The sequence below is a fragment of the Brevibacillus sp. HB1.4B genome (genome assembly GCF_013284285.1).
Taxonomy (GTDB): Bacteria; Bacillota; Bacilli; order Brevibacillales; family Brevibacillaceae; genus Brevibacillus; species Brevibacillus porteri.
Genome location: NZ_JABSUT010000007.1, coordinates 1 through 57,671, shown reverse-complemented (window position 1 = coordinate 57,671; position 57,671 = coordinate 1). Strand labels below are relative to the sequence as shown.

Below are 57,671 nucleotides of genomic sequence, written 5' to 3'. Positions count from 1 at the left end.
CCCCATGTTCCCCATTTCGGTTTATGAACTGGAGCCGCTCATCAATGAAAAAGGACCGTTGAGTATCTTGTCCGCAGATTAATGTATCACCATATTTTTCAGCCAGGTGAGTGTCTTCTTCCATGACACTCGCCTGATTCTATTTGTGTCAGAAAATCCATTATTTCGCCATCGAATAAACGTTTACTTATATGTACGGAACTGCTAGTATGTTATTGTACATATTTACTTAAGCAATAAAGTGTACGATATATCGGACCAGCTTTCCTGGAGGTATATATTCATGCAATATTATGGTCATCGAATTAGCCAAACCGCAAGAATATTCAGTAAATCGTTAAATGGGACTATGTCTCCCATGGGATTATACAGTTCGCAATGGGGGATTATCCTTTGCTTGCATTACCGTGAATCGCTCACCCAGGTTCAATTGAGTAACTACCTGAATGTGGAAGCGCCAACGATTACCCGGACACTCACCCGATTGGAAGAGATGGGCTGGATTATTCGCTCAGAGGGTGATGACAAGCGTGAGCGCTATGTGTCCTTGTCTCCGCAAGCAGTCGAACGGTTCCCGGAATGGCTGGAAGCTGCCAAAGAGCAAGAGGAACTGGCACTCCGCGGCCTTGACGAAGCAGAACTCGCTACCTTTAACCGCGTACTAAAGAAAATGAACGATAATTTGCAGCCATTGTAGCAAGTAAAAAATGACTTCTCCCAAAAGCAGTTTGGTGAAGTCATTTTTTGTTAGCCATTTTTCCTTGTACTATGGATGATGGTGTTGAGTTCTTGTTCCAATTGAATCAGTTCAAGCTGTATCTGTTGCTTTTGCAATTGTTTTTTCTGTTGCAGCACTTGTTTTTTCAAATCATTTGATTCTTTGTCATTTGCCTCTTTCGCTGTAGAAGTATCCTGGTCCGGTTCCACCTGTCCAGTCGAGCCTATAGCAGCTAGGAAGGCACCCAAAACTGCGATCCACCCGCCTACTGCTACCAACTCATTCGCCAGATTTTTTTCGATCATTCTTCTTCCCTCCGTTTTTGGATGGTTCCTCCTGTAAATTCTTCTTTATATCTTGTATACTGTCTCGTAATTGAGCAATTTGCTGTTCAATTCGTTTGAATTGCATATCTTCATCATTGTCATTGCCATTCTTATTCTTCCCATTGATTTGCTTGTTCAATTGAATGAGCGGCTGCATCAACTTCTCCTTGTCGCAGGCAGGCTTTTGACTTAATCTGGTTGTTTTATCGATGGCGAGTATGACAAAGCCAATCGAAATGATCCAAAGTGCTATTACAGCGGTATCGTCATTCTCATCACAAAAAAACATAGATACCTCCATGCCAACAAAAGGTCGTGGTTTGATTATTGGCCCTTCTATACAATACGCTTCTGCCTAATTCCTCGTGACATCGGAACCATCACTTTCCTGATGTTGTTCTGTCATGCAAAAAGGCTCCCCACCAAGCACACTCGTGCCCAGCAAGAAACCTATTCGTTATGATCGTATTCGTTATTGCATGCGTTTCGCGATATTGCGAGCCATCCAGACCCCAGCAGCTCCGGCCTGTGCCAGACCACGTGTAATTCCGGCACCATCCCCGCCACAGAACAATCCCTTGATTTCTGTTTCGAATTCCTCCGTCAGTTTCGGACGTGCCGAGTAGAATTTTGCTTCCACTCCGTAGAACAATGTGTGCTCGGAGGCAATTCCCGGTGTTACCTTGTCCAGAGCTTCCACCATCTCGATCAAACTTTTCATCGTGTTGTAAGGCAACACGAGTCCCAAATCACCCGGTACCGCTTCCTTCAGAGTAGGCTCCAGGAAGCCTTCCTTAATACGCGACTCTGTGGAACGGCGACCGCGCAAAATATCGCCGTACTTTTGCACGATGACCCCACCGTTTGACAGATCATTCGCTCGCTTGCAAATTTCTCTCGCGTACTCATTCGGCTTATCAAACGGCTCTGTAAACGTATGCGATACCAAGAGCGCAAAGTTCGTATTCATCGAGCCCAGCGCTGGGTCTTTGTAAGAGTGCCCGTTTGCTGCCATCACTCCACTATGGTTTTCCACGACTACGTGACCGGATGGATTGCTGCAAAACGTCCGTACACGCGTTCCGACAGATGTATTGAAAATGAATTTTCCTTCGTACAAGTGTTCATTGATTTCGCGCATGACGACATCGGACGTCTCCACACGTACGCCTACGTCGACTTGATTGTTGTACATTTTCAGGCGACGCTTTTTCAGGATATCCGTCAACCAAGCGGAGCCATCGCGTCCTGGTCCGATTACCACGTAATCAGCTTCATACTCTTGGCCGTTTTTCAAGACGACACCTTTTACCTGATGTCCGTCTGCTTCTTTCACCGTAATGATGTCCTCGACCTCCGTCTTGAACATCATGTCGACATGCTTTTTCAAATGCTCGAAGATCGACTGGAGAATCTCCAGGTTTTGCTCCGTTCCCAAATGACGTACCTGTGCTCGCAACAGCTTGAGTCCTGCTGCATAGCCGCGCTGCTCGATGCTCTTGATCGTCTCTGTGGTCGGGTCCGTAATCGAGTGGGTAGCCCCATGCTCCAAATTGATTTCATCTACGTATTTGATCAGCCCAAGTACAGTGGAAGGGCTGAGATAGTCTGTCATCCAACCGCCAAATTCGGTAGTGATGTTAAATTTGCCATCGCTATAGGCGCCTGCTCCACCAAAACCACTGGTAATCGAACAGGCCGGCAAACAGCCTGCGAATTCTTTTTTTCCTGCTGGCGGCGGGCAGAGCTTGATCTTTTCTTCCAAGATCGGACAGCGTCTGCTATAGATGTCATGCCCTTTATCAATCAACAGCACCTTGGCATTTGGTGCTTTTCGCATTACCTCGTAGCATGTAAAAATCCCTGCTGGTCCTGCTCCTACAACGATCACATCATACTTGTTCATTTCGTTCCCTCCCCAAAAAAATGCAAAAAATTCCCGGCCGACGAATAGGGTATACCAAACCTGCCCTATTCGTAGCCGGGAATTTACGGTTCCCTGTAGAGACCCTCAAACCATATTTCTGAGGATATACGAATACAAATCACTATTTCATTCGTCAAGCCTGTGTTGTTCTTCACAACAATATGTATAGTAGCTTATAAGGTGAATCAAGTCAACCGAAAACAGCCTATTTATTCGTCTTTTAAAGTTATTTTTATCGTAAACATGCCTTTACAATCCGCTAATACACCAAAATCCGAACGTTTAAAAACGAACATTCGTTATTTCTATACATGACGCTCATCTGCTCAGGAAGGAATCAATCACAAACGAATAGAATAGAAAGAATTTTAAGAAATATTTTTTGATCATTATTTTTCCAAAAAAGGATGAGGCCAGTACATGCGGGATTATCGCTATTATCAGTCTGCCTTTGCCGGTGTTCCCAAGCCGTTCGCTTTCGTCGACCTAGATCTGCTGGAGGAAAATGCGGAGCAAATCAGTTTGCAAAGCAATGGAAAACCCGTTCGAATCGCGAGCAAGTCGATCCGAAGCGTTGCCATTCTCAAACATATATTGCAGTTGGACGATTGCTTTCGTGGTCTCATGTGCTATTCCGCTCCTGAGGTGCTTCACCTGTGCGAGGCAGGCTTCGATGACCTGCTACTTGGCTATCCCCTCTGGGAAAAAAGCTGGCTTTTGTCCATCGCCTCTGAGATTAAAAATGGACGCTCCATTACTTTGATGATCGACTCTCTCCCTCATGTCGAACAGCTCGAACAAATCGCCCGGGAAACAGGAACCAAACTGCCGGTCTGTCTCGATATCGACATGTCGTCTGATGTGTTGGGGCTGCATTTCGGCGTCTGGCGCTCTCCTCTTCGCTCTCTCGAGGCGTCCCTCTCCCTTGCCAAGCGCGTTGCTTCCTCCGATCATCTCTACCTAGATGGTGTCATGGGGTACGAAGCTCAAATTGCTGGCGTAGGTGATCGATACCCTCGTCAATTCCTGAAAAACAGCATCATTCGTCTCCTCAAGCAATATTCCGTGAAAGAAGTGGCTGCTCGACGTGCCACACTGGTGCATGCCATTCGCGAGCTAGGCATTTCTCTGCGCTTCGTAAACGGTGGAGGAACGGGCAGCTTGCACTTGACCGGGAAAGAAGACGCTGTTACAGAGGTGACAGCAGGCTCCGGATTTTTTTCGCCTGGGCTCTTTGACTACTTTCAAGATTTTCGGTTTCATCCTGCTGCCGGATTTGCTCTGGAGATTATCCGCAAGCCCACAGAGCATATCTACACATGTGCCGGCGGAGGCTACATCGCCTCTGGTTCTGCTGGGCGTGACAGACTCCCCAAGCCTTACTTGCCAACGGGAGCAAAGCTGTTCCCCAACGAAGGAGCAGGTGAAGTACAGACACCGATCCACTATCAAGGCATGGAAACGCTGGAGTTGGGAGACCCGATCTTTTTCCGCCATGCCAAAGCAGGAGAGCTCTGCGAACGTTTTACCCGGCTGTATTGCATCTCTGGCGGGAAAATCATAGAGGAAGTGACCACCTATCGGGGGGATGGATTATGCTCACTGTAAAGAAGCACGCGAATCACTGGACCAATTGGACAGGAAATGTACAAAGCCAGCCAAAGCAAATCGCGATGCCAGAGTCCGTAGATGAGGTCGTACAGCATGTCCTTGCTTGCCAAAAGGCAGGTACACGGATTCGAGTCGTCGGCTCCGGCCATTCCTTCACGCGGCTCGTCCAGACAGAAGATTGCTTGCTATCCCTGGATCATCTCCAAGGAATCGTCAGTGTAGATCCTGCCTCTGATACCGTTGAAGTCTGGGCAGGCACCAAGCTCAAGACACTCGGACACCTCCTGCATCAAGCGGGCTACTCCCAAGAAAACCTCGGAGACATTAACGCCCAGTCCATTGCAGGGGCCGTCAGCACCGGAACGCATGGCACAGGCATTCATTTTGGCAGCATCTCCACGCAAGTCGTCGGGCTGACAGTCGTGACCGCCTCCGGCGAAGTCTTGGAAGTATCTGAGCAATCCCGGCCGGAGCTGTTCAAAGCCATGCAAGTCTCTCTTGGTCTCTTGGGCATCATCGTACGCGTCAAGCTGCGTGTCCTCCCAGCCTATCGCCTGCGCTACCAAAGCCGTCGCATGCAGCTAGAGGAGTGCCTGTCCTCTCTGGAGACGTTTAAAACCGAGCATCGGCATTTCGAATTTTTTATCTTCCCGTATTCGGATACCGTTCAGGTAAAATTCATGAACGAGACCAACGATCCCCCCAGCGGCAATCAACGATGGAGCTATTTGAAAAAAATGGTGGTGGAAAATGGGCTGTTTTGGCTCTTGTCCGAGAGCTGCCGATTGCGCCCTTCTCTCACCAAAAGCGTCAGCAGGCTGTCCGCCCAAAGCGTTCCCTCTGTCCACGAGAGCGGCTACAGCCATCAGCTTTTCGCCACTCCTCGCCTTGTTCGTTTTTACGAAATGGAATACTGCCTACCCGCTGAGCATATGGGCGATGCCATACTGGAGCTGCGTCAGGCGATTGAGCAGGAGGGCTTTGCCGTTCATTTTCCGCTGGAATGTCGGTACGTCAAAAAGGACGACATCTGGCTCAGTCCCGCTTACGAAAGGGATAGTGCCTTCATTGCCGTCCACATGTACAAGGGCATGCCGTACGAAGCATACTTTGCCCGGATGGAGGAGATTTTCGCCCGATATGGCGGACGTCCACACTGGGGGAAAATGCACAGCATGACCGCCGAACAGCTCCATCAGGTCTATCCGCGCTTGCCCGCTTTCCTCGCCATTCGCTCTGAGCTCGATCCTGACGGCATGTTCGTGAACCCGTATCTAGCCGAGCTATTCCACATCTCCTGAAGACAAACCTTACGCCACAAAAATGCCCCGACCCTATCATCATGGCAGGGGCATTTTTCTATTGAGTAGGAAGACTTAGCCTTGCGTTGGGAGATTCGGTTGATGCGCCTTTTTGCGTCCATAGCGCACATAATAGAAGGTATAGAACAGCACGAGTGCACCAATTCCGTAGAAGAGTCCAATTCGTTGTGTCGGGTCAAACGCCGGGAAGATCAGAATGAATGTGCATAGCGCCAGACACAGGAGCGGCATCACCGGGTAAAACGGTGCGACGAACTGTAAATCTTCTATTTTTCCACCCTCACGCAAGTATTGACGGCGGAAATTGAACTGAGAGAGAGCAATTCCCATCCATGTGAAGGTAACCGCAATACCTGATACAGACATGAGCAGCACGTATACCGTATCCGCTGCAACTACGCTGGTTAACAGAGACAGAAGCGAGAACGCCAATGTCGCCAAGAGTGCGTTCAAGGGCACTTTACGCTTGGTCAACTTCCCAAAAACAGGATGCGCCATATTGCTATGGGAAAGGGACCACAACAAGCGAGTGGCTGCGTACAAGCATGAGTTACCGACAGACAACAAAGCCGTCAAGATAACGAAGTTCATGATATCCGCTGCAAAAGGAATCCCCACTGCATCAAATACCGTCACAAACGGGCTCTCCAAGAGTCCCAGCTCACTCGATGGAAAGAGTGCGGACAAGATCGTGACTGACGCCACATAGAACACGAGAATGCGAAACACAACGTTGCGAATCGCCCGCGGAATGGTCTTCTGCGGGTCTTCTGCCTCCCCGGCTGCAATTCCGATCAGTTCAGAGCCTTGATAAGAGAATACGACGTTCATCATCGTCACAAAGACGATCGCAATGCCAAACGGGAATAGTCCTCCATCTGCCGAGAAGTTGGAGAGAAACGGAGCTGGCCTACCTTCCATACTGACAATACCGAATATAGCACCTAGTCCGACAATAATAAAAATAAGAACGGCTAATACTTTAATTCCGGCAAACCAGTACTCGGTTTCTGCAAACCCTTTTGTCGTGAGCGCATTGAAGGTAAAGAGCAAAACGATAAAGAGCGCGCACCAAATCCAGATCGGTGTATCCGGGAACCACCGTTGCATAACCATGCCCGCGGCAGTAAACTCTACCCCGGCCGTTGTAGCTGACCCTAGCCAATACATCCATCCCAGTGTAAACCCACTCGCAGGACCAATATACTTGCTGGCGTAGGCTTGGAAAGAGCCTGTTACTGGCATTTTTACAGAAAGCTCACCCAGGCACGTCATGACCAGATACAGCAAAATCCCGCCGATGATATAGGCGACAAGCGCTCCGCCAGGTCCAGCCTGATTGATCGTGAAACCAGCATTGAGGAAGAGCCCTGTCCCGATCACGCCACCTAACGACAGCATAAACATGTGGCGACTTTTCATGGAGCGTTCTAGCTGTGTGTCTCTTTCATTCTCAGTGTTCATATGATTCCTCTCTTTCACCAGCTTATTAAGAGGTCTATCAGGGGTCTATAAAAGAGGAGAGAACTGCCTGCGCTAGAAACGCAGGGACAGGCAGCTCAATCCTCCGTCTTGTTTACGGAATTCAGACATATCCAGCTCAATCACGTTGTAGCCAGCGTCAGTGATTTGCTTTTTCGTGCTCTCAAAGCCTTTTGGAATGATGACGTAGTCGTTGATATGGATGCAGTTCGCAGAGTACTCAACTTCTTTTTCCACGATCAGATGCTTGTATTGGCTAAACACTTCAGAATCGATGAACTCCCCAGCCAGAACCAGCAAGTCATTGCCGAGGTAGGCAATACCTGTTTTCAGGTGGAAAAACTCTTTCAGTGGAACAATCGTGACCTCATATCCGTATTTGGAGAGAATCTCGCGGAACTGGATCGCTCCTTCTTCATTCGTGCGTGTCGACAGACCGACATAAAAATGGTTGTCTACTTGCATAACGTCTCCACCATCGAGGAAGCCAGGGGCCTGAATATATTCAATCGTGTCATAGAAACGAGGAAGCACCAATTTCATATCCTCAATTTCACCATTGCGGCTTTCTGCACCGGGATTGGTGATGACGGCGCACTTTTCCGTGAGGACAGCTGAATCTTCCACAAACGTAGAATCCGGGAAACGCTCGTCCGCTTCCAGAACGGTTACATCCAGACCTGTCTGTTTCAGCGCTTCTACATAAGCGGCATGCTGTTTAAGAGCAAGTTCAAAATCAGGTGTACCCAAATCAGAAGTCGTCAAACCATTTACATAGCTATTTCCCGGTTTTCTTACAATCGCACGTGAAAATTTCATGATGATAGATCTCCCTTCTGTTTTCGAATCTTGCTTTTGTCTAACAGTGGGCGACGGAGAAACGAGCATGTAAACGCTTCCGCTTCTGCTACTTTTGCTTGTTCATCGCCACCATGTTGCATTCATTCTCCTCTGAGCAATCACTCAGAAATATTCCGCATTGTGGAATCGCTTCTGCAATACAAAATTACACTCTTAATGTAAAATAGTTTCAAATTTTTTGTCAACGAATTTTTATCTGGTCTAAATTATATTGATTCGGCTGAAAAATTCTGATAGATTGAGGTCATATTAAGCTGGCGTGACAGTCGAAAAGCAGTCACTATGCAACAAAAAGCCAGGAGGTAACGTACGTTGGTACAATCGATTGACCGGGCGATGAGCATCATCTCCGTCCTGGTATCAGATCCAAACAAGCAGCATTGGTCCATCTCGGAAATTGCTGAACAAACGAACCTGCCACTAAGTACCGTACACCGTTTAATAAGCAGCCTCATCAAGCATGGACTCATCCTCCAGGTTCCTGAGAGCAAGCAGTATAAGGTCGGCTATACGTGGATGGAAATCGGGCTGCGCATCCTGGACAAGATGGACATGCGCGCTGTCGCCCGAACTGTCATGGAGCGATTGGCAGCAGATGTACGAGAAACCGTCTATCTGAACATTCCACAGGGCTCTCATGCCATCGTACTCGAACGAGTGGAAGGTCCCATGTCTGTCAGAAGCATGGATAATCTGGGCGAGCGTATTCCGCTACATATCGGTGCGGCAAACAAAACGATTCTCGCCAGCATGAATCCGACCGAAGCAGAGCAAATCGTGACCGATTTAATCCCGGATGCAGAAAAACGTCGCGAGCTGTTAGAACGACTGCCAGAAATCAGACAAAACGGCTATGCAGTCAGCTACGGTGAGAAAACCGAGGGTACCGCATCCATTGCCGCTCCTATCTTCGGTGTCAACCAAAAGGTCGTGGGCGCTTTGAGTATCGGTGTTCCGAGCTATCGGATCAACGAACAGCTCTTGTCCTCACTCATTGAACAAACCCAACAAAGTGCCCAAGAAATTTCCCACAAGATCGGTGCCTTACCTTAATTTTTTTGCCCACTAACCGGAAACAGTTTTCACTATACGGAAAACGGAGGCGTTTTTTATGCAAAAATGGCAAACAAAAGAGCAGCTCGTTGATCTCTTGTGCAATTTGGTAAGCATTCCAAGCATTACAGGATCAGTAGCCGAGAAGGACTTGCCTAGCTACGTCGTCGATCAACTGCGTACCCTGCCTTATTATCAAGCCAATCCCGATCATGTGCGTGCGAATCCGACCGGGGACGGGCGCCATTTTGTCACTGCTCTGGTTAAAAAAGAAGGTGTACGGGACACCGTCATTCTCGTCAGCCATTTTGATGTGGTCGATGTCGAGGATTACGGTGCTTGGATGAAGCATGCTTTTGATCCCAAGACCCTCACTCCTCTCTTCCTGCAAAACCAAGCGGATATGCCAGCAGACGTTCAACAGGATATTCGTACCGGCAACTGGCTGTTTGGCCGTGGCACCATGGATATGAAGTGTGGACTGACGCTGCACATGTCGATGATTGAGCAAGCGATTGCGGGAGAGTTCGACGGCAACATTTTGCTTCTGACCGTCCCTGACGAAGAGGTGAATTCTGTCGGGATGCGTGCAGCAGTCCCAGCACTGTTGAAAATCGCCGAAGAGTTCGACCTGAGCTACACGACCGTGCTCAACTCCGAGCCGATGTTTACGCGCTATCCAGGGGATACGAATACGTACTTGTACACAGGCTCCATTGGAAAAGTGCTGCCAGGCTTCCTCTGCTACGGCAAAGAAACACATGTCGGCGAGCCTTTTGCTGGGTTAAACGGCAATTACATGGCCTCTCAAATTACATGTGAGCTGGAGCTGAACACATCCTTCTGCGAGGTCGTCGAGGGAGAAGCATCTCCTCCGCCGACGAACCTGATTCAAAAGGATCTGAAAAAAGAGTACTCTGTGCAAATTCCGCATCGTGCTGTGACACTGTTCAACCTGTTCCTGCTGGAAAAGCAAATGGAGGATGTCGTAGAGCCGCTGCTAGAATCCGCAAGAAATGTCGCAGAGCGCATGAAGCAAAACTACCTCAAGCACGCGAGCCAGTTTGCCAACTTTGCGCCTTTTAGCCCGCGCGATCTGTCCATTTCCGTCATGACGTACGAAGAACTGTATGCCTATGCGAAGAAAACGTACGGGGAAGAAAAGCTGCGCCAGCTGGAAGCAGATGTCATCGCCAACCGCGGCGACAAGGACGATCGCGACACCACGATCGAGCTGGTGGATCAATTAGCGATTCTGTGCAAAGAACTGTCGCCGATGATGATCTTGTTCTTCGCTCCGCCGTTTTACCCGGCAGTCAGCTCGCGCAATCATCCTCTGATCCAGCAAACGATGGAAGAGATGAAAGCATACGCCAGAGATCAGCACCAGGTCAATTTGGTCAAACAAAACTACTTTGGCGGTATCTCTGACTTAAGCTACGTCGGACTCCAATATCCGGCGGCATCCATGAAGCCATTGGTAGCGAACATGCCTTTATGGGATAACGGCTACTCCATTCCGCTTCAAGAGCTCGAAGCTTTTGATGTACCTGTCATGAACCTCGGTCCAGTCGGACGTGACGCCCATCAGTGGACAGAACGTCTGGACATCGACTATGCATTCGATACGTTAAAAGACATGCTTCCTCGTTGTATCCAGTCTCTCTTGCATAATGGGAAAGCATTGAAAGAATAGCAAATAGGAAAAGGTTCCTGTACCGATAGATTACTGTCGCACAGGAGCCTTTTTCCTTATAATGAAGAAAAACCATTTCAAGGGAGGGTTACGCATGGAATTTCAAGCGAAAGAAAATGGCTTTGTCACACAACTGTCCTACGGTGAGCTGCACGTATCTGGTGATGAACAGTATGGCTTTCGCCCCTACCAGCTCTTGGTCTCTTCCATCGCTGTTTGCAGTGGCGGTGTTTTGCGAAAAGTATTGGACAAAATGAGAATGCCGTGCACGGACATGAAAGTAACAGCAGATGTGCAGCGAAATGAGGCAGAGGCAAATCGGGTTGAAAAAATTCACCTCCACTTCATCATTACGGGTGAAAATATGAAAGAAGAAAAAGTGCAAAAAGCCATTGAAGCCGCGAGCAAAAACTGCCCGATGGTCCAATCTGTCAAGGGAAGCATCGTCGTAACCGAGTCCTTCGAATTGGTATCATGATAGGAAATGCAGTGCTAATGCCCACTCCCTTGTTTCTACTTCAAGACATACAGCAGGTCACCTTGTCACCGACAGAAGCATGGGCGTTTTCCGGCGGATCTACCCATGCCGTGCTCATCGTGACAAAAGGATCGGGCCGGATACTGAACGAGTTGGATCAAGCCACTCTACTAGATGGAAGTGTGCTGGTTCTTTCTCGAGAATCTGCGAGGCAAGTACGCGCTGATACAGATGATCCACTCCGTTTCCTCGTATTTTATTTTGATGCCCTGCAACAGTCAGATCAGGTCACCAACGCGTACAGCCCGAGCCTTTCCTGGCATCTGGACCGCAGCTCATGTTTATTTCACCAGGTCGATCACGGCACGGAGCTTGCCCTCACGCTGTTTGCCCATCGACAAACCAATGATCCGTTGGAAGCTTTTCAAAATCAAATTCGCTTTCAGCAATTGTTGCACCTGATTTGGAGCCATGCAGAACAGCAATCTACCATAGAAACATCAAACGTTGTCGATCAGACTCTTTCTTACATTCATACAAATTATGCGGAGCCAATTACCTTAGACGATTTGGCGAATCGAGCTGGCCTTACCCCTCGGTATTACTCCGAAGTCTTCAAGAAAAAGGTCGGAAAAAGCCCGATCGAATATTTGACGAGCTGCCGGATGGAGCATGCGAAGACGCTACTTCGCGAATCGAATAAACGATTGCGCGAAGTAGCACGCCTGGTCGGTTATGCCGATGAGTTTTACTTCAGCAGACGCTTCAAACAGCAGATAGGCGTGTCGCCAACTGTCTTTGTCCGCATGAATCAGAAGCAAATGGCACCCGTCACCTTCCACTATGCCGAGTATTTATTGGCACTGGGAATCAGACCAGTTGGCGCTCCCGAAGAGCAGGTCACTTATTTACGCGAGCAATTGCGGATGAAAGAGGCAGATGAGATTGTCAGCCTGCCCGAGAACACGCCAGACTTGATCGAACCATTGCAACCGACGTTCATTTTGACAGAATCGACAGGAGATTGCGCTACTTTCTCCAAGATTGCACCTACTCTTGCACTTCCGTGGCTTGCGCATGATGTATTTGGTCATTTGAACATACTGGCCGATGTGCTTGGCATGAAAGATCAGGCACACATGTGGCTCAGGCAGCATGAACAGAAGGTTTTGAAGGCGAAGCGATGCATCGACGCTCATATCCAAAAGGAAGAAACTTTCTTGATCCTCAATGTGCGCCCACAGAGCCTATTTGCATACGGTGCCAGAAATATCGGGCATGTACTATACAAATCCTTGAAGCTGACGCCACCCAGAATCATTCAAGAAGAGTTGACACGCAACCCCAATTTTTGGGCGACTACAATCAACGAGGATCAATTAAGCCAGTACGCAGCAGATTGGCTGTTCGTTCATATTTTTGATGATGATCTCTCACGGGCACACTTCAAAGAGTTAATGAAACAGGATGTATGGCAACGAATTCCTGCTGTACAAAAAGGGCAAGTGGTCATTCTCAATCCGATTTGGTTTTCGTATGATCCCCTCTCCCTCGACATCCAGCTGGAAGAGATCGTCCAAATTTTGACCCATTCTAACACCACCACATTGTCCAAAGAAATACGGAACATTCTCCATGGATGAAAAGAGTACATTCAGGGTAAGATGAACTTTGTTAATGAGAATCATTTTCATTCATGGAGGATTTACGATGAAACGATTACGCATACAAGCTTGGCTGCCCGGATTCATGATGCTTTCCTTGCTCTTGCTCACGGCATGCGGTCAGACAGCCAGCACCAATCCATCGGCACCTGCACAAGAGAACAAAGATAGCGAAACACGCGTATTGAAGCACGCGAAAGGCGAATCCACCATTCCCTTAAAGCCAAAACGTGTCGTAGCCCTGCAATATGTGGGCTCTATGCTTGCTCTAGGTGTGAAGCCAATCGGAGCATTGAAGGGACATATGGAAGGTGCGGACATGGCTCCGTTGGTCAGTGGCATCGAAGTCGTGGGAGATTATGATGCTTACAATCTGGAGAAAATCCTTGAATTGCAGCCTGACTTGATCCTGACAGGCTCCGATGACGAACAACAAGTATATGAGAAGCTGACAAAAATCGCCCCCGTTGTTGCAATCGATTTTGATCAATACGATGTCTTTGGTCATGTACAGAAGGTAGCGGAAGCACTAGGCATGGAGAAAGAAGGCAAGGCTTGGGAAGAAAAGTACAAAGCAAAGGTGGAAGAAGCTCGCAAGCTCGTACAAGCCAAGGTCGGAAAAAACGAAACCGTCGCAGCTATGAACGTACGTGCGAAAACAATCAAAATGTACGGCGCTCGTAATATGGGGCATGTTTTGTACAACGATCTACAGTTGACGCCACCTGCACTCATCAAGACCGAGATTGAAAAAGACCCGCTGTTCTGGTCAAATGACCTGTCGATGGAGCTTTTGCCAGAATATACGGCCGACCATATTTTCCTGATGCTGTTCCCAGGGGAAGATGCCACCCAATATCTAAAAGAAATCGAGCAAAGCAGTCTGTGGAAAAACTTGCCTGCCGTCAAAAATAACCATGTTTATGTTGTCGACGTGGACAGATGGCTAGGATACGACGCCATTCTGATTGAAAAGCAGCTGGATGAAGCTGTGCAGTATTTGACCGGAACGAAAAAATAACCATGCAAAAACAGCCCAGAAGCGCAGCTTCGCGGGCTGTTTTTTATCAATTGCTAACAGGCTGTTGCTGTGGAACCTTCCCTCTGTTCTCTTTTCCCTCTGGAATGAGCAGATTCAAAAGCACGGTTGCCAATGCCCCTACTGTAATGCCTGACGATAAAATGTAGTTCACGAAATCTGGTACTCCTGCGAGTGCATCTTTTGGCAGGACCGTTACCGCCATTGTCAGCAGAATTGGCAAACCAATCACCATCATTGTCCGATCATCAATCGTAATGTTTTGAATGACTTTGATCCCATTCGCCACAATCGCTACACACACGATCCCAAAAATCCCGTTGATGACTGGCTCCGGTATACAAGTAATCGCCGCCGACAGCTTCGGCACCAGCCCAAGGGCAATCAAGATCAATCCTCCGGCCATAATCGCCATCCGGCTTCCTACTCCTGTCACCGCAATCAACCCTGCATTGGAGGAATAGCCAGTCGTAGGTGTACCTCCGAACAATGCCCCGACAAAGCACCCCAAGCCTTCACCGACAGCACCGCGATTCAGTCTCTCCTCCGTCAATTCACTGTTCGTTACCGTAGAGACGACGAACCAAGTCCCTGTTGTTTCAATCATGATAATCATATAAACAAAAAGCATCGTCAAAACAGCACTGAGATCAAATACAGGAGCCCCATACGGAAACAGCTTCGGCATGGACAGCCACGGTGCTTGTCCAACCGGACTAAAATCTACCGTTCCAAAAAAAGCAGCGGTTACCGTTCCGACGAAAATCGCAATCAGGACAGATACCAGTCTAAAAAACGCCCCCGCAACCTTTGCTCTTGTGCCCAGCAGCATACAGATGACAAGCACACCAGCTGAAACGGCGGCAATCAAAATGTTGGTCCAAATATTTCCCGGGGAGTGATAAATGTTTCCCATCCCTGTTGGCATCAAAGCAATGCCTACGATGATGATCACCGTCCCGCCAACTAGCGGTGGAATGAATTTGCGAACCGCTTTGGCAAACCACTTCAATGGATACCCCATCAGGGCCACAAACAGCGCTCCGGGAATCATGCTGCCAATCATCGCACCCATCCCCAGCTTACTGCCGATCGCAGCCAGCGCACCGATGGGTACATAGGAAGGGCCTTGCACGACAGGCAAACGCAATCCAAATCCAGTCTGGATCAACGTCCCGATACCCGTCGCAAGAAAACACATTTGAATAAAGAAAGAAGTGCTTGAAGCGTCCATGGTCAGCAGCCCAGCAATAATAATAGGAGCAATGTACAAGTCCATAGCTAACACATGCTGCAAACCAAGTAAAAACGCCTTGCCCACACTGATTTTGTCATCGACGCCCACAACAAGCTGATTGCTTTCTCGATGTTGTTCCACTTTCAAAAGGCCTCCCTAGTGGTAGTTTAGCTAATTACGAACGATACAAGTGGAATTATACTGGATAAATCCGTTTTTAGGCAACTATTCACGTAATAAATAGGTATTATCGCTTTATAATGTTCGTGTTTTCTGTTGACTTCCCTTCTACTCTCCCGCTACAATGAGTGAATAACCGAAGTATCGACAAAGGGAGTGTCTCATCAATGATCGTGCAAGATACCGTGCTGCGTAATGAGTGGATCGTCGCCTGTCGTTCGGTGGATGTGCAAGACCGCCCCATCCAGGTCACCATTATGGGCGAGCGGGTCGTCCTCTTCCGCAACGAAGAAGGAATCCATGCGTTTAAAGACCTCTGTATTCACAGAGGCGCTGCCCTGTCTCTGGGCTGTGTCCGAGATGGAAAGCTGGTCTGTCCGTATCATGGATGGGAATATGAAGCATCCGGCGCCTGTGTAAAAATCCCTCAGTTGCCTGCCGAACAAGCGATACCCGGCAAAGCGCGTGCTATTTTATACGGCTGTACAGAGCGATATGGATTCGTGTGGGTGAATCTCGCCAACCAATCTCCTGAGTTTTTTGCCCTGCCGGAATTTGAGGATCATCGTTTTCGAAATGTCATCTGGGGGCCACAGACAGTCATGGCCAAGCCTCCACGCGTCGTAGAGAACTTTTTGGATGTAGGCCACCTGGCTGTCGTTCATGAGGGTTATTTGGGTGTCGAAACGCATATGGAAATCGGGGATTACCGCGTTCACCGCGACGAGAACGGTGTTATTCGCACAGATGAGATCAAGATTTTTCAGCCTGACCCGGACGGTACTGGTCAAGCGAAGCACGTCTATTACACGTACGAAATCCTCCGTCCGCTCACGGTAAAATTCACGAAACGCGATGCGGAAAACGGCAATCTGATGTCTATTTTGCTTACTGTGATGCCGCTGGATGAAGCGCGAAGCGTAGCTTATGGCGTACTTTCTTTTAATTATGAGACGAACCTTTCCGATGAGGAAATCATTAGCTTCCAAAACCTCATCTTCGCTCAAGATAAACCGATCGTGGAAAATCAAAAGCCTGAGGACCTGCCACTTGATTTACAAGTAGAGCTATCCTTAAAATGCGACCGTGCGAGCATCGCTTACCGTCAATACTTGACGGAGATGGGTATCACGTTCGGTACGGCATAAGCTTCTTAACGAAAATAAAAGGACCTGCCAACTCCGTGATTGCTCACGTAGGTTAACAGGTCCTCTTGTACTTTGTCGTACAGCTTTTATAAAAGCGGAGACAACAGCCGCGTCAACGATTCCAGCAAGCGTAAACGCAGTGGTCGGTTTACATACTCTCCCAGTGTCATCTCCCGGCAATCAGCCAGATCGGAGACAAACAATTCCTCCAGCTCCTCTGCCATCTTCGAATCGTACATAAACGCATTCGTCTCGAAATTCAGCTTGAAGCTACGAATATCAACATTGGCTGTTCCCACAGATGACAACTGGGTATCAACCACGATTGTTTTGGCGTGCATGAAACCTTTTTCGTAGAGGTAGCAGCGAACACCGCTCTTTAACAAATCACCGAGATAAGAGTGAGTAGCCCAGAATACCAACAAATGATCTGGCTTTCCTGGGACCATCACCCGTACATCTACCCCGGACATTGCCGCCATCTTCAGTGCGGTTAGCATACCTTCATCGGGAACGAAATACGGCGTCTGCAAGTAAATCTTTTTCCGTGCCTTGTAGATCATCTTCAAAAATGCATGCTTAATTTGCTCTTTTTCCGAGTTTGGCCCGCTCGATACGATCTGAACGCCAATCGTGCCCTCGGACTCATGAATCTCCGGAAAATACGCCAGTGACTCATGCATTCTTTTCGGAGCGGACAAATTCCAGTCCAGGAAAAAGCGTGCTTGCAGCATGTACACCGCTCTTCCCTCTATCAGCAAATGGGTGTCACGCCAATACCCCAGCTTCTTATCCTTACCCAGGTATTCATCCCCAATGTTGAAGCCTCCGATATAGCCAATCTTTCCATCAATAATCGTCAGTTTACGATGATTCCTGAAGTTGACCCGAAAATTAAGGAACGGAATCTTCGCCGGGAAAAAGGAAGCGACTTGTCCCCCCGCCTCTACCAGTGGGCGCAGGAACCGGGAGGAGACACCAGAGGAACCTACCGCATCATAGAGCAATCGAACCTCGACGCCCTCCTTAGCCTTCTTCGTCAACAGTTGAATGAGCTGTTTCCCTAGATCATCGTCATTCAAAATATAGTACAGCAAATGTATATGCTCGCGAGCTTCCTCCATCTGTTTGAACATGAGGTTGAACAGACTATGGCCTTCCTTAAAAACCTGAATGGTATTATCCTGCGTATAGTACGCTCCATCACTTACCACGTTCATGAAAATCATGTCGCGGTGTCTCTCCATCTCAGGGTCGTTCACCTGTAGTTCACCATGGGCAAGCAACTGCTTTTGTCTATCGACCGCAGCTCGAAAATGAGAAAATTCCCCTTCCTTGAGCCGATACAGCTTTTTCTTGCTTAGCTTATGTCCAAAAATCAGGTAAACGATAAACCCGATGCCCGGCAAAAACAGCAGAACCATCAACCAGGCCCAGGTTGCCGCGATGTTTCGCCTCTCCATGAAAATAAGAACGGCAGCCAAAATCAGGTTACCTATTGTTATAATCGCAAATATTTTTTCAAACATTGCCATCACACCACATCCACCTCTAGGATTTCTCCCATATTACAACATTTACTATTGGGATTCATCCTTCCTATCCATCTAGTTTGTCCTATGTTGTCAATAGTTTTCCGCTCTTCATGATACATTTGTCGTCCAAATACACATCTGGCTCTTTGACAACCAGATCAATATGTACCCCCGCAACAATTGTCCCGCCAAACGTGTTGTTGCTACCAAAGGCTACGTGAATCGTTCCGTACACCTTCTCGTCCTCTAACACAACTCCCGTTATACGTGCCTTATCATTCGTTCCGATTCCGAATTCACCCAGCATCCGCCCGTCTTGGTCCCCAAGCATTTGCAGGAGGCGTTCACCCGCCGTTCCTTCTGCCTCTGTGATCCGACCATTTTGGACCGTCAATAGCAGAGGCGAATCAATTTTTCCGATACCGGCGATGGAGCCATCGACAAGGATTTGTCCCTCTGCTGTCCCTTCCAATGGGGCGATATACGCTTCTCCGGAAGGAAGATTGCCCGATTCTCCAGGATTGACGTACATGCCCGTACTCGGCACCCCATTGCGATCTGCGATGGAAAACGTCAGTGACTTGCCCGCTTTTTCGATCCGCACGGTACTTGCCCGCGTCAGCATTTCGGTCACGCGCTCGGTGAGTGCCTTTACTTGTGTATAGTCAGCGGAAATCGCTCCCGCAAGGAACATGTCTTCCGTAATAGCTGGCATGGTAGCCAGTCTTGTACCATTTGCTGCTGCTTCTTTTCGTGCTTTTGTATGAGTCAAAGAGTGCTGGGTCACACATACCACCACATCTGCGCTCTTCATCGCCGCTGCAACAGCCGCAGGAGGTTCTTGACCGGACTTTTCCCGCTCCTTCATGACCATCAGCATCGCTTCTGCCCCGAGCTGTTTACCCGCTTCCCAGAGCGCCTCACCGATGTCCCGCTTCCGCTCGTCGGCCACCACCAAAAATGTCTCATTCGCCTGTAATGCCAAGCAATTCATCAAAATGCCTTTGCTGGATTCTATCAATGTCACGCCGCATCATCCTTCTCATCTATCTATGGTTAGATTATATCCACTTTTTTCTTGCAAACTCTTCTGTCTTCGCTAGATTAGATCGTTAGTCCTGCCCTTATCAAGTTTATCGGAATCTTCTTGCTTTTGCTGTAAGATTTAGTATGATTAGAATACAAATGAAAACGCTTAAGACAATGAGGTCTTCTACCCGCGCTTTGCAAAAGGCGTGGGGAAGACCTTTTTCTTTTGAAAGAAATGATAACGTTTTCATTTGGGGATCGAGAAAAAGAAAAAGGGGATGACAACAATGTCACACAGAAAAGTACAACCCAAAACGTGGTGGCTGACCATGCTGATGATCGTCGCTCTACTCGCGATGCAAATGCCAGCTTTGGCCAAGGACACCAACGTGCAGATGCTCGACAAGGGGAAATGGGCACCTGCGACTTATCAAGCCGTCCATGAATTGATTGAGAAAAACGGCGTCAAGAGCGCTACCTACAATGCCAAGAAAAAGCCGTATGTCGTTTTTGACTGGGACAATACGAGTATCATGCATGACACCGAAGAAGCGCTGTTTGTCTATCAGATCAACCATTTGGCTTACAAGCTCACACCAGAAGAATTCGGGAAGGTCATCCGCACGAATGTACCAGAGGGACCGTTTTCCGATTCGTATAAAAATGTTGACGGCAAGCCTGTCACACTCGATGCCATCGCGACTGATCTCGTAGCCGACTACACGTACTTATATCAAAATTATCAAGGTCTTAAAGGAACAAAGTCGCTGGAAGAAGTGACAGCAACAGAGCAGTTCGCAGATTTCAAAGCCAAGCTGTTTTTCTTGTATGAAGCAATCAACGATACACACAGCAACTCGATTGGCTATCCATGGGTACTCTACCTCTTCACGAACATGAAAGTGGAAGAAGTACAACAGTTGGCGGAAGCATCCAATGATCTCAGCCTCGGTATGTCGATTCAAAAAGTAACCTGGACGAGCCCGAAATCGTTGGCAGGCAAAGCAGGCGTGGTGAAAGCCTCTCATACAACAGGCCTGCGCCTCACTTCCGAAGTCGCAAACCTGATGAACACGCTGCGTGCCAATGGCATCGATGTGTATGTCGTGAGTGCCTCCTTGGAAGATGTCGTTCGTGTCTTTGCCACTCTCCCGAAATATGGCTACAATCTCCCAGCGGAGAACATCATCGGCATGCGTCTGAAAACAGAAAACGGACGGATTACGAATGTGTACCAGCCTGACTACCCGATCACGGTAGCCCACGGCAAGACGGAAGTGATCCAGGATGTATTGGTGAAAAAGTATGGTCATGGCCCTATCTTCATCGCAGGCGATAGCAATGGCGATTTCGAGATGATGACTGAACTCGACAGCGTGCAACTCGTGCTCGTCGTAAACCGCGTCAAGGGCGGCAAAATTGGGCAGCAAATTACCAAAGGTGCCGAACAAATGGGCAAAGCAAAACCTACGGTTGTCCTGCAAGGACGTGACGAGAACACAGGTATGTGGATTCCGAGTGAAGCGACGATCCGACTCGGGCAGAAAGAACCACAGTTGGTCGCGAAATAACGTAGAAAAAACCGCCCTTGTACCGGGGCGGTTTTCTTCTTTATTGATTGGTAACTGGAATTCTCCACTCTAGCGGATATTTTTTCTGAACAGCATCTAGTCGTAGTGTGAGCTTCTCCGGGAGCTTGGTTATTTCTCCGCCTTCCCAATCTCTGCTGTCCTCCAGCCGAATTTTGTACGTTGCTCGCTCGCGTCCTGACTGATCAACGGGTCCCTTGGATTGATGACCCATTTTAGCCCGGTAGGTTGTCCCCTGCCCATCTTGAAGTACCCACCAAGGCAAATAAATCCTCGTAATATCTCTGGATTGTATCTCGATCTCCATTTCCATTTGCTGTTTTTCCGAATCATCATCTTTTGCCAGCTTGATGCTTTTCAACGTAAAGATATCTTCTCCCACTTGTTGGATCACTGGCTTCTTGTTCAATTCATCCGGATGGAAGGTGACACTCATATCGTACGGGATTGCCTTATGGAGGCTATTTATGACGAGTGTCGCTGCTTTGCCTTTTGGCAACGGATCGTCGTCATTGATCCAACGGAAATGCCCATAGCGATCCATGGAATAAGAATTATAGATGATTCTTTCCTTCCCCTTGCTACCATCTGCTCCCTCGTAGTAATATCCCAGCCCATATTGCTGATACGGAAGAAATGGAGCGTAATCGGGGTTCGTCGTCTTTCCGGTTAGCTGTTTTGCTTCTTGTTCCAGTTGTTTTTTGGCCGCCTCTGTCCATTGTGTTTCCAGCTCAATTCGGGTGGCCGTTGGTGTGTGGACGATCTGGTGCAGGGTCATCTTTAATCCATGCTTCGTCATTTGCGTTTGATTGACAGGCAACACAGTGGTTGCCGCTGTTGTTTTTGCCATCGTGATCGGAACTTGCAGCTTCCAGTTTCCTTTTCTATCACCGATTTCATCAAAATGGATCGACAACGTCTTCGGAAGGGGCTCTTGTTCTTTTTCCCCGAGGATAAACCGGACGACTCCCACATTTTCTTCAAAGGTAGTTCCCCACTTGTCAGTCATGACCTCCCCTTTGGCATCCAGCAATTCAACGGCAGTGGATTCTGCGTTTGTCGCTGACGGATTAGGGAGCAACGGCTTGCCATCCGACTGCTTAATCATTAAAGCAACCATTACCTGCACCGGATCAGCAATGATTTCCTTTACCTCCAAGGTAATCCCCTGATCCGTAACAGAAAGATTCGATGTTTCGGAGAAGCCTTGTCTCGCCGCCTGTTGCACTCCTTCATCGAATCCGTCTTGAGCAAAGATCGATTTGACATAGGCCGCAAATGTTGGGGACACTTGCATGCTTGTGAGCAGAGCGACTACGACTGCGGAAGCGATGCCGATGGATGTCCATTTTTTGCTTCGGAAAACTGAGCGTCTTCTCACTTGCACTACGTGATTCTTGCATGGCATGTGAAAATTCGGCGTCTCGACAGCTCCCGCTACTTTCCTAAGCGTCTCTTGGATTTGCCGTTCCTCGTTAGTCATGAGTCATTGCCCCTTCCCGCAAAAAATCAGATGGAATGCAACTCTTGTCCAATTGCTGTGCAATCAGCTTCCTCGCCTTATGCATGCGCGATTTGACTGTCCCCTCGAAGGAACCCGTAATTTTGGCGATCTCCGACACGCTGAAGCCCTCGTAATAGTAAAGAATAATGACCGCGCGATGCTCCGCCTTCATGCTGCGAATCGCCTGCCATATTTGCCGCTGCTCCTCCCGCTGGATCACGTTGTCCAACGGTGTTGTCGCTTCTTCCGGGATCATCTCTTCGTATTCCACCACGGGCTTCTGCTTGCGTACCAGATTCAGAGCCCGAAACGTAATGATCCGGTATAGCCAATTGCGAAAGACCATGCCCCGTTTTTTATCGAGTCGGTCTATGTGCTGATACGCTTCGATGAGCCCTTCCTGAACGGCGTCCTGCGCCAGATGCTTGTCATGAATGATCAAATACGCTGTCCGGTATGCCATCGCCAGATAAGGCTTGACCAATTGCTCAAAGGCTTCTGGCTCGTCCTCTTGGCATTTGGCAATCAACTCCCACTCATCCACAGCGTTCCCTCCCTTCGTTTTTGCTCTACTGTATATTCACGAGAACGCGGCGTTTGGTTCACGTTACATAGGCGAAAAAATACTGAACATGGAAAAACCCGTCCCCTGAACAGAAACGGGTGGATACTATGCGTAAGCAGCTAAAATAAGAAATACAAAATAATAGTGACTACATACAATTGCCATACTTTTTTTTTGAACTTGATACAAAACTTTTCCAATACGACAGATAACCATTCGCAACCTTTTAGTAATAGCATAAAAACTCCCATACCGACAACTAAGGCGAAATCTAGTGGGCTAAGTATACTCTCGATATAGTTATACACTTTAGTGATTAGCAGGAAAAGCACAAAGACGAAAAAGGAATAGTATGTCACTGAGGAAACCTCCACTATGTCATTACAACGAAAATAGGGAGCACTTAGCTCCCCGTTTCTTTTGTAATTATCCGTTATCTCCTTTTTCTGTCTACTTCGTAATGATCTTGCTGTTGAGAAAGACTTTGGGGAGCTAATTAGGAGAGGATGCAATGAGTTGTTCAACTTCGTTTCTAAGCTCAGAGATATTTTCTCCTGAATAATTTTCTTGCAAGAAAAAAAGATTATTATGTTTATTACCATGTTCTATTACTTCCAATGAAACTTGGGATACAAGGGTTTCCTCGTCATTAATCTTTATTTTTCCTTGAACTGACCCTACTACGTTATAGACGTCATCTTTATCTTCTGTTAAGAAAACAAAATATTTATTTCCTTCTTTCATAGGAATACTTCCTTCAATCCCTACCGATGTCATTCTGGGTTCACCATTATCATCATTCACTAATTTAGATCCTGGCTTTCCTGCGAAATATTTGGCCGCCTCTCTTTCATCGAATTCCCCTCCAGTTTCCAGTACAGATACTGTATCATCTATCTCTACATCACCTTTATAGACTTTCGTTACTCTTAATTCAGAGACTGTATATACATCTAGTCTTTCATAATTAGGGTTATTTTCTTGAGAAATAACTTCAGCTTCGGCTATGATATCTGCATTTTCAGCTAGACCCTCCACGTCAGTGAATGTCTCGGTAAACATTGCTTCACCAGAAACGATTCTATAATCTGAATCACTGGAATAAAGAAAACTCTGTTTTTTCAAGTCACCTATATAGTAAACAGCAAATCCTGCAATTGCTATAAAACCAATAGTAGCCAATGCTATTTTTTTTGTGGATTTTAAATTCTTAATGCTAATCATTCGTATTCTCCTTCCTACAAAATGATAGACAAATTCCTTCGCTTGATAGGCATGGGGTCTGCTCACGATGCAAAAAAAATAAGACATGAACCGAACCTTTTTCCGCTAAAGAAGCAATATAGTGTGTAAGCTGCTTATTCAGAAAACAAATAGAACAATCCGATTCACATTATTTACAACAAAAAAGGAGCGAAGTAATTATGAAAAAACGATTAATTGGTGGAATCGTTGCCACTGCGATTTTGATTCCAGCTGCAGCATTTGCGGCTTCTGCCGTGATTGACATGCCTGCAAGAACACCAATGACTACTGAACAAGTCAAGGTGGATGAGGTTGGCAAATCAACGCTTGAGAAGCTGTATCTCGCATATCCTGAAACAAAATCGTTTGAGATTATCGATGCAAGCAATGTTCAAGGTGATGTATCCAAAGGGAAAAATGTAGTCAACGTGAACCAAACAAGCATTGTACTACAGGAAAAAGGAGGAACCGGCAAAAAGATTACCCTCCATACAAACGGTAGTACGGGTGAGATCGAACACGTGATTCAAGAGAATTGGGAGCCAAAGGAGAAGTCACTCATTACGTTAACCGATCAGGAAATCAAGACTAAGGTAAATGATCTTATTGATAAAATGTATGGCAACGTCGAACAATACAAGGTTGCTATCGAGCAAATGGAGAATCCAAACCAAAAAACATGGATGTTGAATTACACCAATGAGATGTTCAAAGAACCAGTCTACCAGGTTTTTGTTCAGGACAATACCATTAGTGTTACTAAGATCGTAGGTATTCCTACAGGTCCTGATACACCTTCAAACATTAAAGTAGAAGGCCTATTCTCTTTAAATGGTAAGCCTGATTATAGTGCTGATAACTTTTTAAACGATGAAAAACTGTTTGCTTTACTAAAAATAAGCCCGACAGAATTAAAACAAGAATTAGCAAAAGGTAAAACTGTTGTGGAGATTGCAGCATCTAAAAATGTCTCGAAACAACAAGTAATTGATGTGATTGCAGAAACACAGTCTAGAGCACAACTTCAAGGTGATGGAGTACCGATCTCCGAGCATTCACTGAAACAAATGATGAAAGCAATTGAACCAAAATTATTGCCAATCATTGAACACAAAACGGAAACGAAATGGTAGAAAAACCGAGTCAACTAGGTTACACAAGTAAAAGAGAAGAGGCGGGAGAACCGTCTCTTTTTTTTATGGACTAATTTTTCAGAATTCAGGCCAAAATAAGCCAGATAGTCTAGCTTATTGGACTCGAAGGGTAACATACTTTACTGGACTTTCTTTTGAATCAAACGTAAATCTTAGTAGGGTTCCACCATTTTCATATTCCAATATAAACGTATTGTCACCTGTGTCATCCATAAACTCTCTAGAGGGTTCCCCTAATTTATTTTTGATTTCCTCAGGTTTTCCAGTCATTCCAACAGTCTTTGGTTCGGCATTCATTAAGACGACTTTACTCGTATCCTTTACTTCATCAATTGAATTAGCATAGTCTTCGAATTGTAAATCAAAACCCTCATAATATACTGTGAATCCATACTCAGAATTTCCACTTTTGACGGGGGTTCCGATTTTATCTAGAACCTCTTTCTTTGTTGCTCCAATGCCTATTAAGACACCTTCTAATTGTCCATTTTTTACTTTCTCCAAAGTGTCCGATTGAGCAGAATTAACAGGAATATCTTCAGTTTTTTCAGAAACATTGGAGCAGCCAAATAAAGTTATTGAGCTAAGAACTACAACAAGTAAAGTATTACGACATAATTTAGGCAGATCAACCACACTCCTCATAAATAGATTGGTCAGTAGTAGGAGTAGATCGTAGGCTAGTGATTTATTGGTAATTATATAACCGCACTTTAATATGGATGCTACAAGAAAAACGAACATGTGGGTTTACAAGGTAAGGAGTTCTAGACACAAAAAATAGCCGGTTATACTGCTAGTGTTAACCGGCTATCTGGAAGCAAATTCGAGATTATTCTTCCTTTTCGTAATCCCATGTTCCATTGTTTGCATTAATCTTAAATTAAAAGTAACAACAAAATACTTTGATTATATTTTTTGGTTGTATTGTTTAAATTCAACTAATGTATTAGGCATATTTAATGGCCACATTCTTCCCTCAATGAAAATATAGCTAAAAACATACTTACCATTTTGTTCGATTTGATCATATGCCTCTTTAGCACTAAGTGTATTACTCTTTACTGGAGAGGAGCTTAACAAGCTTACCTCATCTCCAATTCTAATTGTCTTCTCATTGCTACAAAATTCAGTTTCGTTATTTAAACAAATATGCTTGATACTAAGAAAATATTTGTCATTTTCTACCCATTTGTTTGTTACTACAACCCACCCATACGTTTTGCTATGTGCCTGAAAATTCATATATAACCCAATCATACTAAGCAAAAACAGGAGCATAATACCTAGTACTACTTTTTTTTCATGATACATCCGCCCCTTACTGAAAATACAATAAAAAGGGAAGGAAGCCCTCCCTTCTCATTGTATTAATTATTCGGTCGATCATCACCAATTTCAATACTTTCATTCCATTTCCACTTATCACACAAGTGGTCACTAAATATAATTCCTGCTGGACCAGTTTTTTAAAATACACTACATGACCTTCCTATCAATTCATCATCCAGTTTCGACTTAAATATGTCTAGAGTCGGCGAATACCTAGATAATAGTTAATGGAAGGGTCTTGGGAGGCCTTGAGGTGTGAGAAGGACTTACTTTTCCATTTTCAATCTGTTTTGAGCAATGACAATATATTTATCCAATTGTTCGCTTACAGCCAAAACCTTATCATGTGAGAGACCGTACTTCCCCGCCAATTCCATCATTTCCCGTCGTAGCTGTTCGATTCTATTATCCAACTCTAAATGGCAACCGATTTCCTTTACCATGCCCCGGATCGTACACTTACTTTTAGGGGCTGATGTTGCTCCTCTTTTGGCGGAGTTTCCTGGGTACAATGAAACGTCCCTATCTAAAATATTTGCGATAGCAGTAATATCCAACGCCCCCTCTCTTTTACAATTTATTACATATAATTACTATACATGGATGTGCAGAAATTCACCGATTAAGAAAAATTGAATAGAAAAAAACATCCCATCAGAGGGATGTTTTTTCGGTTACGATCTATTTAACTGACTATTCCTTGAATGTCAATTCTCTAGGAATCTGTTCCATGCTCATACATAATTATACTAATGTTATTGGGCTTCTCTATGGATGGAGATCCAGTAAATATAGCGAAAACCATAACCACTGATAAAATAATTCTTTTCATATGTTAAACCTCCCTTAATTTATATATGCCCACCAAAATTTAGCATATAATGAGAGTTTGCGGATTTCCATCAAATTATTTTGGGAGATTTACCCTCTTTCTGCCCGTTACAATGGTCTGATATTGCTCCACTTGTGATGCAGACGCATACTGTCTATACTCTTCGAATAATGAGACGCATTTAAGAACATCCTCATGCCTACTCACGGAATCTGCCAGAGAAAGACAAGTTAACGTTTCTTCAATTCCTTTCTCTATCCGCCCTTTGCCGAATTCATAAATGGCTATCTGGTAACGAAACCGAAGCTGTCTGTCCAATCCAATAGCTTCTTTAAATTGACCAAAACTGTCAATGTGCGAAAAAAAGCGTTCTAATATCTCATCCACACAAAATTGGTACGTATTAGCTGATTTCATAATAGAAATTAAACCAGCAAGTATTTCATTTGTCGGAAGACTTTCAAGATAGCCAGCATACTCCTCAATGATGCTTGTATTGCCAGCTAGTACCTCTAATGTGTATAAGTTAGCCTTTGCCCAAACCCGGAATTTTTCTACCTCTTGGTGCCCGACTTCATCCAGTAGTTCAAACCATCCTAAATCAGCGTAAGCATGTACATATGGTTTCGCCTGTACATACAGCCCTTGCATTTCCAATGCTGCACCTTTGAATAAGTGTCCTATTGCATAATAATAGACCAAGTGACGTTCTGTCTCCAAGGGTTCTCTTGTTTTGTTTCTTTTCAACCTGTCCAACTCATGTATGTAAATCGTTTCTGCTAGAAACCGTAATTCATCAGCGTACTGTTCTGATTTCTTCCATTTCTGCAAAGAGTAACAGACCCGCGTTAATTGAAATAAGGCGTCCAACTGGTAGTTTTCAGGAAGCCTATTCCGATAGGGGGAAAACCGAATAACTGCCTCCCCATTTTCTTCAGAATTGGTCCCGAGTGCAGCTCGAAATAATCGATACTGACTCCTCACGAATTGGTCAGAGTGTCCATCCTTCTCGCTATCCACGACAGCCTGATAAAAAGGTACGGACTCTTTTTGTTTCCCGCTTTCATATAGCTGTTCCGCCACTAAAAAGAGGGTCGAAATATTTTTAGGGTTGTCCAACAATTTAGGAACAACCTCATCTATACAATCCTGCCGCCCAAACTCTGCACATCGAATCAAATATGGTATCAACCGAGGGCGCGATATTCTCCCCTCTGATATACATTCTTCCGTATACAATTCGTACAACCAACCTGGTTCGCGACCAAACACCGCAGCGAGCGCGTCTAATTGACCAATGGTCATAGCCCGCGGTGGATTTCCGTTCAGAATCTCGCTTAAACTCCCATGGTTGATGCCCGTTAATTCACCTAATTTACTCAAGGTATAGCCGCACTCTCTACGGTGTCTTTCAATCTCTGACCGCAGCGACCAGTGCAATGTCCCTTGCAGCCCCCCCATAAAGAATCATCCCCTAAATTTTTCCTTAATTTTACAATAAAATATATTTTTTTGGAAGATTCGGCTTTACATTTCTTCATATTTTATTAAACTAGTTCGTCACTTTTCGCACAATTCCTCCAATGTCTTACAGGTGTTTGCACTTCGTGACAATTACACCCTATTGAATCAGCTTTTATGCGAATACAGCCCCGTAGGAAGAAGCGGATTTCCAGTCCTAGCGCCTCTGGAGCCCTACCCAGCTCCGAAATAAATAGCGGGGGTTTTCAGCTTCAACCTCTGAAAAAACATCCTCCAAGCTCTACTTTTGAAGCGCTCCCGCTATTTATTTCGGAGCGAACAGTACCCGCCCTCAGCAGGGCGTAGGCCGAAGCGTAGACTGGAAATCCGCTTCTTCCCTCCACTATCCACATTGTAAAAAAAGCTCCGCCAAAACATCTGGCGAAGCTTTCATTTTAAACTCGTGCTTATGGCATAGCTACTTTCATAACTGCACGAACGGAATCTGCGGATTTATCCAATGCTGCTTTCTCAGCAGCAGTCAGATCCAGCTCGATGACTTGTTCGATACCGTTTCCACCCAAGAGAGTTGGTACACCCAGGTAGATATCGTTGTAGCCATACTCGCCTTGGAGCAAAGCGATGGAAGGCAAGATGCGCTTCTTGTCTTTCAAGATCGCTTCTGCCATTTCTACCAGAGCTGCCGCAGGTGCATAGTAAGCGGAACCGTTACCCAAGAGAGCTACGATTTCGCCGCCACCTTTGCGTGTACGCTCTACGATAGCATCCAGACGATCTTGTGGGATCAATTTTTCGAGTGGGATGCCACCTGCGTAGGAGTAACGCAAGAGTGGTACCATGTCGTCACCGTGACCGCCCAATACGAAGCCTGTTACGTCATTAACAGATACATTCAGTTCCATTGCTACGAACGTACGGAAGCGAGCTGTATCCAGTACGCCGGATTGACCGATTACGCGGTGTTTCGGGAAGCCGGACGTTTTGTAGAATGTATACGTCATCGCATCTACCGGGTTGGACAGGATGAGTACGATGGAGTTTGGTGCATATGTTTTCACTTGCTCAGCAACAGAGCGCATGATAGCTGCGTTAGTCGCTACCAAGTCGTCGCGGGACATACCTGGCTTACGAGCAATACCTGCTGTGATGATTACGATATCGGAGCCTTCGATGTCTTTGTAGTCAGAAGTACCTGTAATGTTAGCATCGAAGCCGAGAACTGGGGAAGCTTCCATCATGTCGAGTGCTTTACCCTTCGTTGGGTTTTCCAGTTGAGGGATATCGACCAAAACGATGTCAGCCAGCTCTTTTTGCGCCATGATGAACGCAGTTGTCGCTCCTGTAAAACCACTACCGATGACGGCTACTTTTTTTCTACGAAATGTCATGCTGAATCCTCCTCGTCATGTTACAAGACTAGTTTTACACCACTTGCTTTTTGCTCCAGCATTTTGGAGAGAATGGTCCCGATGTGGGCCCCCGCCTCAACCGGAGATGTACCTTGACGATGAATATTCGAGATCACTGTACGCTCTGATTCTACCATACCTTTGCGTGGACGGTAGCACATGTATGCACTCATGGAATGCGCCGTAACCAATCCTGGACGCTCTCCGATCAGGAGTACCAATACTTCTGGCTCCAAAATCTCGCCGACGTGATCCATGCTGGCTACGCGTCCGCCTTGGATAAAGAACGGTGTGCCGCAGGTCAGTCCATAGCTTTTCAGAGAGTCCATCAGGGATGGAAGCACGTCTTTCAGGTTCGCATCCACCGCAGCGGCACTCAAGCCGTCCGAAACGACGATTTGTACCTGCGGTTTCTTTTGGCAGCGCTCTTGCAGCAAGCGCACGCCTTCCTCCGTGAGGACGCGCCCCATATCCGGACGCTTTAGATAGTTTTCGGTGTTGTCATACTGCGTTTCCACTGTGAACAAGGAGTACTGATCGAGCACCGCTTGACTGACTTCACCGTATACAGCATCTACAGCCGCAGCATGGTCGCGACGCAATTCGAGCATCGTTTTAGTCAAAGGTCTCACACCTGTACGCCAAACTCCGATGCGCGCTGGCGTGCTGGACAGCAGTTCATCCAAGCCTTCCTTGTACTTCGGATTCGGTACGTGTGATGTTCTCTCAGGCTCTGCTGATGGAGCAAGTTGCTCATTCACCGCTGGAGCTTGCGTCGGAGCCGTCGCCGCACTCGTTACTGGCTCTGCCTTTGGTTCCGATCTCAATTGGATCAAGCCCGTCTCTGCTTTTGGTGACGGAGCTTGTTCTGTGGCCTCACCCAGCTTCTTTTGCAGCTCTGCTACTACTTTATCTACCAAGAAATCTAATTGTTGTTCCATCCGTCTTTCACCTCCTGATCTTACATGAAGATTGTCGGATCGCCTGCTTTTGCAGTCAGCCTACCGTTTTCCATGATGCCCATTTTCTCCAGCCATTTTTCAAAATCTGGTGCCGGGCGCAGTCCCATCACTTCACGGAACGCGGCAATATCATGGAAGCTCGTCGATTGATAGTTGAGCATGACATCGTCAGCCATAGCTACCCCGATGACGAAGTTAACTCCTGCCGACGAGAGCAAGATACCGAGATTGTCCATATCGTTCTGATCGACCTTCATGTGGTTCGTGTAGCATACGTCACAGCCCATTGGCAAACCGTGCATTTTGCCCATGTAATGGTCTTCCAAGCCTGCGCGGATTACTTGACGGCTGTCGTACAAATACTCAGGTCCGATAAATCCAACTACCGTATTCACGATAAATGGATTGTATTTGCGAGCCAAACCGTAGCAGCGCGCTTCCATCGTTACCTGGTCCATGCCGTGATGCGCCTCGGAAGACAGCTCAGAGCCTTGGCCTGTCTCGAAGTACCAGAAGTTCGGTCCATAGGAAGTACCTTCTTTGCGCATCAGCTCGTCTGCCTCATCCAACAGCGCTACATCAATACCAAATGCATTGTTTCCTTTTTCACTACCCGCCAAACTTTGGAAAATCAAGTCTGCTGGTGCCCCATTACGGATGGCACGCATTTGAGTAGATACGTGAGCCAATACGCAGTTTTGGGTCGGGATATCGAACTTGGTCATCACGTCTTTGGTCATGTTCAAAATGTCTTTGACGCTGTCCGCTGTATCGATAACCGGGTTGATCCCGATAACCGCATCGCCGATTCCGTAGCTCAATCCTTCGTACAGAGACGCCTTGATGCCTTGTACGTTATCGGATGGATGGTTCGGCTGTACACGAGAAGCCAATACGCCCTTTTGACCGATTACGGTGTTGGCATGCGTCACAACTTTAATCTTGGACGCAGCCGTAATCAAGTCCAGGTTGCTCATGAGCTTGGCAGTCGCTGCAATCATCTCACTGGACAAGCCGCGGCTGATGCGCTTGAGTTCATTATCGCCTGCTTGATGGCTCAAAATGTACTCGCGGAGTTCTGCTACACTCCAGTTTTTGATTTCGCTGTAAATTTTTTCGTTGATACCTTCTTCGATCACACGGGATACTTCGTCTTCTTCTGCCGGAACCATCGGATTGTTGCGGATATCCGCCAGCGTCAGATCAGCCAAAACTTGCTTGGCAGCTACACGTTCCCGGGAATCAGCAGCGGCGAGACCAGCCAGCTGGTCGCCTGATTTATCTTCATTAGCCTTCGCGAAAACTTCTTTCAAATCGCGAAATTGATAGGTCTGTCCAAGCACAGTCGTTTTCGTGTTCATCACGTCCACCCCTTCTTACGTTACGGCCTTTCATCAAACGCGAGTGTTTTGACGACAACGGGAATGATCGTTCCCGAGATCGGCTCACCGAGATCGATGTAATCGCCGTATTCCACACGCACCTGATCGATGCAAATGATTTCCGGTGCCCCTTTACAACGCAGCGCCAAGGCCTGCCCGAGCGCTTTCGCCATATCTGTTTCACAGATCACGACCATGGTTTGACTCTCGGGGAAACTTGCCCGGTATTGCTCCGACAGCTCCTGGGAAAGCGTCTGTAGCAGAGCGTACGAGCAATACCCGATGCCGGAGATCGCGAGTGCGAAAGGAATCCCTGTCGTTTTTTCAAACAGGCGCTCACCCAGTTGGTAGATCGAAGCCACTTCCTGTCGCAGTCGTGCGGCATCTGCCAATTGTTCCTCGGTAAGCTCTAGCTTGAGAATCGGAATATTTTTAATCGGCAACAGCTCCGGCTTGATATGCACGGTTGAACCGCTAATCTCCGTACTCTGCATCCCCGCGCCAATTACCGTTGCCCGTACTGTCTGATCCGGGTCTAGCCACTGTACCGGATACGTTCCTTTTTCGCGCTCCTGCTGGAGTACATATCCGAGCAGCGGGCCAAAATCGCCATATCGGCTTGCATCCGAAATATTTTGGACGGGAGGTCCGCTCATGAGCAGGCCTACACCACCTGAGACGGTCAATTCAGCAACAGGGATGGAATCGCGCAAATGCGGCCCCAAGACGAGCAAGCCTGATACTTGTCGCTCTTTCCCCGTCAAATAATCGAGCATGCTGCGTCCCAACTGTTCAGCAACCTCTGTGAGCTGCGCGAATCCGATTTCCTGTCCGACTTGAATACGCAATCCTTTTGCCGACAGCCATTGTTGAATGTTCGGCGACACGTATTGAACGACGCCCTGCGGACTGAGACGGATCAGTCTTCCTCCGACGTGGAATGTAACCGTCGCAATCGCGCGACCACGTTGGAAGTAGGCTGCATTCGCTGTTCCTCCGCCAATATCGACATTGACGATCACACCTTGTATGGCTTGCGAGCGCTTTTCTGCGCCAGCGCCCTTGCCCGCCAACACGCCTTCGAGGTCAGCACCTGCTGTCGCTACCACGAAATCCCCGGAGCGTTCAGCCAGCAGATGAACGATATGCTGTGCGTTCTTTTTGCTGGCTGTTTCTCCAGTAATGATGACCGCCCCGGACTTGATTTGAGACAAGCTGATTTGTGCCTTGTTGTACTCGGCTGCAAGAATCGATCCGATTCCGTCAGCGTCGATTTCATCAAATCCGATGAGCGGTGTGGAATGTACTTCACTCGCATACAGCAATTGTCGCTCCACGATCTGATAACGCGGCAGCGAAAACGTGCTGGACATGCGACCCAATCGCAATCGGCTTACGATCATTTTGGTTGTGCTTGTTCCCACATCGATCCCGACGCTTTGGATCCATTGTTCGTCCATATGAACCTCCTTGAACCATTGGCGTGTCAGACGGGCTTACGAAAAAACGCTTGAACAGCCGGTCCCTTGCTCCCGGTCTGATTCAAGCGCCTTTGCTCTCTTCGTATCTACTTGTCACTGCTTTTTATGATAACGTCAGTACTAGCCTTGTGTGGACATGGCCTGCTCGCCCGACAAAATCTCTTCTGCCAGCTTCACAAGCGGCATGCGCCGTTGCATGCTTACTTGCTGCATCCATTTGTAAGCCGCATCCTCTTCCAAGGATAGGGCACTCATCAGCTTTCCTTTTGCTTTTTCCACTGCTTTGCGATCCTCGATCTTTTGCTTCAGATCATTGATATCCTTCTTCAGTGAAACGACTTTTTCCTTTTGACTGAGTGCGATTTCTACTGCGGGAATCAAGTCATCCTCCGACACCGGCTTCACCAAGTAAGCCGTCACACCCGCTTTTCTGGCATCCTGGACGAGTTCCTTTTGGCTATAAGCCGTCAAGAGAAGAATGGAACTGTCTGAAAAGGAACGAATGATACTGCTTGCCTTGATTCCATTCAAGACAGGCATTTTCACATCCATGATGATCAGATCGGGCTTGTGACGATGGGCCTGTTCGACTGCCTCTTCTCCGTTTTTCGCCTCGGCAACCACTAAATACCCTTCATTTTCGAGCATCTCGCGCAAATCCATGCGAATAATCGGCTCGTCATCAACCACCATAATCTTCGGCTGTGTCATCTTCATCCTCCTTTTGGATCGGATAGAGGATGGTTACCTCTGTTCCGTTCCCAGTGTTGCGGAAATGCATCGTGCCTTCGAGGTCTTCCCTGACCAGCGTATCGACAATTTTCAGGCCGAGATGTCCCTTTTTGTGGATTTGCTCCATGTCCTCGATGCCTACTCCGTCATCTGTCACAGACAGACTAACGAAGTCTTCCTTGGCAACCAGTGCAATAGAGATTTTCCCTTCATGCAGGTCATGAAAACCATGAATCATGCAATTTTGAATCAGCTCGGTGACGATCAAGGCAAACGATGTTGCTTTGTTGGACGGCAGATATACCGATTCGCCCGTCACCACGACGTGTATAGCTTGCTCAGAACGTCTCATCGAAGAGACGATTATTTTCGATATTTTGGTTAAAATCTCTTTGAAGTCAATCTGCTCCAGACCATCCTGTGCCAAGTATTCGTGAATAATGGCGATGCTGTTGATGCGATTGATGCTTTCCCTGTATACCTTTTCAATCTCGTTGGACTGCGAACGCCGCATTTGCAGGCGCAGTAGGCTAGAGATGGTTTGCAAATTGTTTTTGACCCGATGGTGAATCTCTTTGATCACCGCGGATTTGATCATTAATTGCTTTTCTTTTTCCCGAATGTCCGATATGTCTCGCAGGAGAATGAATCCCCCAATGATGTCTTGTTTGCGGACGGACGAAACCGCTTTCATCATGATAAAATGTTTGCCTTTTGACAGCTCCTCCTGAATATAACCCCCGTTGCGTACAAAATTCTCCGGGGAAACTCTCCAGGAAAAAATACGTTCAATGCTCTCGCCCTTTTCCGGCCGTTCAAAGCCAATCAAAGAGAGCAGCTTGTGGGCACGGCCATTGGCGTACGTGATAACCCCACTCTGATCAAACAAAATCATGCCCTCGTGCAAAAGCGACGAAATGGGCAGATCAGGCACAGCGAACTGGATGAGCGTCTCACTTAACTGCTCCGTTGTTTCCTTGAGCATTTCGACGTTTTTTTCCTGTTCCACCTGTTTGGATATATCTTGTTCAGTTATCAAGGTCCCGATTGTTTTTCCAGCCGCATTCGTGATGGGTACGACACTTTGTCGCATCACGACTTGCTCCTGTGAAACCCCACGTGAACCGATGACGGGCTTGCCTGTCGTCAGACAATACATAACGGCCGGCTCATTAATCGCCGTCGCCAAATGCCCTACGACCGATCCACTGTACATAGAGCGTGCCGTACTCGGTGCAGCTTGTGCGACTACCATCGCAGCGCTCCGATCTACCGTCGGACAATCAATAAACATGTCCGCTTGAGACAGATCAGCAAAAATCTGAAGCTTGGAAGCCAGATCCTCCACAATCCGAATGTCGTCATCACTCAACGTCGTGGACGCTTTGCACACTTCTCGTATTGATTGCATGTGAACCTCTTTTCACCTGCTAGGAGTTGATATGACCTCATTTTCTCACAGACGCGCTACGGCGGAAAGGGGTGTAATACTGGTTAATCAAGCTTACTCATTGACAATTTCTTGCAAATGCGTTCGCAATTCTGATACTCCCTCACTTGTGAGCGAGGAGGTCCGGAAAATCTTCGCATTGCCGAGCGATTGACGCAGGAATTGTTCTGCTCTCTCCACATTTGCATCAGGATGATCCGTTTTGGTAATGACCCCGATGCACGATTGCGGAAACCCTTGTGAGAAGCCAGGAGGGAAATAATTGCGCTCCCGCGTAGCATCCTGCACCATCACAATGATCTTCGCCTCAAGAGAGGTAGCCATAAGTGTGCGGTAAAACATCGGGTTTTCGCTGTACTCACCCGGAGTGTCAATTGCCCAGTCCCGATATTCGAGCGCTTGTGTCTTTCTGGCAGGCTGTTCGTCATTGAACAGCGCCCGCACCAGAGAAGACTTTCCTGCTTCGATTGCACCGATAATCATTACACGGCCGGTCATGATTTCGTCACCAATGCCGGTGTAAACCGCAGTTTTTCGCTCAGTACCTGATTGACCGCTTCGACTGCCATTTCAACAGCGGATACATCTCCTACGACAATCAGTGAACCTGTAAAACGATCGAGAAACCCAAGCTCGACGCCAGCAGCCTTCGTCGCAATATCCGCGGCAATAATGGCTGTTTCGGTAGGCGTCAAAGTCAAGATGCCGATCGCACCGGCCTCATTGATACCTAGCTTGGTATAGAGCATTGGGTCAGGGTTTGCGATTACATGAGCCAACGTGACCTGTTTCCCTGGTACGAATTCCTGGATGACTCGTGAACGTTCCTGTTCCATTCCTATTCCTCTCTTCCTGCGGCACCCGGCACCTCAAACGAATCCACAATGCCTACGATGATCGCATCGATCGGCACACTGGTGCCGGAGAAAAGGATTCGGGCAGGCGTCCCACGAGAGACGATAACCTGCTCCCCGATTCCCGCACCGATCCTGTCCGCTGCGATAACGGTTTGTCCGCCTTCTTCGCCACGCCAATCAATCGGCTGAACCACCATGAGCTTGAGATTTTCCATGCCTGCTTCTTTTTGCGTGGCCCAGACGCTGCCGATCACTTTTCCCAAAAACATGCGATCACCCTTTTCCTAAATAGCTGACCGTAATGCCGCGTTCTCTCATGCTGTCATAAGCAAGCGGAGAAACAATTGCACCTTTTTTCACGATCAAAGTCGTATCGCGAAGCTCAGGCTGAGATCTGATCCAATCCGCTGTCAACAGCTTCCCGGAAAAGACAGCTTCTTGCTCATCCAAAGGAGTCAATGTCGGTTGTTCTGTCTTGGTAGTAATCTCCACTTTTTGCAACTGAGACTTCAGCTTAGAAACCACGCGATCAGCCAGACGGCGTTGTTCTGCAAACTCCACACCCAGTTCTTTCATGCTCTCAACGTGACGGTTGAACAGCTTTTCATAAGCAGGTGTCAGTGTCAATGTTTGCAGGGTACGACGGTCTGCGCGCTTGATTCCTGGCACATCGGAACCAGCGATGACGAATTTACCCGTCACCAATGCGGAAAAGACGATTTCCGCTTTGATTGTTCCTTTTAGACCGGAAGCAATTCTCGCTGCATTATCCAAATCGATTTCAGGAATCACGATACCGACATAATCTTTCGGCACTTCCAACGGGGCAGGAGCGTACTCATCTGCTGTAAGGATTCTGCCTGCTCCCCCACATTCGATCTTGTGCATGCCAAGCCAAGAGGAGGTTTCTCCATCCAGGAAGAGAATGTCATGGCAGATCCCGTGGTTTTTCAGTTGGATAAAATGATCCTGATAAGCCTCATGAGCCTGGCTGTCACAAAAGACGTACAGGACACGAGGCGATTCGCTTTTCTTTTCTGTATTCATCGATTGCAAAATTTCTTTCGTAATCGACGCCACCATTTCTCTGATGTCCATCAAGCTCTACCTCCGTTAGCCGGAGTAAAATTGCCCGTTCTTGCCGATCACTTTTACCCGGTCTCCCGTTTTCAAATTAGCGGCATTACCTTCATCCGTATCAACGTGGAAATCAAGTGCGAATTGCGGATGCACACGAACGACTACATCTGGATAGATGATTGGACGATCGCTTTGCGTCGCCAGGATCAGTGAATCGCCATCCTTCACTTGATATTGCTCGGCATCTGCAGGAGACATATGAACGTGGCTCTTCGCTACGATTACGCCTTTGTCCATCACGACTGTCCCTTTTGCCGTAACGAGTACCATACCTGGTGTTCCTTCAATATCTCCAGACATACGCACAGGTGCTTGAACACCTACTGCAAAGCCGTCTGTCCGGGAAATTTCCACTTGTGTCGCGCCACGAGCTGGTCCCAAAACGCGAACCCCGTGGATGCTGCCTTTTGGTCCCACGATGGTGACTGTTTCTTGGCAAGCAAACTGGCCCGGTTGCGACAAATCACGCATTGGCGTCAATTGATGTCCGGCTCCGAAAAGCTTCTCGACATCTGCTTGCGACAAATGAATGTGACGGTTAGATACGCCCAAAGGAATTTCTCGCACTGCCTCGGCAGCTTGATTGGTGGAAGGCTGCTGGTTCTGATCAACTTGTTTCACTTGAATCCCTCTTCCTTTCAAGAAATCTGCCGCTGCTGGTGTTATTTTATCCCCTTTCTCAACGAGAAAGGGGTTTGGAATACCTGACTTATGCATTGCTCTCAAGGATGCTTCTGTAATCACTGCCATAGGGAATTATTATCCTTCGAGTTTAGGCAGGATCAGTTCAATGTCTCCATGAGGGCGTGGAATTACGTGAATAGATACGAGCTCTCCTACTTTTTCAGCAGCAGCGGCGCCTGCGTCAGTGGAAGCTTTTACTGCACCTACGTCACCACGTACCATAACAGTCACGAGACCGCCACCTACGTGTACTTTACCAATCAGTTTTACGTTAGCTGCTTTTACCATTGCGTCAGCAGCTTCTACTGCTCCTACCAAACCTTTTGTTTCTACCATTCCCAATGCGGACATTTCTCCAGCCATTTTCATTTCCTCCTTAATTATATCTCCAAAATTTTAGTGTTTTACGACTCTAAGTCGTCATTTCTGTTAACACCGATTTGATGATGTTTTTGATCTCATCGCGGCTCAAACCGACATTCATGGAAGAGACAGCCTGTAGGACAGCTTCTTCCGCTTGTGTCGCAGGAGCTGCTGATACTGGCGTTGATTGCGGCATTTCTTTGATGCCAAATGCAACACGCTTGATGTTGAACATGTGCTTCGCACCGATGTTATCGGAAGTGATGTTGCCCCCTAAAGAACCGCATCCAAGTGTAAACGCCGGTTGTACGCCAGTCGTTGCACCAATTCCTCCGAAGGTCGTACCCGTATTTACCGGAATTCTGGATGCTGGCATTGCTTGACCATACGCTGCGATGACATTGTCATCCTGGGCGTGAATACCCGCTGTATGTCCAAGACCACCATGTTCCAACAATTCGCGGCAACGAGCAAACGCTTCGCTGTCGCCTTGAACCGTGTAAAGGGCAAGGATCGGTGCCAGTTTTTCAACGGACATCGGATACGCTTTGCCTACATTGTTCTCCTCCGCAACCAGGACACGCGTATCAGCAGGGATGGTAATACCCGCCATTTGCGCGATCACATGTGGAGAGCGGCCAACGATCTTCGCGTTCAGCGAGCCGTTTACCATGATGATAGCAGCTACTTTTTCCTTCTCTTGCTCGTTCAGGAAGTAGGCGCCTTCACGTTTCAGGGCTGCAATCAATTGGTGTTTAGTGGATTCCTCCACTACCAATGCTTGCTCAGAAGCGCAGATTGTACCATAGTCAAACGTCTTGCTCTGCACGATGCGTCTGGCAGCAGCAGCAAAGTCAGCAGTGTGGTGGATGTAAACGGGTACATTACCAGGTCCAACACCGTATGCCGGCTTACCGGAGCTGTATGCTGCGCGTACCATCGGCGTTCCGCCAGTCGCGAGAATCAGATTGGTCAGCTTGTGCTTCATCAGCTCATTTGTCCCAGGAAGCGTAGGCTTCGTAACGCAATGGATCAACCCTTCTGGTGCTCCAGCCGCTACTGCCGCCTGTGCCATCAGTCGCGCTGCTTCCAGCGTGCATTTGGCTGCCGACGGATGCGGGCTGAATACAATCGCATTTCTCGCCTTGAGGGAGACCATCGATTTATAAATAACCGTGGACGTCGGATTCGTGGAAGGTACAACCCCTGCTACGATACCAAATGGCTGCGCCACTTCCCACACCTTGTTCTCTTCGTCCTTACGGATGATGCCAACCGTTTTTACATCTTTTACAGATGCGTACACATCTTGTGCAGCAAACAGGTTTTTCATCCGCTTGTCAGCGACGTTACCAAAGCCTGTTTCCTCCACAGCCATTGCTGCCAGTCGATCAGCATTTTCTACGCCCACTTTGGACATAGCTTCGATGATCCGGTCAACTTGCTCTTGGCTGTAGGTAGCGAATTTGGCCTGTGCTTCCTTCGCTTGTGCGAGGTAGGTACGCACTTCCTGTATGGAATACAGATCAGCGTCGAGTGTCATTAGGCTTTGTCACCTCCGCCTTGTTTCTCTTCCAACAGACGAATGAGATCTTCTTTCTTCGCCATGTTGATTTCGTTCGTTGTCAGCGGGAAGTCCGCATACGAACGCGCCATTTTGCGCAGGTCATTGATGGACTGATCTTGCAATCCTGACACTGGCGCTTTAGCCGGCTCTGCCTTACCCTCTTCTTTTACTTCCGGTTTCAGCAGGTTTTTAATCATTTTTGGAATATTTTCGTCAGGACGTGGAATCACGTGCGAGTGCAGCAATCTTCCGACACGTCTCGCAGCGTCAGCGCCAGCATCTACTGCCGCCATAACCGAAGATACATCCCCGATCACGTATACAGTGACGATTCCTGCGTCCGCTCCTTCATAAGAGACGACTTTAACGTCTGCCGCCTTAGCAGCAGCGTCTGCGGCAGCGATGAGAGCAGGCAAGCCCAGCGTCTCGATCATGCCGAGTGAATATGTTGTAGCGCGCATTTACATTACCTCCCCTTCAAGAGAGAAAATCCCTATTATCGTTTGACAGGCTGTTGGGCGACACTTCTTACGGCCTCGGCAAAAGCATCGGCGGCTGCCGTGCATGCCGACTGGCTGCCAGTGAGTAGCGCTCCCCCAAAGTTCGTTTCTGTCGGTGGACCAAAAAATTGAACCATTTGTACATCTGCAGCCTTGAGGGCGGCATCAATACCATACATGGCCTCCAGCGGCGGAGCGATCAAGTAAGCAAGCGGCTCACCTTCGCGGATTCCGGCGGTTTGAGACAAGTAGCTGCCCGTCCGCGACACAACATGGGCGTAATACGCATGCGTCCCTTCATCATTCAAAGAGTAAAAGCATGCTCCGCTTTCCATAAATGCAACGGCTGCATCCAGTCCGCTCTGCACCTCCGATGGCGTCGCGCCTCCGATCATCCCGATGAACTCGCCGGACAACGGTCCAGACGCATGGCCTGAGCCTGCATAAAACGACTTGGCATACACAACTTCTACCGCTGCCTTTTTGGTCGCTTCATCAATGGCCGTATACCCCACATCGTCAATCGTAGAGGTCAATAGCCCCAGACTTCGGATATGAGAAGGCAGGTTCAGCTTCTCCGCAAATTGTGGATCGACATTGGGAATCAGTCGGATCGCAAGCGGCGTCGCTCGAATTGGTTTTTCCATGCGTGTCACTCCTTTCAAGACAACATCCCTGATCAAAAGTAAAAAAAGGTGCCTAAACACGAAAAAATAAGCCGTGTTCAAGGGCACCTTTGCCTTTTGATTATTCACTTGTGGGTAGAAGATTACACGCTATTTACGTGGTCTTTTACCTGTCTCTAATGTAGAACAAGGCACAGAAAAATGCAAGCGTTTTCGGCATTCCGTCACTTTTCCATATTCCGGTCATATTACGGACACACACCCACGTTAAATTTGTGTTGTAGCCGAGACGGGCAAGCCCGCAAGCAAGGCTCACCACAATCTAAAGACCCCCAAGGAGGAATTTTACAATGAAAAAGAAAATGGCAATGACAGTTATGGCTTTGGCAGTATCCGCAATGGCAGGTTCCGCGTTTGCGGCAAATGAACCAGCGAAGACGACTGGTTCTTCTGCTCCACTGAAAATGGTGACCAAAGATGGTACAGATGCTCTTCAAAAACCGATTTTTAACCTGGAGCAAATGGCAAAGGAAAAGGGCATCACTGTGGAAGAGTTGATCAAGCAGCTTGAAAAAGAAGGCAAACTGACGAAAGGAGCAGCTACTATCACGAAAGACGGCGATCTGACAACTAGCTTCTCCTTCATGAAATTCGATGCCAACAGCGATAACATTAAGACGTTCAACCTAGATGAAATGGCGAAAGAAAAAGGGATCTCTGTAGAAGAGTTGATCAAGCAGCTTGAAAAAGAAGGCAAACTGACGAAAGCAACAGCTACCAGCAACCCAGACGGCACCATTCCGGGCTTCGCAGTCATTTCTCTCGATCCTGAAAACAAGGACGGCGGAGCATTCATCGCTCTGGACTCTACTATGAATCTGGAAGAAATGGCGAAAGAAAAAGGCATCTCCGTAGAAGAGTTGATCGAGCAGCTTAAAGAAGAAGGCAAACTGGCAACGAATGTTTCCATGACAACAACTATCAATTTGGAAGAAGTAGCAAAAGAAAAAGGCATCTCTGTGGAAGAGTTGATCAAGCAGCTTGAAAAAGAAGGCGGGATCTCCACTGGTGAAGCAGCTTCCTTTACTCAACCTGCAATCAGTTTGGAGCAAATGGCAAAAGAGAAAGGAATCACCGTTGACGAATTGATCAAACAGCTCGAAAAAGAAGGCAAGATCACAAAAGGTGCAACAGTCTCAGTAGCTGCCATCAAAAAATAAGCGTTGCCTTTCAAGCACACACAAAAACCTCTGACAGGAAACTGCCAGAGGTTTAGTTATGCCCTTCGCCATTTTACGGACACATAACTCCATTATGCTAAACAACTGAACAAGAACATTTTTTACAAATGATGTCACTCAAAATGATGTCTATCATTGCTATGATAAGTACAAATTGACTTGAGATAGATAGGAGGTGTTTCTTCGTGAAACGAATTCTACTCATCGAGGATGAAATGCCGATTGCCCGACTTGTCCAGGTCTACCTGGAACGGGCGGGCTATGAGGTAAAATGGAATGAGGGTGATCACGAGGCAATCCCGACTTTTTTCTCCTGGAAACCAGATCTTGTCCTGCTTGACCTGATGCTGCCCGATCATGACGGCTTGAATATACTCGATCAGATTCGCCAATACGGCAGTTGCCCTGTCATTATCATCACGGCGCGCGGTACCGTGCCAGACAAGCTCCAAGGACTTGCACAAGGTGCAGATGATTACATCGCCAAGCCATTTGATCCAGAAGAAGTGCTCGCCCGTGTACAAGCTGTGCTCCGCCGTTCCTCTTATATCGCCGAAGCAGATACGATCAGACTCGGGACACTTTCCATAGATGTTACGGCCCAAAATGCCTTGATTGGAAAAACACCCCTTGCCTTGATGCCACGGGATTGGCAGCTGCTCGTTTTCCTGGCGCGACATCCGAACCAATGCTTCAGCCGAGATCAGTTGCTGGATCAGGTATGGGGAATGGATTTTGAAGGGGGCGATCGCTCTGTGGATACCGCAGTGAAGCGCTTGCGCAAAAGCTTGCTGCCGTGGCCGACTTCCGAAGGGGAAATCAGCACAATCAGAGGAATGGGGTATAGCCTGCGTGTTTACTAAACGAACTACTTCTACTAGAACTGCTGTGCCGCTCTTGCGTTACTGGACGTGGCGCTATGCCTTGATTTTATCGGTCATTCTTTTTGGCATTGGCTTTTTTGGCATCTATTGGATTAACAAAGCAGCTACAGAACAACAGTTTCAGGTATTGGAAGCAAGAACAGAGTTGCTCGCTGATTCGTATACCAAGGTGTTGCTTGCCAAGGACACCTCGACTTCTCCTGTAAAGATAGAGGATTTGGCACAAACAACTGTTGGTATCTCCAATCAGGCTGTCACTGCTGTGACTGGCCCTGCGTCTCCGGCTATTCCTTACACCGCAACACCCGCAGCCAATACCGCCATGATCGCATTTCGAGTCATGCCGACTGTCCCAATCGATCACGTGGTACAGATTTACGATGATGCGGGCAAGACGTTCAAGAAGGAAATGGTGAGTCAGACGACGACCGCTACCATTGCGCAGTTACCTACCCCTGCCCAACCGGTGGACAAAACTAAAGAAATACGGGAGGTTGTTGCCACAAAGGGAGCTACCTGGCTGCGTGTGGGTGTCCCTTACTATGAACACAATACAGTCGCAGGCACCTATTACGTCAGTACCCCCCTTAACAATGATTTGGTTCACACGTATATCACGATCATGGTTTCTATCGGAATCATCACTTTGTGCGGTTGGGCCATCGTCTATGTACTTTCTCGCTCGTTAACACAGCCCCTGCGGCAGTTGGCAATAGCGGCAGAGCAAATATCCAGCGGGAATTATTCGCCTTCCTTGCCCAATTCCTCCAAAATCAAAGAAGCAGAAATCAGTCAGCTGGTTCATTCCTTTGACGAAATGGCGAAAAGACTTGGACAACTAGAGCGGATGCGCACCGACCTTTTGGCTGGTGTTTCCCATGAGCTGCGTACCCCTGTCACCTCGATTCGCGGAATGATTCAAGCGGTGAAAGACGGCGTCGTAAAAGGTGCAGATGCGGATGAATTCATGCAAATCAGCATGGACGAAGCTAAGCGACTCCAGACAATGGTCAATGACCTCCTCGATTTCTCCTCCATGGAAGCAGGTGAAGTTTTCGTCGAGAAGCAGTCCATTCAGATCGACAGTACGTTGGATCAGATAGTCGCACAGGTGCAAACCTTGCCCTCATTTGCCAACGTATCTGTGACAGTTAACCCGACTGGACAAGAAATCGTATGGATCGGCGATGAATCACATGTCAAACAAATTTTGCTCAATTTATTAGGGAACAGCGCTGCCGCAAACGCAACGCAAATCAAGATCGACGTTCACAACCAAAGCAGCTTCCTCTTCATCGATGTAACTGACAATGGAAAAGGAATTCCTGAGTCAGAGGTTCCTTTCATTTTCGAACGGTACTATCGTGGGGATAGCAAACGCAAAAAGAAGCAAGGCCTGGGGCTGGGCTTGACGATCTCCCGCCTATTGGCAAAGGCACACGGTGGAAATGTCGAATTGGTTCAGACTTCTCCAGAAGGAACAACCTTTCGTCTTACACTCGCCCATCCAGACCCGTCCGCTTGAAATGAAAAAGAGGAAGCAGCACGTACCGCTCGTGCCGCTTCCTCTTTTACGTATGGGCACCCTCCGGCACATGCGTGCGGATAAGATCCATGAAAATGTCCAATGCTTTGGTATGAAACTCGTCGGATTTCGTGACGAGCGAAAAATCACGGGTAACCGGTGTCCCCGTCACCTTCAATGTACAGAGCGTGCCGAGCTTACGTTCTTTGCGTATGGCCCAATAAGACAGTAAGCTGATTCCCAGGCCAGCCTCCACTGATTCCTTGATTACCTGTGTACTGCCGAACTCCATTCGCTTTTGCGGTGTGAATTGCAGCTGGCGAAACATTTTTTCAGCCGCTTCCCTCGTGCCTGACCCTTCTTCCCGCACAATCCACGTTTCCTTCATTAGTTCGTCAATGCTGACCTCTGTCTGCCCGGCCAATCGATGCTCTGGCGAAGCAATCAAATACATACGATCATCAGCAAACGGCTCCACGCACATTTTTTCGTCCACATACTCCCCCTCAACAATCCCGACGTCGAGTTGTCGCTTCGCCACCAGCTCAGCAATGACTGTGGAATTGTGAATCGTAATCGTCGGGGTAATCATTGGGTAATACTGACGAAGACGTGCAATGACATGAGGTAGCACATACTCTCCGTATGTGTAGCTGGCGCCAATCGTCAAATTCCCGCTTGGTGTATTCATCAAATCATCCACGAGGCTCTGCATCCGCGTGTACAAGCCCAAGATCTCCCGAGCGTGATGATAGACAATATCCCCCGCTTTATTCAAGCGAACATATTTGTTGCTTCGCTCCAGGAGCTTTGTCCCTATCGTGCGCTCGAGCGCATGAATATACTGGCTAACGGCAGGCTGCGTCATATGGAGCTCTTCTGCGGCTCGGGAAAAGTTCTGTCTGTCTGCAACGGTCACGAACACAAGCAAATGCTGATCCAACTGCCTTCACTCTCCTTTCCACCACTAACCATTCATTTCACTTATGATGATCATCGCAATGATTTATTTTTCTTATTATAACAGTTGCCGTATGCTGAGTTTGTAAAACTTTTCGAGGAGTGATGGCAATGGCAACTCCAATTAAAAGCAGCGTGCCATTGAATGAAAGCAATGCCAGTGTACAGCCCGCAAAAAACAACGAAAGCAACCCTGTATCCTTCTCGCTGTGGATAGCTGGAATCGCTTTTACTTTTTTCATCGCCCTGACAGGCTACGGCTTAGCAAAAATACCTGGCTTTCAACAAGTTGGCCCCCTCGCCTGTTCGATCCTGATCGCGGTCGCATACCGGCATTTTCGTGGATATCCGGAAGCATTGCGATCAGGGATTCAATTTTCCGCCAAACGCTTACTGCGTCTGGCTATTATTTTGTACGGTCTTAAGCTCAATATCGACGTCGTCTTGAATCAAGGCCTCGGGCTTCTCGTCTATGACGCTGGTGTTATTATTTTTGCCATCGCGGTTACGATGCTGATAGCCAAGTGGCTGAAAGCAGACACTTCCCTCTCCCTTATGCTCGGAGTCGGTACAGGCGTCTGTGGAGCAGCGGCGATAGCAGCCGTCTCCCCTATCGTTGCTGCCAAGGATGAAGATACCGCCATTGGGGTAGGAATGATCGCACTCGTCGGAACCTTATTTGCTATTTCCTACACGATCTTGCGTCCATTCCTTCCCCTGTCCGCGGTCGAATACGGCATGTGGTCTGGAATTAGTCTGCATGAGATTGCGCATGTCGCATTGGCTGCTGCACCGGCAGGTCAAGATGGGCTAGCGATTGCACTGCTGGCAAAATTGGGACGTGTGCTTCTGTTGGTCCCGCTCTGTTTTATCCTGATGGTTTGGATGAAACGTTCCGGGAAGTTACAAAGTGGTACCAAGATCGAATTCCCTTGGTTCCTGATCGGCTTCCTCGCCATGAGTGTTTTTGGAAGCTACATTCTCGGTACAACGATTCCTGTCTCAGAAGCGTTCCATAATGGCGTCGCCAATGTTACAACCTTTGTGCTCACCATGGCGATGGTCGGGCTTGGCCTAAATGTCGATCTGCGGGCACTTCGAACAAAAGCGGCGCGCCCACTGATTGCTATGAGTATTACCTCGATTCTTTTGTCGGTGCTCTCCTTTGCATTGGTATAAAAAAATTGTGGATAACCAGACATGCGGGTTCGAATTCGCCGATTTCTTGATGATCGGCGAGTTTTTTGTGGATAAGGACAAAGATTATCCCCATATGTTGATAAAGATGTGTACATCTTTGCCGAGGGGGATCTATATGTCGAGAAAATGGTTGCGGAGACGGCCGAACATCTTATTTATCATTGTGGATCAGGAACGATTTCCCCCTGTTTATGAAGGGCCTGCGATACGTGCATGGAGTGAGGATACACTCCATGCTCATGCTTTTTTGCGAGAGCATGGGTTGGAGTTCGAGCGTCATTACGTCGGCTCTACAGGCTGTTGCCCAAGCAGAGCCACCTTGTTCACCGGTCAGTACCCCTCTTTGCACGGCGTCACCCAGACCAGCGGCGTGGCTAAACGATCTCCCGACAGCGACATGTTCTGGCTCGATCGCAATACCGTTCCGACGATGGGAAATTTTTTTCGTCAAGCGGGCTATCGGTGTTTCTATAAAGGCAAGTGGCATATATCCGATGCTGACATTTGGGTACCGGGTACCCATTTTCCCATCCCCAGCTATATTCCTGTAACGGGAGTTCCTGATCCGGATAAAGAGCGCTTATACTTACTTGCTGATCGGCTAGACGGCTATGGCTTCTCCAGTTGGATAGGGCCTGAACCACAGGGGATAGCGCCTCACAACTCCGGTTCGTCCGCAGCCATTGGCGTAAACGGTCGTGATGTGGTGTACAGCAGTGAAGTCATCGAGCTGCTCCATGCATTAGACCAGGAGAAGAACTCCGTTGAAAGCTACCATCCTTGGCTGATCGTGGCGTCTTTCGTCAATCCACATGATATCGCCATCTATGGGGATATCTCTGCGGGCACACCATTTTTTCGCTTCCATGTGGATAAGTCCGTTCCCGCTGTTGCCCCGCCCCCTACTCAGCACGAATCCCTTGCGACAAAACCGCGCTGCCAAGCGAGTTATCGGGAGGTATATCCACAAGCGTTCCAGCCCATTTCGGACCAAACCCATTATCGAAGACTGTACTATCAGCTCCAGAAAAACGCCGATCGGGAAGTCATGCGTGTTCTTGAAGCACTCGTCGCAAGCTCGTTTTATCCCGAAACACTAGTCGTGTTCACATCCGATCACGGCGAATTGTTGGGGGCTCACGGCAAGCTGCATCAAAAATGGTACTGTGCCTATGAAGAGGCGATTCACGTTCCCCTCATTATCCACAACCCACTCCTTTTTCCACACGCAACCTCAACAAAGCTGTTAACCAGTCATGTGGATATTCTTCCGACACTGCTCGGTATGGCTGGAGTTGACACAGACAGGCTTGGTGAGGAACTGACCTTCACGCATAGCGAGGTACGACCTCTTGTCGGTCGTGATCTTACTCCCATCATCTTGTCTCACGATACGGAATCTATCTCCACTGAACCGATCTACTTCATGACGGACGACGATGTGACAAAAGGACAGCATCAAGTGAGCGTGCAACACCAACCCTATGACTCTGTCATTCCTCCGAATCGGATAGAAACGGTCCTCTCCTACATGCATTCTGCCGGGCACAGCGCTTTATGGAAATACTCCCGCTATTTCGCCGAGGATGTATACAACCCCACCATGATTGATTACGAATTGTACAATCTCACGAACGATCCTTTGGAAACACGGAATTTGGTAATCCCCCTCTACAAAACCACACACTCAGAGCGCATCCGCCTGAAAATGGAGCTGCTTTTAGAAGAACAACGAGCCCAAAAGCGATTGACACCCTTTTCTCACCCTTTCGCACATTTTCTGTCTACGTGAACTTTTCCGGAACAACAGAAAAACCCCTCGAATTTGAGGGGCTTTTCATCATTTCTCTTCTCTTCACTATTCCTGTTCGGTCAATGCTTTTTCCAATGCTGTCATCGCTTCTTGTTCATCGGCACCATCCGTAATCAGGGTAATTTCTTCCCCTTTTCCAATCGCTGCTGCCATAATACCCATGATGCTCTTGCCATTTACATTTTTCTCATTTTTGATGATTTTAATTTCACTTGAAAATGACGTGGCCACCTTCACAAAGTTCGCAGCAGGACGTGCATGCAGGCCGTGCGCCAATTGAACCACTAATTTTTTCTCTACCATTCTGATATGCCTCCTTTGCTATACTCTCTCCAGCCATTCCTTCACGAACGCCTCTACTTGCGCAGAAGTGCTCATTTGTAAAATCGTATCAATCTGTTTCGCTGCGTCCTCTACGCGCAAACGACTCAGCTGTTGGCGCGCAGGCAAAATGCTCCCTGCACTCATACTAAATTCATCCAGACCTAGTCCCAACAGAATCGGGATCGCGATCGGATCGCCCGCCATCTCCCCGCACATGCCGACCCATTTGTTCTGCGCGTGCCCTGCTTTAATGACGTTGTGCAGCAAGCGCAAAACGGCAGGGTGATAAGGCTGGTAGAGATAAGCGACCTTCTCGTTCATACGGTCGGCTGCCATTGTGTATTGAATTAAATCATTAGTTCCAATGCTGAAAAAGTCAACTTCGCATGCAAATTGATCGGCCATCAGTGCCGCAGCAGGGATCTCAATCATGATACCCACTTCGTATTGATCGGATACTACAATTCCGCGATTTACCAAAGATTTTTTCTCTTCTTCCAGAATCGCTTTCGCCTGGCGGAACTCCTCCAGTGTCGCAATCATCGGAAACATGATTTTCAAATTGCCGTGTACACTTGCGCGCAATAGTGCCCGTAGCTGTGTACGAAACAGTTCTTGGTTGTCGAGACACAGCCGGATGGCGCGATGTCCAAGAAACGGGTTCATTTCTTCTGGCAAAGCCAAGTAAGAGAGATGCTTGTCCCCGCCAATGTCCAATGTGCGAATAACCACCGGGCGGTCGCCCATATGCTCCAGCACATGCTTGTACGCAACGTACTGTTCCTCTTCCGTCGGAAAATCATTGCGTCCCATGTACAGAAACTCCGTGCGGAACAGCCCGACACCTTCAGCACCATTGGCAATAGCCCCAGCGACATCTTCAGGACTTCCGATATTGGCGGCAAGCTCGACATGATGATTGTCCAACGTGACCGTTTTATCGTTCACAAGCTTCGCCAGTTCAGCTTTTTGCGCTTTGTAATCAGCTTGCTTGCGTTTGTAGACAGCGATCTCTTCTTCACTCGGGTCAATAATCGCGATCCCTTCATGCCCATCGAGAATGACGAGTGTCGCGGGCTGAACCGAACGAGTAATCCCTTGTGTTCCGACAACAGCAGGAATCTCCAGAGAACGTGCCATAATCGCAGAATGCGAGGTTCGTCCACCAATGTCCGTAACGAAGCCTTTGACATAGCGACGATCTAATTGGGCCGTATCGGAAGGCGTCAAATCATCCGCTACAATGATCACTTCCTCTGTCAGCTCACCGAGTCCTGCAAATGGTACCCCGAGTAAGTAAGAAAGTACACGCTTAGTCACGTCACGAATATCTGCTGCTCTCTCCCGCATGTATTCGCTGTCCATTTGCTCGAAAAGTCCGATGAATGCTTGTGCGACATCATTCAAGGCACTTTCAGCGTTTGTCTTTTCGTTTGAGATTTTATCTTTGACGGTATCGACCAGTTCCGGGTCTTCCAAGACGAGCAGGTGAGCTTTGAAAATGTCTGCATGGTCCGTGCCCATCTCCTGCTCCACTCGCAGAACGATGTCCTCCAAATCATTTTTCGCTCGAGCCAATGCCTCTTGAAAACGTTGGATTTCACTCGCCGGATCTTCAATCGCTACGGTATTAATCTGTAAATCGGGCGTTGTCAGTAAAAACGCCTTACCAATGGCTATACCTGCTGAAGCTTTTACACCTGTGATCTTTTGGGACATCGTAACACCAGCCTCTCTCAATGGCTACCTGACCATTCCTTCAATCTACGTGCCTGTTCGCGCACGATCTCCTCAAGAGGATGCCCTGCCGGAATGCCGGTACAATTGTGTAATGTATTTTCCCATCCAAACTCTTTCAGGCTTGCTTGTATCCGTGCGGACTCCGCATCCTCGGGATAGTCGAATGCCAGTGCCGCTGCAATCGCCAGACCCAAATGCTCTGGGTTCATTCCTTTTTCCATGCATTGCAGCGCTGGGCCGACTAAACGATCATGCTGCGACAACTTGCGGATCGGCGAACGTGCCACCCTAACAATATCGTCAGACAGCAGCGGGTTGGTGTATCTGCCGAGAATTTTTTCTACATACTGCCCATGCACTTGCGGGTCAAATCCGTACTTGGCAGAAAGCAGTGCACCTGTCTCCTGGAGAGCCCCGCGTGTCGCCTGAACAATCCGGTCGTCTCGCATCGCTTCATCAATCGTTTTCATCCCCAGCTGATACCCCAGGTACGCGATGACCGCATGACCTGTGTTGACGGTAAACAGCTTTCTTTCGATGTACGGAGCAAGATCCTCCACATAGGTAACGCCCTCTATGGAAGGGATTTCTCCAACCATCTGCGACGAATCTACCACCCATTCGAAAAACGTTTCAACCATAACCAGCAGCTTGTCATCATGCTGCTGCAAAGGAACGATCCGGTCTACCGCTGCATTGGGGAATCCGATCCATTGTGCTGCCTCGGCTTGAACCGATTCCGTCAGATGCTCGTACACATGCTCCTTCAGCTTCTCGCTGCCGCCAATCATGTTTTCACATGCAATCACATTGAGTGGCTTCGCATGAACAGAAAGTCTCCGGGTAATGCCGGCTGCGATGGCCCCTGCAATATGCGGAAGAATGTTGGGACCCACTGCCGTCGTAACCAAATCGGCAGTTGCGATCGCTTCAGCTACCGCCGCTACATCCTGACCATTTATCGCTCGAACTCCTTCCACGACCGACTCCGGTTTTCCTGTTGTTGCTAGTTGCACACGATACATTTTTCGCTCATTCAGCTCATCGACCAAAGCCGCATTGACATCCACAAACGCAATTTCATAGCCAGCCTTTTGCAAAAGTTGTCCGATAAAGCCTCGTCCAATGTTACCTGCTCCAAAATGTACAGCTAGCATAGGAAATTACACCTCCTCGGAGAACATCGTGATGATTTCTTGCGCCGAAGCCGCGTTTACAATCCGCTTGACGTTTTCCTCCTCGGAGCAAAGAATCGCGATGTTCGAGAGCACCTCCAGATGCTCGTCTCCAACAGCAGCAATGCCCACCAGCAAATAAGCTGTGTTGCCCTCTCCAAAATCTACGCCCCCTGGAACCTGAACGATGGAGATCCCGGTAGATTGAATCTCTGCCTTGGATTCGTTCGTTCCGTGCGGGATGGCTACGCCGCTTCCGATGTATGTCGTCGCCAACTGCTCGCGCTCTTGCATTTTCTCTAGATACGCCTCTGTTACATGGCCTGCACGCACAAGCAATTCTCCTGCCAGTCTGATCGCTTCTTCTTTATTGGCTACCTTTGCATTCAACATGATTTTTTCTGCTGTCAGTATGTTTTTCATTTTGTTCTCTCCAATCCTATCTTTTTAAGGCAAAACGCATACATTTTGCCTGCTATATAATCAGCAATTTGCTGTGTTTCTCCTGTTTTCAAAACCGCTTGCATGTCTTCTTCAATCAAAAGGGAGCTGATCTCACTGAGTACTTCCAGCCCTTCCTTCGGCACTTCTTTCGGCCCTAACAAGAGTAGAAGCGTGTCAATGGATATCACTTCTTCATCCATCGAGCGAAGAAGGACGGGCTCTCGTAATTGATGAAACGTAAAAGACGCCTTGTTCACCGCTTCATTTCTTCCGTGGAAAAGGGCCAAGGATGTTCCCGGAATCCCCAAACCGCCGAGCTTTTCCCGCTCGATCAACTGCTTGACTACCGGTTCGACCTCCTCGATCGTTCCACGTTCTTTCAGCCTCATGCTGATTTGTCCCAAAAGCTGGGCGATGTCCTGAGCACGATTATCCCATCTCATTCCCCATAGCCCATCGTAAAGCTCATTGGCATACGCTGCGTAGTATTGCATGGCCCTTAGTTGTTCGATGGACTGCTGTCCTGCGGGAACCAGCTGACTTTTCTCCTGATGGGATCGTTTCTGACTCGTCGTGTGCAATTGATATTTAATTTTTTGGATATCGTCTGGCGGAAGCAGCGGGCTGACCACGACATATTCCGCTGGATCGAGCGGCAAGGGAAGGGTGGAAATGACCAAGTCATAATCCGTTGCCGGAACCTCTTCCAGATCAAACATGGACAGATTTTTCAAGCTGACGATCTCCGGTATTTCTTTTTTAATACGCGTTGCCAAAATCTTGGAGGAGCCGATCCCGCTGGAGCATACTACCAATGCCCGGTACCACTGCTGCTCATGGCGCGTTCTCTCCAATGCCGCACCTAGATGCATCACTAGGTACCCGATCTCTTCCTCTGGAACCTGTAGCTCTTGCAAAATCGTATGGACCGCTTCACTTGTTACAGCAAACAGCTCTGGATAGTTTTGCTTGATCTGCTCGAGAATCGGATTACGTATCTCCATCTTCCGCTGTAATCGGTACAACGCTGGCTCCAAATGCGTCAGCAGACCATGGAACAGCGAGGCGTCATCGCCAAGCGGAATGTCCAAGCGTTCTTCGCAGGCTTGAATGAAGCGTTTCGTAATGACCATGAGCTCTGTATTTTCTGGCCATACCTGGTCATCCGGAGAATGCCGCAGCTTGGCACCCCGCAAATGCATCGTAATATAGCCGATCTCATCTGCTGGGATCTCCATTTGGAAAATCTGCTTTAGCCGCTCCATGATGTTGCTGGCTATTTCGTACTCAGGTGTTCCAATCAATTCACTGAGGGTATTCTCGTCAAAATGAATGCCTTCCCCTTTTTCAATCCGTTCCATGGCCAATGCCAAATGGGTGACCAATCCGAGATAGGCGCTGTCTGCCAAAGGATAGGGAAGCTCCTCGTCCAGATGGCTCAATGCATTCTCGACCTTGATCAGCTTTTCCCGGTCAATCAAGCCGAGCAGCCGTTCCGAAATCGAGTCGATGTCTCGCAGTGCCTTGTTTTGAATATTTTCTTTGATAATCCCAATCAGCTCGTGATCGTCCAGATGCTCGGCAATCAGTCTGCTGATTGCCCGCCGCTTGGACGACTCTGTACCTTGCAACTCCACGCCATACCCTCGTTTTCGCAAGAGTGACAGATCGTATCGAGCGAGCATCGTCTCCAAATCATCCAGATCATGGCTGATGGTTGCCGTTGTCACTTTCAAATCGATTGCCAGCGAAATCAGTTTGACTGGCTCTGATGCCTCCAGGAGTGCGCACAGGATGATTGCCTTTCGTTCCTGCGCGGTGAATTCCTTCGTCATGTGATGCAGGACAGACATTCTGAGTGCACGCTTTTGCTCGTCAGTCCCCACCACTTCAAGACCTGAACCTGTTTTTCTGACCAGCTCCAGTTCAAATTCGTCAAACAAGGAAGTCAGTGCATCCAATTCTCGGTGAACGGTACGACCGCTTACACCAACCTGTTCGGCGATCGAACCCACGGTAACTCCTTTTTGTTCCTTCAATAAAATCTCGATAATGGATCGCTGTCGAGAGGATACATGCATGTCTTCGTTCCCTCCTTAACGCCAAAGAGGGAAGACGCTAGCTCCCACTAGCGTTGATTCCCTTTACCCCAGGCGTTTGACCAACTTGTCATACTCGGGACTATTCAAGAAATTTTCAATAGAGATATGCTCCGCAGAAGGCGCTTTGACCTGCGCTCTCTCTGTTAAAGACTTGTGCGTAATAACGATATCAGCGTCGCTTGGAATGTCGTTGATCGCCGTATTGATGACCGTAATCTCGGTCAGACCCGCATCCTTGAACTTTTTACGCAAGGACGCCGCTCCCATCGCACTGGAGCCCATTCCCGCATCGCAAGAGAAGACCACTTTCTTCACGTCAGCAGCAGCTACCTCATGCTTCACTGGAGCTTCTACCGCTTCTTGTTCCTGCGCTTTTTTGCCTTTCATCTCTTGCATTTTTTCTGTCGCTTTTTCCAGTTCATCCTCGTCTGTCTTCGCGCTCATTTTCAAGAGAGCAGATGCGATGAGAAAGGACACGACAGTCGCCGCCAACACACCAGCCAGTACCGGGAGCAATCCACCACGCGGTGCCATTGCAATCAAGGCGAAAATACTACCTGGAGACGGTGGCGCCACCAATCCTGCGCCGAGCAGCGTGAAGGTAAACACACCAGCCATCCCGCCACCAATGGCCGCGAGAATCAGACGCGGATTCATCAGCACGTACGGGAAGTAAATTTCGTGGATACCCCCGAAGAAGTGAATGATGACAGCACCCGGAGCCGATTGCTTGGCACTGCCTCTGCCAGCAAGCCAGTATGCCAACAATATACCCAGACCTGGTCCCGGATTGGATTCAAGCAGGAAGAAAACGGACTGACCCAACTTCGCCGCTTCATCCAGACCGATCGGACTCAAAATACCGTGGTTAATCGCATTGTTCAGGAACAGGATCTTCGCTGGCTCGATAAAAATGCTGGCAAGCGGCAACAATCCTGCACCTACAATGACTTCTACACCCCCTGCAAGCGCCTTGCTCAAGCCTGCAACGACAGGCCCAATTGCTTGGAAAGCAAACAGTGTCAGTAACCCGCCAACAATACCCGCGGAAAAGTTATTCACTAACATTTCAAAGCCGGAACGAATTTTTCCTTCGAACAACTGGTCCACTTTTTTCATGACCCAGCCGCCCAAAGGACCCATGATCATGGCTCCCAGGAACATCGGGATGTCTGCGCCTACGACAACCCCCATCGTAGCGACGGCACCTACAACCCCGCCTCGAACATCATGGACCATTTTCCCGCCAGTATAACCAATCAGCAGTGGCAGTAAATACGTAATCATCGGTCCAACCAGTTTGGCCAAATTTTCGTTAGGCAGCCAACCTGTTGGGATAAATAAAGCGGTAATCAACCCCCAAGCGATGAAAGCACCGATATTCGGCATAACCATTGCACTCAGGAATCGTCCAAACTTTTGTACCGAGACCCGTACTCCACCCGAAGCGTTTTTTGTTTCCACGCTCTCCATACTGCACCCTCCTTTACCCCTATTTATGAAATGTTGACATGATTGAAAAAGGTAATGTGTACACCTCAAATATAAAGCGTTTTCATAGGAGGTAACAACAAAATCAAAGCGCGAATTTGTCTGACTCATTGTTGCCAAAACTTAATTGCCCATAGGAAAAAGACCTCTGCCCAGTTGCAGAAGCCTTCTCCTTACAAACTCTCCGATTCAACCTTGATCACTTTTCCGGTCTTCACATCGACATCGATTTCAAACACCTGATTTTGCTCGGTGAGAATGATGATTTCATACGCGAGAACACCTTCGTCTTTTTCCAACTCAACATGAACAACTCGCCCTTTTACTTGCTGCAAGGCGATTCGTATGGCGTCTTCTTTGGTAATGTCTGTTGGCTCGATGATCGCAGAAATTTCCTTCGTTTGATCAAAGGAATGTCCAGTTGCATGAACCGACATCCCCCCTCCCAATACGGCGAGCCAAATACCAGCCCACTTTCCAATGGCTGTTTTCCTCATGCTTGCACTCTCTCCCTGCGCGAAAATTCGTGCCAAAGCACTCCTAGTTTGTCACGGATTCCCCTAAATATTCGCAGGCAGGTCAACACGAAAAAAAGACCGATGCGCACAAG

55 protein-coding genes and 1 riboswitch (1 of these 56 running past the window's edge) are annotated in these 57,671 nt (G+C 47.9%); of the genes, 17 read left to right on the top strand and 38 right to left on the bottom strand.

Annotation, left to right across the window (positions count from 1 at the left end; translation table 11 throughout):
- Window positions 1–82, top strand: the 3' portion of a protein-coding gene (locus tag HP398_RS17830) for a DUF3298 and DUF4163 domain-containing protein (RefSeq protein ID WP_137031844.1). Its footprint begins 536 nt before the window's first position; only the last 82 of its 618 coding nucleotides appear in the window; its start codon lies beyond the left edge, outside the window; the stop codon is at window positions 80–82.
- A 201-nt stretch (window positions 83–283) separates the two neighbouring features.
- Window positions 284–697: a MarR family winged helix-turn-helix transcriptional regulator gene (locus HP398_RS17825; protein WP_017252480.1), complete on the top strand. Its 414-nt coding sequence runs from the start codon at window positions 284–286 to the stop codon at window positions 695–697.
- A gap of 50 nt (window positions 698–747) precedes the next feature.
- On the opposite strand, the gene HP398_RS17820 is transcribed toward HP398_RS17825, so the two are convergent.
- From HP398_RS17820 to HP398_RS17810, 3 genes are all read right to left on the bottom strand, one after another.
- Window positions 748–1,023: a hypothetical protein gene (locus HP398_RS17820; protein ID WP_017252481.1), complete on the bottom strand. Its 276-nt coding sequence runs from the start codon at window positions 1,021–1,023 to the stop codon at window positions 748–750.
- A complete protein-coding gene (locus HP398_RS17815) occupies window positions 998–1,333 on the bottom strand; it encodes a hypothetical protein (protein WP_017252482.1) in 336 nt (111 codons plus the stop codon). The genes HP398_RS17820 and HP398_RS17815 overlap by 26 nt, the downstream gene beginning before the upstream one ends.
- A 183-nt stretch (window positions 1,334–1,516) precedes the next feature.
- Window positions 1,517–2,950, bottom strand: a complete 1,434-nt coding sequence (locus HP398_RS17810; protein WP_017252483.1) for an NAD(P)/FAD-dependent oxidoreductase — start codon at window positions 2,948–2,950, stop codon at window positions 1,517–1,519.
- Window positions 2,951–3,002: 52 nt separating this feature from the next.
- Window positions 3,003–3,102: riboswitch (purine riboswitch) on the bottom strand.
- Window positions 3,103–3,391: 289 nt separating this feature from the next.
- Here HP398_RS17810 and HP398_RS17805 point away from each other — a divergent pair.
- Together HP398_RS17805 and HP398_RS17800 are read left to right on the top strand one after the other, a co-directional pair.
- Window positions 3,392–4,579 (top strand): amino acid deaminase/aldolase, encoded by a 1,188-nt coding sequence (locus tag HP398_RS17805; protein ID WP_017252484.1) that lies wholly within the window; start codon window positions 3,392–3,394, stop codon window positions 4,577–4,579.
- Window positions 4,567–5,883, top strand: coding sequence for a D-arabinono-1,4-lactone oxidase (locus tag HP398_RS17800; RefSeq protein ID WP_173623279.1), 1,317 nt, complete (start codon window positions 4,567–4,569; stop codon window positions 5,881–5,883). Before HP398_RS17805 ends, HP398_RS17800 begins: the two co-directional genes overlap by 13 nt.
- Window positions 5,884–5,958: 75 nt before the next feature.
- On the opposite strand, the gene HP398_RS17795 is transcribed toward HP398_RS17800, so the two are convergent.
- Window positions 5,959–7,368, bottom strand: a complete 1,410-nt coding sequence (locus tag HP398_RS17795; protein ID WP_173623278.1) for an amino acid permease — start codon at window positions 7,366–7,368, stop codon at window positions 5,959–5,961.
- 72 nt (window positions 7,369–7,440) lie between these two features.
- Entirely contained in the window at window positions 7,441–8,205 is a 765-nt protein-coding gene (locus HP398_RS17790) for a dimethylarginine dimethylaminohydrolase family protein (protein ID WP_106834715.1), read from the bottom strand.
- A 354-nt stretch (window positions 8,206–8,559) separates the two neighbouring features.
- On the opposite strand from HP398_RS17790, the gene HP398_RS17785 reads away from it, so the two are divergent.
- The 5 genes from HP398_RS17785 to HP398_RS17765 all read left to right on the top strand — a co-directional run bounded on the left by HP398_RS17785 (window position 8,560) and on the right by HP398_RS17765 (window position 14,159).
- The gene (locus HP398_RS17785; protein ID WP_069851198.1) at window positions 8,560–9,300 is read left to right on the top strand and encodes an IclR family transcriptional regulator; all 741 of its coding nucleotides are present in this window, start codon (window positions 8,560–8,562) and stop codon (window positions 9,298–9,300) included.
- A gap of 58 nt (window positions 9,301–9,358) precedes the next feature.
- A complete protein-coding gene (locus tag HP398_RS17780; protein WP_173623277.1) occupies window positions 9,359–10,996 on the top strand; it encodes a M20/M25/M40 family metallo-hydrolase in 1,638 nt (545 codons plus the stop codon).
- A 94-nt stretch (window positions 10,997–11,090) separates the two neighbouring features.
- The gene (locus tag HP398_RS17775; RefSeq protein WP_007720051.1) at window positions 11,091–11,474 is read left to right on the top strand and encodes an OsmC family protein; all 384 of its coding nucleotides are present in this window, start codon (window positions 11,091–11,093) and stop codon (window positions 11,472–11,474) included.
- Window positions 11,475–11,503: 29 nt separating this feature from the next.
- Window positions 11,504–13,117: a helix-turn-helix domain-containing protein gene (locus HP398_RS17770; RefSeq protein WP_254476193.1), complete on the top strand. Its 1,614-nt coding sequence runs from the start codon at window positions 11,504–11,506 to the stop codon at window positions 13,115–13,117.
- Window positions 13,118–13,184: 67 nt separating this feature from the next.
- Window positions 13,185–14,159, top strand: coding sequence for an ABC transporter substrate-binding protein (locus tag HP398_RS17765; protein WP_173623275.1), 975 nt, complete (start codon window positions 13,185–13,187; stop codon window positions 14,157–14,159).
- Window positions 14,160–14,205: 46 nt separating this feature from the next.
- Here HP398_RS17765 and HP398_RS17760 read toward each other — a convergent pair whose 3' ends face one another.
- Window positions 14,206–15,555: a uracil-xanthine permease family protein gene (locus HP398_RS17760; protein WP_173623274.1), complete on the bottom strand. Its 1,350-nt coding sequence runs from the start codon at window positions 15,553–15,555 to the stop codon at window positions 14,206–14,208.
- A gap of 206 nt (window positions 15,556–15,761) precedes the next feature.
- On the opposite strand from HP398_RS17760, the gene HP398_RS17755 reads away from it, so the two are divergent.
- Window positions 15,762–16,742, top strand: a complete 981-nt coding sequence (locus HP398_RS17755) for an aromatic ring-hydroxylating oxygenase subunit alpha (protein ID WP_173623273.1) — start codon at window positions 15,762–15,764, stop codon at window positions 16,740–16,742.
- An 86-nt stretch (window positions 16,743–16,828) separates the two neighbouring features.
- Here the strand turns inward: HP398_RS17755 and cls are convergent, their stop codons facing one another.
- The gene (gene cls, locus HP398_RS17750) at window positions 16,829–18,277 is read right to left on the bottom strand and encodes a cardiolipin synthase (RefSeq protein ID WP_173623272.1); all 1,449 of its coding nucleotides are present in this window, start codon (window positions 18,275–18,277) and stop codon (window positions 16,829–16,831) included.
- 82 nt (window positions 18,278–18,359) lie between these two features.
- A complete protein-coding gene (locus HP398_RS17745; RefSeq protein WP_017252496.1) occupies window positions 18,360–19,304 on the bottom strand; it encodes an aminopeptidase in 945 nt (314 codons plus the stop codon).
- 289 nt (window positions 19,305–19,593) lie between these two features.
- On the opposite strand from HP398_RS17745, the gene HP398_RS17740 reads away from it, so the two are divergent.
- The gene (locus HP398_RS17740; protein WP_173623271.1) at window positions 19,594–20,877 is read left to right on the top strand and encodes a haloacid dehalogenase-like hydrolase; all 1,284 of its coding nucleotides are present in this window, start codon (window positions 19,594–19,596) and stop codon (window positions 20,875–20,877) included.
- Window positions 20,878–20,917: 40 nt separating this feature from the next.
- Here the strand turns inward: HP398_RS17740 and HP398_RS17735 are convergent, their stop codons facing one another.
- From HP398_RS17735 to HP398_RS17725, 3 genes are all read right to left on the bottom strand, one after another.
- The gene (locus tag HP398_RS17735; protein WP_173623270.1) at window positions 20,918–22,378 is read right to left on the bottom strand and encodes a DUF4179 domain-containing protein; all 1,461 of its coding nucleotides are present in this window, start codon (window positions 22,376–22,378) and stop codon (window positions 20,918–20,920) included.
- Window positions 22,371–22,943, bottom strand: coding sequence for an RNA polymerase sigma factor (locus tag HP398_RS17730; protein WP_017252499.1), 573 nt, complete (start codon window positions 22,941–22,943; stop codon window positions 22,371–22,373). Before HP398_RS17730 ends, HP398_RS17735 begins: the two co-directional genes overlap by 8 nt.
- Window positions 22,944–23,456: 513 nt before the next feature.
- Window positions 23,457–24,188 carry a hypothetical protein gene (locus tag HP398_RS17725; protein WP_017252501.1) on the bottom strand — a complete coding sequence of 244 codons (732 nt, stop codon included), beginning with the start codon at window positions 24,186–24,188 and terminating at the stop codon, window positions 23,457–23,459.
- 200 nt (window positions 24,189–24,388) lie between these two features.
- On the opposite strand from HP398_RS17725, the gene HP398_RS17720 reads away from it, so the two are divergent.
- Complete coding sequence (locus HP398_RS17720; RefSeq protein WP_173623269.1) at window positions 24,389–25,342, top strand: hypothetical protein; 954 nt, start codon at window positions 24,389–24,391, stop codon at window positions 25,340–25,342.
- A 114-nt stretch (window positions 25,343–25,456) separates the two neighbouring features.
- Here HP398_RS17720 and HP398_RS17715 read toward each other — a convergent pair whose 3' ends face one another.
- From HP398_RS17715 to eutL, 19 genes are all read right to left on the bottom strand, one after another.
- Window positions 25,457–26,008, bottom strand: coding sequence for a DUF4309 domain-containing protein (locus tag HP398_RS17715; RefSeq protein WP_217368749.1), 552 nt, complete (start codon window positions 26,006–26,008; stop codon window positions 25,457–25,459).
- Window positions 26,009–26,272: 264 nt separating this feature from the next.
- The gene (locus HP398_RS17710) at window positions 26,273–26,632 is read right to left on the bottom strand and encodes a hypothetical protein (protein WP_173623268.1); all 360 of its coding nucleotides are present in this window, start codon (window positions 26,630–26,632) and stop codon (window positions 26,273–26,275) included.
- A gap of 329 nt (window positions 26,633–26,961) precedes the next feature.
- Complete coding sequence (locus HP398_RS17705) at window positions 26,962–27,252, bottom strand: aspartyl-phosphate phosphatase Spo0E family protein (RefSeq protein WP_017252505.1); 291 nt, start codon at window positions 27,250–27,252, stop codon at window positions 26,962–26,964.
- A 350-nt stretch (window positions 27,253–27,602) separates the two neighbouring features.
- A complete protein-coding gene (locus HP398_RS17700) occupies window positions 27,603–28,988 on the bottom strand; it encodes a helix-turn-helix domain-containing protein (protein ID WP_017252507.1) in 1,386 nt (461 codons plus the stop codon).
- Window positions 28,989–29,455: 467 nt separating this feature from the next.
- Entirely contained in the window at window positions 29,456–30,397 is a 942-nt protein-coding gene (gene mdh, locus HP398_RS17695; RefSeq protein WP_017252508.1) for a malate dehydrogenase, read from the bottom strand.
- A gap of 20 nt (window positions 30,398–30,417) precedes the next feature.
- Window positions 30,418–31,359: an ethanolamine ammonia-lyase subunit EutC gene (eutC, locus tag HP398_RS17690; protein WP_017252509.1), complete on the bottom strand. Its 942-nt coding sequence runs from the start codon at window positions 31,357–31,359 to the stop codon at window positions 30,418–30,420.
- A 20-nt stretch (window positions 31,360–31,379) separates the two neighbouring features.
- Window positions 31,380–32,741: an ethanolamine ammonia-lyase subunit EutB gene (locus HP398_RS17685; RefSeq protein WP_017252510.1), complete on the bottom strand. Its 1,362-nt coding sequence runs from the start codon at window positions 32,739–32,741 to the stop codon at window positions 31,380–31,382.
- A gap of 20 nt (window positions 32,742–32,761) precedes the next feature.
- Window positions 32,762–34,222, bottom strand: coding sequence for an ethanolamine ammonia-lyase reactivating factor EutA (locus tag HP398_RS17680; protein WP_017252511.1), 1,461 nt, complete (start codon window positions 34,220–34,222; stop codon window positions 32,762–32,764).
- A 141-nt stretch (window positions 34,223–34,363) separates the two neighbouring features.
- Window positions 34,364–34,960, bottom strand: a complete 597-nt coding sequence (locus tag HP398_RS17675; protein WP_483297072.1) for an ANTAR domain-containing response regulator — start codon at window positions 34,958–34,960, stop codon at window positions 34,364–34,366.
- Window positions 34,926–36,386 (bottom strand): sensor histidine kinase, encoded by a 1,461-nt coding sequence (locus HP398_RS17670; RefSeq protein ID WP_017252513.1) that lies wholly within the window; start codon window positions 36,384–36,386, stop codon window positions 34,926–34,928. Before HP398_RS17670 ends, HP398_RS17675 begins: the two co-directional genes overlap by 35 nt.
- 93 nt (window positions 36,387–36,479) lie before the next feature.
- On the bottom strand, window positions 36,480–36,923 hold the full coding sequence (locus HP398_RS17665) for a EutP/PduV family microcompartment system protein (protein ID WP_173623266.1): 444 nt from the start codon (window positions 36,921–36,923) through the stop codon (window positions 36,480–36,482).
- A complete protein-coding gene (gene eutS, locus HP398_RS17660) occupies window positions 36,920–37,261 on the bottom strand; it encodes an ethanolamine utilization microcompartment protein EutS (RefSeq protein ID WP_007720097.1) in 342 nt (113 codons plus the stop codon). The genes HP398_RS17665 and eutS overlap by 4 nt, the downstream gene beginning before the upstream one ends.
- 2 nt (window positions 37,262–37,263) lie before the next feature.
- A complete protein-coding gene (locus HP398_RS17655) occupies window positions 37,264–37,551 on the bottom strand; it encodes a EutN/CcmL family microcompartment protein (protein WP_007720099.1) in 288 nt (95 codons plus the stop codon).
- 4 nt (window positions 37,552–37,555) lie between these two features.
- Entirely contained in the window at window positions 37,556–38,380 is an 825-nt protein-coding gene (locus HP398_RS17650) for a hypothetical protein (protein WP_017252515.1), read from the bottom strand.
- A gap of 15 nt (window positions 38,381–38,395) precedes the next feature.
- Complete coding sequence (gene pduL, locus HP398_RS17645) at window positions 38,396–39,172, bottom strand: phosphate propanoyltransferase (protein ID WP_173619838.1); 777 nt, start codon at window positions 39,170–39,172, stop codon at window positions 38,396–38,398.
- Window positions 39,173–39,181: 9 nt separating this feature from the next.
- Window positions 39,182–39,469 carry an ethanolamine utilization microcompartment protein EutM gene (gene eutM / locus HP398_RS17640; protein ID WP_007720104.1) on the bottom strand — a complete coding sequence of 96 codons (288 nt, stop codon included), beginning with the start codon at window positions 39,467–39,469 and terminating at the stop codon, window positions 39,182–39,184.
- Between the two features lie 49 nt (window positions 39,470–39,518).
- Window positions 39,519–41,012, bottom strand: coding sequence for an acetaldehyde dehydrogenase (acetylating) (locus HP398_RS17635; RefSeq protein ID WP_173623265.1), 1,494 nt, complete (start codon window positions 41,010–41,012; stop codon window positions 39,519–39,521).
- Complete coding sequence (locus tag HP398_RS31290; RefSeq protein ID WP_017252518.1) at window positions 41,012–41,497, bottom strand: BMC domain-containing protein; 486 nt, start codon at window positions 41,495–41,497, stop codon at window positions 41,012–41,014. Before HP398_RS31290 ends, HP398_RS17635 begins: the two co-directional genes overlap by 1 nt.
- A 35-nt stretch (window positions 41,498–41,532) precedes the next feature.
- The gene (eutL, locus tag HP398_RS17625) at window positions 41,533–42,183 is read right to left on the bottom strand and encodes an ethanolamine utilization microcompartment protein EutL (RefSeq protein WP_017252519.1); all 651 of its coding nucleotides are present in this window, start codon (window positions 42,181–42,183) and stop codon (window positions 41,533–41,535) included.
- A gap of 329 nt (window positions 42,184–42,512) precedes the next feature.
- Here eutL and HP398_RS17620 point away from each other — a divergent pair, with 329 nt between their 5' ends.
- The 3 genes from HP398_RS17620 to HP398_RS17610 all read left to right on the top strand — a co-directional run bounded on the left by HP398_RS17620 (window position 42,513) and on the right by HP398_RS17610 (window position 45,812).
- Complete coding sequence (locus tag HP398_RS17620; RefSeq protein ID WP_173623264.1) at window positions 42,513–43,382, top strand: hypothetical protein; 870 nt, start codon at window positions 42,513–42,515, stop codon at window positions 43,380–43,382.
- Window positions 43,383–43,588: 206 nt separating this feature from the next.
- A complete protein-coding gene (locus HP398_RS17615) occupies window positions 43,589–44,266 on the top strand; it encodes a response regulator transcription factor (protein WP_017252521.1) in 678 nt (225 codons plus the stop codon).
- Window positions 44,256–45,812, top strand: a complete 1,557-nt coding sequence (locus tag HP398_RS17610) for a sensor histidine kinase (protein WP_173623263.1) — start codon at window positions 44,256–44,258, stop codon at window positions 45,810–45,812. Before HP398_RS17615 ends, HP398_RS17610 begins: the two co-directional genes overlap by 11 nt.
- Window positions 45,813–45,858: 46 nt before the next feature.
- Here the strand turns inward: HP398_RS17610 and HP398_RS17605 are convergent, their stop codons facing one another.
- Window positions 45,859–46,755 (bottom strand): LysR family transcriptional regulator, encoded by an 897-nt coding sequence (locus HP398_RS17605; protein WP_173623262.1) that lies wholly within the window; start codon window positions 46,753–46,755, stop codon window positions 45,859–45,861.
- Window positions 46,756–46,883: 128 nt separating this feature from the next.
- On the opposite strand from HP398_RS17605, the gene HP398_RS17600 reads away from it, so the two are divergent.
- A complete protein-coding gene (locus tag HP398_RS17600) occupies window positions 46,884–47,951 on the top strand; it encodes a YeiH family protein (protein ID WP_017252524.1) in 1,068 nt (355 codons plus the stop codon).
- Between the two features lie 136 nt (window positions 47,952–48,087).
- Window positions 48,088–49,764: a sulfatase family protein gene (locus HP398_RS17595; protein WP_017252525.1), complete on the top strand. Its 1,677-nt coding sequence runs from the start codon at window positions 48,088–48,090 to the stop codon at window positions 49,762–49,764.
- A 66-nt stretch (window positions 49,765–49,830) separates the two neighbouring features.
- Here the strand turns inward: HP398_RS17595 and HP398_RS17590 are convergent, their stop codons facing one another.
- The 7 genes from HP398_RS17590 to HP398_RS17560 all read right to left on the bottom strand — a co-directional run bounded on the left by HP398_RS17590 (window position 49,831) and on the right by HP398_RS17560 (window position 57,558).
- Window positions 49,831–50,088 carry an HPr family phosphocarrier protein gene (locus HP398_RS17590; protein WP_173623261.1) on the bottom strand — a complete coding sequence of 86 codons (258 nt, stop codon included), beginning with the start codon at window positions 50,086–50,088 and terminating at the stop codon, window positions 49,831–49,833.
- An 18-nt stretch (window positions 50,089–50,106) separates the two neighbouring features.
- Complete coding sequence (ptsP, locus tag HP398_RS17585) at window positions 50,107–51,828, bottom strand: phosphoenolpyruvate--protein phosphotransferase (protein ID WP_173623260.1); 1,722 nt, start codon at window positions 51,826–51,828, stop codon at window positions 50,107–50,109.
- Between the two features lie 17 nt (window positions 51,829–51,845).
- On the bottom strand, window positions 51,846–53,006 hold the full coding sequence (locus HP398_RS17580) for a mannitol-1-phosphate 5-dehydrogenase (RefSeq protein ID WP_173623259.1): 1,161 nt from the start codon (window positions 53,004–53,006) through the stop codon (window positions 51,846–51,848).
- Window positions 53,007–53,012: 6 nt separating this feature from the next.
- On the bottom strand, window positions 53,013–53,447 hold the full coding sequence (locus HP398_RS17575) for a PTS mannitol transporter subunit IIA (RefSeq protein WP_069849782.1): 435 nt from the start codon (window positions 53,445–53,447) through the stop codon (window positions 53,013–53,015).
- Entirely contained in the window at window positions 53,444–55,549 is a 2,106-nt protein-coding gene (locus tag HP398_RS17570; protein ID WP_173623258.1) for a BglG family transcription antiterminator, read from the bottom strand. Before HP398_RS17570 ends, HP398_RS17575 begins: the two co-directional genes overlap by 4 nt.
- A gap of 63 nt (window positions 55,550–55,612) precedes the next feature.
- Complete coding sequence (locus HP398_RS17565; RefSeq protein ID WP_017252531.1) at window positions 55,613–57,043, bottom strand: PTS mannitol transporter subunit IIBC; 1,431 nt, start codon at window positions 57,041–57,043, stop codon at window positions 55,613–55,615.
- Window positions 57,044–57,234: 191 nt separating this feature from the next.
- The gene (locus HP398_RS17560) at window positions 57,235–57,558 is read right to left on the bottom strand and encodes a PepSY domain-containing protein (protein ID WP_173623257.1); all 324 of its coding nucleotides are present in this window, start codon (window positions 57,556–57,558) and stop codon (window positions 57,235–57,237) included.
- Window positions 57,559–57,671: the final 113 nt, after the last annotated feature.

Excerpts from the sequence above, each read along its gene's own strand:
- HP398_RS17825 (WP_017252480.1), top strand. The coding sequence starts at position 284 with ATGCAATATTATGGTCATCGAATTAGCCAAACCGCAAGAATATTCAGT.
- HP398_RS17820 (WP_017252481.1), bottom strand. The coding sequence starts at position 1,023 with ATGATCGAAAAAAATCTGGCGAATGAGTTGGTAGCAGTAGGCGGGTGG.
- HP398_RS17815 (WP_017252482.1), bottom strand. The coding sequence starts at position 1,333 with ATGTTTTTTTGTGATGAGAATGACGATACCGCTGTAATAGCACTTTGG.
- HP398_RS17810 (WP_017252483.1), bottom strand. The coding sequence starts at position 2,950 with ATGAACAAGTATGATGTGATCGTTGTAGGAGCAGGACCAGCAGGGATT.
- HP398_RS17805 (WP_017252484.1), top strand. The coding sequence starts at position 3,392 with ATGCGGGATTATCGCTATTATCAGTCTGCCTTTGCCGGTGTTCCCAAG.
- HP398_RS17800 (WP_173623279.1), top strand. The coding sequence starts at position 4,567 with ATGCTCACTGTAAAGAAGCACGCGAATCACTGGACCAATTGGACAGGA.
- HP398_RS17795 (WP_173623278.1), bottom strand. The coding sequence starts at position 7,368 with ATGAACACTGAGAATGAAAGAGACACACAGCTAGAACGCTCCATGAAA.
- HP398_RS17790 (WP_106834715.1), bottom strand. The coding sequence starts at position 8,205 with ATGAAATTTTCACGTGCGATTGTAAGAAAACCGGGAAATAGCTATGTA.
- HP398_RS17780 (WP_173623277.1), top strand. The coding sequence starts at position 9,359 with ATGCAAAAATGGCAAACAAAAGAGCAGCTCGTTGATCTCTTGTGCAAT.
- HP398_RS17775 (WP_007720051.1), top strand. The coding sequence starts at position 11,091 with ATGGAATTTCAAGCGAAAGAAAATGGCTTTGTCACACAACTGTCCTAC.
- HP398_RS17765 (WP_173623275.1), top strand. The coding sequence starts at position 13,185 with ATGAAACGATTACGCATACAAGCTTGGCTGCCCGGATTCATGATGCTT.
- HP398_RS17755 (WP_173623273.1), top strand. The coding sequence starts at position 15,762 with ATGATCGTGCAAGATACCGTGCTGCGTAATGAGTGGATCGTCGCCTGT.
- cls (WP_173623272.1), bottom strand. The coding sequence starts at position 18,277 with ATGGCAATGTTTGAAAAAATATTTGCGATTATAACAATAGGTAACCTG.
- HP398_RS17740 (WP_173623271.1), top strand. The coding sequence starts at position 19,594 with ATGTCACACAGAAAAGTACAACCCAAAACGTGGTGGCTGACCATGCTG.
- HP398_RS17735 (WP_173623270.1), bottom strand. The coding sequence starts at position 22,378 with ATGACTAACGAGGAACGGCAAATCCAAGAGACGCTTAGGAAAGTAGCG.
- HP398_RS17725 (WP_017252501.1), bottom strand. The coding sequence starts at position 24,188 with ATGATTAGCATTAAGAATTTAAAATCCACAAAAAAAATAGCATTGGCT.
- HP398_RS17720 (WP_173623269.1), top strand. The coding sequence starts at position 24,389 with ATGAAAAAACGATTAATTGGTGGAATCGTTGCCACTGCGATTTTGATT.
- HP398_RS17715 (WP_217368749.1), bottom strand. The coding sequence starts at position 26,008 with ATGAGGAGTGTGGTTGATCTGCCTAAATTATGTCGTAATACTTTACTT.
- HP398_RS17700 (WP_017252507.1), bottom strand. The coding sequence starts at position 28,988 with ATGGGGGGGCTGCAAGGGACATTGCACTGGTCGCTGCGGTCAGAGATT.
- mdh (WP_017252508.1), bottom strand. The coding sequence starts at position 30,397 with ATGACATTTCGTAGAAAAAAAGTAGCCGTCATCGGTAGTGGTTTTACA.
- eutC (WP_017252509.1), bottom strand. The coding sequence starts at position 31,359 with ATGGAACAACAATTAGATTTCTTGGTAGATAAAGTAGTAGCAGAGCTG.
- HP398_RS17685 (WP_017252510.1), bottom strand. The coding sequence starts at position 32,741 with ATGAACACGAAAACGACTGTGCTTGGACAGACCTATCAATTTCGCGAT.
- HP398_RS17680 (WP_017252511.1), bottom strand. The coding sequence starts at position 34,222 with ATGGACGAACAATGGATCCAAAGCGTCGGGATCGATGTGGGAACAAGC.
- HP398_RS17675 (WP_483297072.1), bottom strand. The coding sequence starts at position 34,960 with ATGAAGATGACACAGCCGAAGATTATGGTGGTTGATGACGAGCCGATT.
- HP398_RS17670 (WP_017252513.1), bottom strand. The coding sequence starts at position 36,386 with ATGCAATCAATACGAGAAGTGTGCAAAGCGTCCACGACGTTGAGTGAT.
- HP398_RS17665 (WP_173623266.1), bottom strand. The coding sequence starts at position 36,923 with ATGACCGGCCGTGTAATGATTATCGGTGCAATCGAAGCAGGAAAGTCT.
- eutS (WP_007720097.1), bottom strand. The coding sequence starts at position 37,261 with ATGGAACAGGAACGTTCACGAGTCATCCAGGAATTCGTACCAGGGAAA.
- HP398_RS17655 (WP_007720099.1), bottom strand. The coding sequence starts at position 37,551 with ATGTTTTTGGGAAAAGTGATCGGCAGCGTCTGGGCCACGCAAAAAGAA.
- HP398_RS17650 (WP_017252515.1), bottom strand. The coding sequence starts at position 38,380 with ATGGACATCAGAGAAATGGTGGCGTCGATTACGAAAGAAATTTTGCAA.
- pduL (WP_173619838.1), bottom strand. The coding sequence starts at position 39,172 with ATGGCAGTGATTACAGAAGCATCCTTGAGAGCAATGCATAAGTCAGGT.
- eutM (WP_007720104.1), bottom strand. The coding sequence starts at position 39,469 with ATGGCTGGAGAAATGTCCGCATTGGGAATGGTAGAAACAAAAGGTTTG.
- HP398_RS17635 (WP_173623265.1), bottom strand. The coding sequence starts at position 41,012 with ATGACACTCGACGCTGATCTGTATTCCATACAGGAAGTGCGTACCTAC.
- HP398_RS31290 (WP_017252518.1), bottom strand. The coding sequence starts at position 41,497 with ATGCGCGCTACAACATATTCACTCGGCATGATCGAGACGCTGGGCTTG.
- eutL (WP_017252519.1), bottom strand. The coding sequence starts at position 42,183 with ATGGAAAAACCAATTCGAGCGACGCCGCTTGCGATCCGACTGATTCCC.
- HP398_RS17620 (WP_173623264.1), top strand. The coding sequence starts at position 42,513 with ATGAAAAAGAAAATGGCAATGACAGTTATGGCTTTGGCAGTATCCGCA.
- HP398_RS17600 (WP_017252524.1), top strand. The coding sequence starts at position 46,884 with ATGGCAACTCCAATTAAAAGCAGCGTGCCATTGAATGAAAGCAATGCC.
- HP398_RS17595 (WP_017252525.1), top strand. The coding sequence starts at position 48,088 with ATGTCGAGAAAATGGTTGCGGAGACGGCCGAACATCTTATTTATCATT.
- HP398_RS17590 (WP_173623261.1), bottom strand. The coding sequence starts at position 50,088 with ATGGTAGAGAAAAAATTAGTGGTTCAATTGGCGCACGGCCTGCATGCA.
- ptsP (WP_173623260.1), bottom strand. The coding sequence starts at position 51,828 with ATGTCCCAAAAGATCACAGGTGTAAAAGCTTCAGCAGGTATAGCCATT.
- HP398_RS17580 (WP_173623259.1), bottom strand. The coding sequence starts at position 53,006 with ATGCTAGCTGTACATTTTGGAGCAGGTAACATTGGACGAGGCTTTATC.
- HP398_RS17575 (WP_069849782.1), bottom strand. The coding sequence starts at position 53,447 with ATGAAAAACATACTGACAGCAGAAAAAATCATGTTGAATGCAAAGGTA.
- HP398_RS17570 (WP_173623258.1), bottom strand. The coding sequence starts at position 55,549 with ATGCATGTATCCTCTCGACAGCGATCCATTATCGAGATTTTATTGAAG.
- HP398_RS17565 (WP_017252531.1), bottom strand. The coding sequence starts at position 57,043 with ATGGAGAGCGTGGAAACAAAAAACGCTTCGGGTGGAGTACGGGTCTCG.
- HP398_RS17560 (WP_173623257.1), bottom strand. The coding sequence starts at position 57,558 with ATGAGGAAAACAGCCATTGGAAAGTGGGCTGGTATTTGGCTCGCCGTA.